The sequence below is a fragment of the Lysobacter fragariae genome (assembly GCF_054779775.1).
The window spans coordinates 222,389-278,118 of record NZ_BAAGXP010000012.1 but is presented as its reverse complement, the minus strand read 5'-3'; the positions used below and the strand labels follow the sequence as shown (position 1 = coordinate 278,118).

53 protein-coding genes (2 of these 53 running past the window's edge) are annotated in these 55,730 nt (G+C 65.8%); 30 read left to right on the top strand and 23 right to left on the bottom strand.

Annotated elements, in window-relative coordinates:
• From ACYVD7_RS13325 to ACYVD7_RS13315, 3 genes are all read right to left on the bottom strand, one after another.
• Positions 1-292: the 5' end (the start) of a DUF2207 domain-containing protein gene (locus ACYVD7_RS13325; protein ID WP_460764111.1), read on the bottom strand. 1,472 nt of this gene lie to the left of the window's left edge; the window shows 292 of its 1,764 coding nt (coding positions 1-292); it begins with the start codon at positions 290-292; its stop codon lies beyond the left edge, outside the window.
• Entirely contained in the window at positions 292-840 is a 549-nt protein-coding gene (locus ACYVD7_RS13320) for a LemA family protein (RefSeq protein WP_460764108.1), read from the bottom strand. The genes ACYVD7_RS13325 and ACYVD7_RS13320 overlap by 1 nt, the downstream gene beginning before the upstream one ends.
• Positions 841-919: 79 nt before the next feature.
• Complete coding sequence (locus tag ACYVD7_RS13315) at positions 920-1,138, bottom strand: RNA-binding S4 domain-containing protein (protein ID WP_460764106.1); 219 nt, start codon at positions 1,136-1,138, stop codon at positions 920-922.
• A gap of 189 nt (positions 1,139-1,327) precedes the next feature.
• Between ACYVD7_RS13315 and ACYVD7_RS13310 the strand changes: the two genes are divergently transcribed.
• Both ACYVD7_RS13310 and ACYVD7_RS13305 read left to right on the top strand, forming a co-directional pair.
• Positions 1,328-2,338, top strand: coding sequence for a fatty acid desaturase (locus ACYVD7_RS13310; protein ID WP_460764104.1), 1,011 nt, complete (start codon positions 1,328-1,330; stop codon positions 2,336-2,338).
• Positions 2,339-2,652: 314 nt separating this feature from the next.
• Positions 2,653-4,350, top strand: a complete 1,698-nt coding sequence (locus ACYVD7_RS13305) for a hypothetical protein (protein WP_460764101.1) — start codon at positions 2,653-2,655, stop codon at positions 4,348-4,350.
• Between the two features lie 85 nt (positions 4,351-4,435).
• Here ACYVD7_RS13305 and ACYVD7_RS13300 read toward each other — a convergent pair whose 3' ends face one another.
• From ACYVD7_RS13300 to ACYVD7_RS13290, 3 genes are all read right to left on the bottom strand, one after another.
• Positions 4,436-5,257, bottom strand: coding sequence for a general secretion pathway protein GspB (locus ACYVD7_RS13300; protein WP_460764099.1), 822 nt, complete (start codon positions 5,255-5,257; stop codon positions 4,436-4,438).
• A 2-nt stretch (positions 5,258-5,259) separates the two neighbouring features.
• Positions 5,260-6,882, bottom strand: coding sequence for an ExeA family protein (locus ACYVD7_RS13295; RefSeq protein WP_460764096.1), 1,623 nt, complete (start codon positions 6,880-6,882; stop codon positions 5,260-5,262).
• A gap of 74 nt (positions 6,883-6,956) precedes the next feature.
• A complete protein-coding gene (locus ACYVD7_RS13290; protein WP_460764094.1) occupies positions 6,957-7,901 on the bottom strand; it encodes a DMT family transporter in 945 nt (314 codons plus the stop codon).
• 194 nt (positions 7,902-8,095) lie between these two features.
• Between ACYVD7_RS13290 and ACYVD7_RS13285 the strand changes: the two genes are divergently transcribed.
• Genes ACYVD7_RS13285 through ACYVD7_RS13275 form a run of 3 tightly spaced genes read left to right on the top strand, consistent with a single transcriptional unit; the run spans position 8,096 to position 10,081 of the window.
• On the top strand, positions 8,096-9,001 hold the full coding sequence (locus tag ACYVD7_RS13285; protein ID WP_460764092.1) for a DUF2785 domain-containing protein: 906 nt from the start codon (positions 8,096-8,098) through the stop codon (positions 8,999-9,001).
• A gap of 13 nt (positions 9,002-9,014) precedes the next feature.
• Positions 9,015-9,683 carry a Pr6Pr family membrane protein gene (locus ACYVD7_RS13280; RefSeq protein ID WP_460764089.1) on the top strand — a complete coding sequence of 223 codons (669 nt, stop codon included), beginning with the start codon at positions 9,015-9,017 and terminating at the stop codon, positions 9,681-9,683.
• Complete coding sequence (locus ACYVD7_RS13275; RefSeq protein WP_460764087.1) at positions 9,680-10,081, top strand: TfoX/Sxy family protein; 402 nt, start codon at positions 9,680-9,682, stop codon at positions 10,079-10,081. The genes ACYVD7_RS13280 and ACYVD7_RS13275 overlap by 4 nt, the downstream gene beginning before the upstream one ends.
• Before the next feature lie 137 nt (positions 10,082-10,218).
• Here the strand turns inward: ACYVD7_RS13275 and ACYVD7_RS13270 are convergent, their stop codons facing one another.
• On the bottom strand, positions 10,219-11,103 hold the full coding sequence (locus tag ACYVD7_RS13270) for a LysR substrate-binding domain-containing protein (protein WP_460764084.1): 885 nt from the start codon (positions 11,101-11,103) through the stop codon (positions 10,219-10,221).
• Positions 11,104-11,274: 171 nt separating this feature from the next.
• On the opposite strand from ACYVD7_RS13270, the gene ACYVD7_RS13265 reads away from it, so the two are divergent.
• The 3 genes from ACYVD7_RS13265 to ACYVD7_RS13255 all read left to right on the top strand — a co-directional run bounded on the left by ACYVD7_RS13265 (position 11,275) and on the right by ACYVD7_RS13255 (position 13,081).
• Positions 11,275-11,667: a cupin domain-containing protein gene (locus tag ACYVD7_RS13265; protein WP_460764082.1), complete on the top strand. Its 393-nt coding sequence runs from the start codon at positions 11,275-11,277 to the stop codon at positions 11,665-11,667.
• A 110-nt stretch (positions 11,668-11,777) separates the two neighbouring features.
• Positions 11,778-12,677: a DMT family transporter gene (locus ACYVD7_RS13260; protein ID WP_460764080.1), complete on the top strand. Its 900-nt coding sequence runs from the start codon at positions 11,778-11,780 to the stop codon at positions 12,675-12,677.
• Between the two features lie 89 nt (positions 12,678-12,766).
• Positions 12,767-13,081, top strand: a complete 315-nt coding sequence (locus ACYVD7_RS13255) for an antibiotic biosynthesis monooxygenase family protein (RefSeq protein ID WP_460764077.1) — start codon at positions 12,767-12,769, stop codon at positions 13,079-13,081.
• A 40-nt stretch (positions 13,082-13,121) separates the two neighbouring features.
• Here the strand turns inward: ACYVD7_RS13255 and ACYVD7_RS13250 are convergent, their stop codons facing one another.
• The 5 genes from ACYVD7_RS13250 to ACYVD7_RS13230 form a co-directional block, all read right to left on the bottom strand.
• Positions 13,122-13,505 carry a nuclear transport factor 2 family protein gene (locus ACYVD7_RS13250; protein ID WP_460764075.1) on the bottom strand — a complete coding sequence of 128 codons (384 nt, stop codon included), beginning with the start codon at positions 13,503-13,505 and terminating at the stop codon, positions 13,122-13,124.
• A gap of 34 nt (positions 13,506-13,539) precedes the next feature.
• Positions 13,540-14,391 carry a DUF72 domain-containing protein gene (locus tag ACYVD7_RS13245; protein ID WP_460764073.1) on the bottom strand — a complete coding sequence of 284 codons (852 nt, stop codon included), beginning with the start codon at positions 14,389-14,391 and terminating at the stop codon, positions 13,540-13,542.
• A 14-nt stretch (positions 14,392-14,405) separates the two neighbouring features.
• A complete protein-coding gene (locus ACYVD7_RS13240) occupies positions 14,406-15,896 on the bottom strand; it encodes an amidohydrolase family protein (RefSeq protein ID WP_460764070.1) in 1,491 nt (496 codons plus the stop codon).
• 208 nt (positions 15,897-16,104) lie between these two features.
• A complete protein-coding gene (locus tag ACYVD7_RS13235; protein WP_460764067.1) occupies positions 16,105-17,928 on the bottom strand; it encodes a DUF885 domain-containing protein in 1,824 nt (607 codons plus the stop codon).
• A 252-nt stretch (positions 17,929-18,180) separates the two neighbouring features.
• On the bottom strand, positions 18,181-18,540 hold the full coding sequence (locus ACYVD7_RS13230; protein ID WP_460764064.1) for a helix-turn-helix domain-containing protein: 360 nt from the start codon (positions 18,538-18,540) through the stop codon (positions 18,181-18,183).
• Positions 18,541-18,885: 345 nt separating this feature from the next.
• On the opposite strand from ACYVD7_RS13230, the gene ACYVD7_RS13225 reads away from it, so the two are divergent.
• The 14 genes from ACYVD7_RS13225 (at position 18,886) to ACYVD7_RS13160 (ending at position 38,301) form a co-directional block, all read left to right on the top strand.
• Positions 18,886-19,833, top strand: a complete 948-nt coding sequence (locus ACYVD7_RS13225) for an AfsR/SARP family transcriptional regulator (protein ID WP_460764061.1) — start codon at positions 18,886-18,888, stop codon at positions 19,831-19,833.
• Positions 19,834-20,209: 376 nt separating this feature from the next.
• Positions 20,210-20,533, top strand: a complete 324-nt coding sequence (locus ACYVD7_RS13220; RefSeq protein WP_460764059.1) for a hypothetical protein — start codon at positions 20,210-20,212, stop codon at positions 20,531-20,533.
• Positions 20,534-20,542: 9 nt separating this feature from the next.
• The gene (locus ACYVD7_RS13215) at positions 20,543-26,194 is read left to right on the top strand and encodes an N-acetylmuramoyl-L-alanine amidase (protein WP_460764056.1); all 5,652 of its coding nucleotides are present in this window, start codon (positions 20,543-20,545) and stop codon (positions 26,192-26,194) included.
• An 18-nt stretch (positions 26,195-26,212) separates the two neighbouring features.
• Positions 26,213-27,181: a hypothetical protein gene (locus tag ACYVD7_RS13210; protein ID WP_460764054.1), complete on the top strand. Its 969-nt coding sequence runs from the start codon at positions 26,213-26,215 to the stop codon at positions 27,179-27,181.
• Positions 27,181-27,429 carry a hypothetical protein gene (locus tag ACYVD7_RS13205; protein ID WP_460764052.1) on the top strand — a complete coding sequence of 83 codons (249 nt, stop codon included), beginning with the start codon at positions 27,181-27,183 and terminating at the stop codon, positions 27,427-27,429. Before ACYVD7_RS13210 ends, ACYVD7_RS13205 begins: the two co-directional genes overlap by 1 nt.
• Positions 27,426-28,208, top strand: coding sequence for a hypothetical protein (locus tag ACYVD7_RS13200; protein WP_460764049.1), 783 nt, complete (start codon positions 27,426-27,428; stop codon positions 28,206-28,208). Before ACYVD7_RS13205 ends, ACYVD7_RS13200 begins: the two co-directional genes overlap by 4 nt.
• Positions 28,205-29,614, top strand: coding sequence for a S8 family peptidase (locus tag ACYVD7_RS13195; RefSeq protein WP_460764047.1), 1,410 nt, complete (start codon positions 28,205-28,207; stop codon positions 29,612-29,614). Before ACYVD7_RS13200 ends, ACYVD7_RS13195 begins: the two co-directional genes overlap by 4 nt.
• Positions 29,615-29,779: 165 nt before the next feature.
• A complete protein-coding gene (locus ACYVD7_RS13190; RefSeq protein WP_460764043.1) occupies positions 29,780-31,561 on the top strand; it encodes a hypothetical protein in 1,782 nt (593 codons plus the stop codon).
• Between the two features lie 21 nt (positions 31,562-31,582).
• Entirely contained in the window at positions 31,583-32,632 is a 1,050-nt protein-coding gene (locus ACYVD7_RS13185) for a hypothetical protein (RefSeq protein ID WP_460764040.1), read from the top strand.
• Positions 32,633-32,911: 279 nt separating this feature from the next.
• Positions 32,912-34,195 carry a hypothetical protein gene (locus tag ACYVD7_RS13180; protein ID WP_460764038.1) on the top strand — a complete coding sequence of 428 codons (1,284 nt, stop codon included), beginning with the start codon at positions 32,912-32,914 and terminating at the stop codon, positions 34,193-34,195.
• A gap of 27 nt (positions 34,196-34,222) precedes the next feature.
• Complete coding sequence (locus tag ACYVD7_RS13175; protein WP_460764035.1) at positions 34,223-35,494, top strand: hypothetical protein; 1,272 nt, start codon at positions 34,223-34,225, stop codon at positions 35,492-35,494.
• A gap of 12 nt (positions 35,495-35,506) precedes the next feature.
• Positions 35,507-36,436: a hypothetical protein gene (locus tag ACYVD7_RS13170; RefSeq protein WP_460764033.1), complete on the top strand. Its 930-nt coding sequence runs from the start codon at positions 35,507-35,509 to the stop codon at positions 36,434-36,436.
• Between the two features lie 10 nt (positions 36,437-36,446).
• Complete coding sequence (locus tag ACYVD7_RS13165) at positions 36,447-37,982, top strand: hypothetical protein (protein WP_460764030.1); 1,536 nt, start codon at positions 36,447-36,449, stop codon at positions 37,980-37,982.
• A gap of 43 nt (positions 37,983-38,025) precedes the next feature.
• Complete coding sequence (locus ACYVD7_RS13160; protein WP_460764027.1) at positions 38,026-38,301, top strand: hypothetical protein; 276 nt, start codon at positions 38,026-38,028, stop codon at positions 38,299-38,301.
• Between the two features lie 156 nt (positions 38,302-38,457).
• On the opposite strand, the gene ACYVD7_RS13155 is transcribed toward ACYVD7_RS13160, so the two are convergent.
• Complete coding sequence (locus ACYVD7_RS13155) at positions 38,458-39,282, bottom strand: peptidylprolyl isomerase (protein ID WP_460764250.1); 825 nt, start codon at positions 39,280-39,282, stop codon at positions 38,458-38,460.
• A 177-nt stretch (positions 39,283-39,459) separates the two neighbouring features.
• Positions 39,460-39,921 carry a DUF1579 family protein gene (locus tag ACYVD7_RS13150; protein WP_460764024.1) on the bottom strand — a complete coding sequence of 154 codons (462 nt, stop codon included), beginning with the start codon at positions 39,919-39,921 and terminating at the stop codon, positions 39,460-39,462.
• A 351-nt stretch (positions 39,922-40,272) separates the two neighbouring features.
• Here ACYVD7_RS13150 and ACYVD7_RS13145 point away from each other — a divergent pair, with 351 nt between their 5' ends.
• From ACYVD7_RS13145 to ACYVD7_RS13135, 3 genes are all read left to right on the top strand, one after another.
• Positions 40,273-40,635, top strand: coding sequence for a PadR family transcriptional regulator (locus tag ACYVD7_RS13145; protein WP_460764021.1), 363 nt, complete (start codon positions 40,273-40,275; stop codon positions 40,633-40,635).
• A 17-nt stretch (positions 40,636-40,652) separates the two neighbouring features.
• On the top strand, positions 40,653-40,865 hold the full coding sequence (locus tag ACYVD7_RS13140) for a PspC domain-containing protein (protein WP_460764018.1): 213 nt from the start codon (positions 40,653-40,655) through the stop codon (positions 40,863-40,865).
• Between the two features lie 68 nt (positions 40,866-40,933).
• Positions 40,934-41,866 carry a sensor domain-containing protein gene (locus ACYVD7_RS13135; protein WP_460764015.1) on the top strand — a complete coding sequence of 311 codons (933 nt, stop codon included), beginning with the start codon at positions 40,934-40,936 and terminating at the stop codon, positions 41,864-41,866.
• A gap of 79 nt (positions 41,867-41,945) precedes the next feature.
• On the opposite strand, the gene ACYVD7_RS13130 is transcribed toward ACYVD7_RS13135, so the two are convergent.
• The 3 genes from ACYVD7_RS13130 to ACYVD7_RS13120 all read right to left on the bottom strand — a co-directional run bounded on the left by ACYVD7_RS13130 (position 41,946) and on the right by ACYVD7_RS13120 (position 45,068).
• On the bottom strand, positions 41,946-43,214 hold the full coding sequence (locus ACYVD7_RS13130; RefSeq protein WP_460764248.1) for a polyhydroxyalkanoate depolymerase: 1,269 nt from the start codon (positions 43,212-43,214) through the stop codon (positions 41,946-41,948).
• Between the two features lie 145 nt (positions 43,215-43,359).
• The gene (locus ACYVD7_RS13125) at positions 43,360-44,319 is read right to left on the bottom strand and encodes a right-handed parallel beta-helix repeat-containing protein (RefSeq protein ID WP_460764012.1); all 960 of its coding nucleotides are present in this window, start codon (positions 44,317-44,319) and stop codon (positions 43,360-43,362) included.
• Between the two features lie 137 nt (positions 44,320-44,456).
• A complete protein-coding gene (locus ACYVD7_RS13120) occupies positions 44,457-45,068 on the bottom strand; it encodes a class I SAM-dependent DNA methyltransferase (protein WP_460764009.1) in 612 nt (203 codons plus the stop codon).
• 276 nt (positions 45,069-45,344) lie between these two features.
• On the opposite strand from ACYVD7_RS13120, the gene ACYVD7_RS13115 reads away from it, so the two are divergent.
• Entirely contained in the window at positions 45,345-45,797 is a 453-nt protein-coding gene (locus ACYVD7_RS13115; RefSeq protein WP_460764006.1) for a CopD family protein, read from the top strand.
• A gap of 141 nt (positions 45,798-45,938) precedes the next feature.
• Here the strand turns inward: ACYVD7_RS13115 and ACYVD7_RS13110 are convergent, their stop codons facing one another.
• On the bottom strand, positions 45,939-47,675 hold the full coding sequence (locus tag ACYVD7_RS13110) for an alkaline phosphatase (RefSeq protein WP_460764004.1): 1,737 nt from the start codon (positions 47,673-47,675) through the stop codon (positions 45,939-45,941).
• 146 nt (positions 47,676-47,821) lie between these two features.
• Between ACYVD7_RS13110 and ACYVD7_RS13105 the strand changes: the two genes are divergently transcribed.
• Positions 47,822-49,186 (top strand): dicarboxylate/amino acid:cation symporter, encoded by a 1,365-nt coding sequence (locus ACYVD7_RS13105; protein WP_460764001.1) that lies wholly within the window; start codon positions 47,822-47,824, stop codon positions 49,184-49,186.
• Positions 49,183-49,731, top strand: a complete 549-nt coding sequence (locus ACYVD7_RS13100) for an energy transducer TonB (protein ID WP_460763999.1) — start codon at positions 49,183-49,185, stop codon at positions 49,729-49,731. Before ACYVD7_RS13105 ends, ACYVD7_RS13100 begins: the two co-directional genes overlap by 4 nt.
• Positions 49,732-49,786: 55 nt before the next feature.
• On the opposite strand, the gene ACYVD7_RS13095 is transcribed toward ACYVD7_RS13100, so the two are convergent.
• From ACYVD7_RS13095 to ACYVD7_RS13085, 3 genes are all read right to left on the bottom strand, one after another.
• Positions 49,787-50,275, bottom strand: coding sequence for an NUDIX hydrolase (locus ACYVD7_RS13095; RefSeq protein WP_460764246.1), 489 nt, complete (start codon positions 50,273-50,275; stop codon positions 49,787-49,789).
• A gap of 245 nt (positions 50,276-50,520) precedes the next feature.
• Positions 50,521-52,473, bottom strand: a complete 1,953-nt coding sequence (locus tag ACYVD7_RS13090; RefSeq protein ID WP_460763997.1) for a serine hydrolase — start codon at positions 52,471-52,473, stop codon at positions 50,521-50,523.
• Positions 52,474-52,876: 403 nt separating this feature from the next.
• Positions 52,877-53,302: a hypothetical protein gene (locus ACYVD7_RS13085; protein ID WP_460763994.1), complete on the bottom strand. Its 426-nt coding sequence runs from the start codon at positions 53,300-53,302 to the stop codon at positions 52,877-52,879.
• A gap of 113 nt (positions 53,303-53,415) precedes the next feature.
• On the opposite strand from ACYVD7_RS13085, the gene ACYVD7_RS13080 reads away from it, so the two are divergent.
• Positions 53,416-53,907 carry an acyl-CoA thioesterase gene (locus ACYVD7_RS13080; protein WP_460763992.1) on the top strand — a complete coding sequence of 164 codons (492 nt, stop codon included), beginning with the start codon at positions 53,416-53,418 and terminating at the stop codon, positions 53,905-53,907.
• 113 nt (positions 53,908-54,020) lie between these two features.
• Here the strand turns inward: ACYVD7_RS13080 and ACYVD7_RS13075 are convergent, their stop codons facing one another.
• Positions 54,021-54,791, bottom strand: a complete 771-nt coding sequence (locus ACYVD7_RS13075; protein ID WP_460763989.1) for a C40 family peptidase — start codon at positions 54,789-54,791, stop codon at positions 54,021-54,023.
• 118 nt (positions 54,792-54,909) lie between these two features.
• Complete coding sequence (locus tag ACYVD7_RS13070) at positions 54,910-55,389, bottom strand: C40 family peptidase (protein WP_460764244.1); 480 nt, start codon at positions 55,387-55,389, stop codon at positions 54,910-54,912.
• A gap of 201 nt (positions 55,390-55,590) precedes the next feature.
• Here ACYVD7_RS13070 and ACYVD7_RS13065 point away from each other — a divergent pair, with 201 nt between their 5' ends.
• Positions 55,591-55,730 carry the beginning of an FKBP-type peptidyl-prolyl cis-trans isomerase gene (locus tag ACYVD7_RS13065; protein WP_460764242.1) on the top strand. 340 nt of this gene lie beyond the right edge of the window, so the window shows 140 of its 480 coding nt (coding positions 1-140); its start codon is at positions 55,591-55,593; the stop codon falls past the right edge of the window.

Below are 55,730 nucleotides of genomic sequence, written 5' to 3'. Positions count from 1 at the left end.
GCACGTCGAGCATCCTGAAGTCGACCACCACACGATTGCCGTAGCGATCCTTGTAGCGCGTCGGGAAGTCGCGATAGATGCCGCGGCGGATGTTCGTTCCCTCCGCGATGACGGTGATGCGTTCGGTGACGTCCAGGCTGCCATCGGCGTTGATGTCGATGCTGCTGTCGTAGGCGGTGATGCGCTCCTCCGCGCTGACCGGAGCGACCACAAGCGCGGTGAGCAGCAACAGGAAGAGGCGCAACGCGAGCGTCCTTGTCACGAAAGCGGTCATCACGAAGGCGGTCTTCATCACGACAGTTCCACCTGTACCGGGGCGCGCTCGGCATCACCGGTCTGGAAAAACTCCGCCTCGCGGAAACCGGTTCCACGCGCCACTAGCACATCGGGAACACGCTGGATGCCGTTGTTGAGATCGCGAACGGCGCCGTTGTAGAACCGGCGCGCGTACTGCAGGTGCTCTTCCACCTGGACCAGGTCGCGCTGCAGCTGCGCGAAGTTCTCGCTGGCCTTGAGGTCGGGGTAGGACTCCTTCAGCAGCAGCACGCGGCCGACAGCCTGTTCCAGTTGCGCTTCCACGGCGCCCAGTTGCGCGGGGCCCTTCAGGGCGACGGCCTGCGAGCGCAACTGCGCCACGGTGGCGAGCAGGGCGTGCTCGTGGCCGGCATACGCCTGCACGGCCGTCACCAGCGAGGGCACCAGGTCGTGGCGGCGCTGGAGCTGCACATCGATATCGGCCCAGGCGGTTCGCACCTGGTTGCGCAGGCGGACGAGCCGGTTGAAGGCGAATACCGCCCACGCCAGCAGCGCCACGAACAGCGCCACGATTGCCAAGGTCATGCGGTTCCCCCTTCCAACATGTGATTTCCTGCTGCCGGCGGTGATCTTACCGACGACTGCGACGGCGGCCGCGACTCGCCTAGGCCGCGATGACGCGGATCTCCACGTCGTCCAGTGTCACCAACTGGCCTGCGTGGATCTTGCAGGTCTTGCGCAATTCCACCGCGCCATCGACCCGGACGACGCCGCTGGCGACCAGCTGCTTGCCGGCACCGCCGCTGTCACACAGGCCTGTCAGCTTGAGCAGCTGGTTGAGTTCGACGAAGTCGCGGTCGAGTTCGAATTCGATCCGTTGCATGGGAAGGCGCCAATGAAGAGGTCAGGCGGCAGCGTCGCAGCGTATTCCGAGACGCGCAAGCCGACGGGCGGTGCCCCGCGGGCTTGCCGGTCTGTGACGCCGCCCCCATTTGCAACGTGACCATACGCTACCGTCGTTTGCGGGCTGCCGTCGGGGCCCCGACAATGCCTGACCGCTGGGAGAACCACCTTGGAAACAGTTTCGAAAGAGTCCGCCAACCTGCGCAAGCTGTGCGCGCAGTTTGCCAAGCCGCACCTGGGCCGCGCCGTATGGCAGCTCATCAACACGCTGGTGCCGTTCGCGGTGCTGTGGGCCCTGATGGCCTGGAGCGTCGTTGACTCCTGGGGCTACGGCTGGACCCTGCTGCTCGCAATCCCGGCCGCCGGCCTGTACGTGCGCACCTTCATCATCCAGCACGACTGCGGGCACGGCTCGTTCTTCGCCGACGCCAACACCAATGACCTGGTCGGCCGCTGCCTGGGTGTAGTGACGCTGTTCCCCTACGGCTACTGGAAGAAGACGCACGCGATCCACCACGGCACGTCCGGCAACCTGGACCGCCGCGAGATGGGCGACATCGAGACCCTGACCGTCAGCGAATACAAGTCGCGCAGCTGGCTGGGCCGCTTCGGCTACCGCCTCTATCGCAGCACCCCGGTGCTGCTGGGCATCGGCCCGCTGTACCAGTTCGTGCTCAAGCACCGCTTCCCGTTCGACCTGCCGTTCACCTGGAAGAAGGAGTGGGCCAGCGTCCTGCTCAACAACCTGGTGCTGCTGCTGGTCGGAGGCACGCTGGGCTGGATCATCGGTTGGCACACGGTGCTGATGGTGCACCTGCCGATCGTGCTGATCGCCGGCGCCGCGGGCGTGTGGCTGTTCTACGTGCAGCACACCTTCGAGACCGCCTACTGGACCCGCAAGGAAAACTGGGATTCCAACCAGGCCGCGGTTGCCGGCAGCTCCTTCTACGACCTGCCGCGCGTGGTGCATTGGTTCACCGGCAACATCGGTTACCACCACATTCACCACCTCGCCAGCCGCATCCCCAACTACCGCCTGCGCGAAGCGTTCGAATCCAGCCCGGCGCTGCAGGCCGCGCCGCGCCTGACGATGTGGTCGAGCCTCAAGTGCGCGCAGCTGAAGCTGTGGTGCGAGGAAACCCAGCGCATGGTCGGTTTTCCCAAGCGCATGCATGCCTGATCCTGCATGGCAGTGAAGCAACGAGAGAGCGGGCGAAAGCCCGCTTTTTCTTTGCCTGCCCTATTTACTCGCGCTCCGACACGGCGCACAGTCCGCCGGTACGCGCGCCTGCACGGCAGGTGGCGCGCATGCCGGCCGCGCACGATGCGCGAACGGCAAGGGGACAAGCGAAAGGGAATTTGATCGACGCAGCGCAATGCGCGTCGACAGGCATGGCAGCCTGGCCCGGATGACGGAACAGGCAGTCACCAAGGACGTTCGATCCCGCACTCGGGTCGGACGATTCACTACCGTTGCACCATGGAGGGGAAAACATGAAACGTTCCGCAATCTTCCTGCTCGCCGGGTTGTCCGGCGCCGCAGGCCTGGCGACCTATGCATTCGCTGACGGCACCACAGCCACGCCGCCAGGTTCATATCGGCTCAGCTGCTATGGCGCGTCGGTGGCCAACGATGCGCTCTCGGCGACCTGCCAGACCTTGCAAGGCAACTACCAGGCGGCGTCGCTGGGCAACCTGTCGCAGTGCGAGAACGCCGTGATGAAAGGCGGCGACATCGGCAACATCGACGGCAGCCTGGTCTGCATCCCGAACCTGCCCCAAGCGACGAGCGAGCCGTTCCCGCAGTCGGAAACGACCATCAACCAGTGGGTGTACGGCGGCAACAGCGATGCGATCAACCGCCACGGCTGGTCGATCTGGGCCGGCCTGACGTCCTTCACCGGCTCGGTCAACGGCACGCCGGTGCGCGCGTTCGAGACGTGGACATCGCCCGGCAACATGATCTTCCGAATCCAGTCCGGCCTGGGCGTGGACGCGTTGCGCGGCCAGGTGATGCTGCAGAAGGCGCAGCTGCTTCGCCCTGCGCGCAGGTTCGAGCTGGATCCGCCGCGCCAGTTCCGCAATCTCAAGCCGAAGCTGAAGGCTTCGCAGGCCACACAGGTGAACGACGGCGATACCAACATCCTGGTCTCGGTGGCCTACAACCCGGCCGCGGCGCAGCACGCGATCACCAACAAACTGTTCCTGCAGAGCACGCTCAACACCTACCTGGAGCAGGGCTACAACCAGATCCCGGTGTTTCCCGCCGCGGCCATCACCACCAAGCCCGTTTTCAAGGTCATCCAGAAGAACGAAGCCAACGGCAACGTGACGAACGGCATCTACACCATGCCGGGCTGGCCGGGCACGCCGTCGCCGGCGGTGACGTTCCCGGAATCGAGCTGGAACGCCTGCGTCTACATCGACCTCAACGGCACCCAGAGCGGCAATTCGATTGACCAGGGTTGCCAGGGCAGGACGCCGGCCAGTACCTTCCAGCTGAGCGACTTCATCCACTACACGCTCAACGCCGCGGAAGCCGCCGACGCTTCCAGCGACCTGGGCATTCCCGTGTCGGCAGGCGACATCGCGATCCTGGTTGGCATGCACGTGACCTCGCGCGAAGCCACGCGTTGGACATGGCAGACGTTCTGGTGGTCCGCCAACGACTCGCAGCCGTATCTGCCGAGCTCCGCCACCATTGCCGCGGCACGTCCGGCCGTGCTGGATCGTGCCGCCGCGCATTACGCGATGGCCGTGGCCTACCAGATGGTCTCGCCGGCGCAGCCGATCATGGGCGGCAAGAGCGTGGGTGCCCCGGTGTATGCGTACAACCCGCACCTGGAGGCGGGCTTCGATCCGTCGGTGTTCCAGACCACGGCGACGATCAACGACAACGGCCAGACCATCACCAACCAGTACGGCGTGCAGACCAACTGCATGAGTTGCCATGGGCAGTCGATGTACCAGTCCACGCCGGGCTACTACGCAGGCAACAACGCCGGCAATCGCGAAACGCCTTACGCGGCCGACTACTACTTCGGTTTGAACGATCCGATGTTCAACAACAAGCTGCAGCTGGATTTCGCGTGGTCGGTGCTGGGAAGCCTGGTGCTGGATGACGACAAGGGGATGGCGAACGCGGGCAGCAAGCCGAAGAAGACCATGAAGGCGCGCAGGCAGGGAAAATGAAGCGCAGTGTCATGGCGCATCACGTGCAGTGAAGGAAGCGGGCTTCGGCCCGCTTTCTTTTTGCGCGCTTTCCCGGCGGCGAAAATTAGCGGATCGACAGGCGGATGCGACGACCGCGCCAGGACAGCACGACGCCATCGCGCGCGATCGCTTCCACTACCGCTTCGCCTATCCGGTCGCCTTCGCTCACGCGATTGCCGTCAACGATGGCGAAGCGATTGGCGGCGTCCGGTGCCCACATGTGCATGCTCAGCTTGAGTGGCGGCAGTTGCTGCCGATCCTGGCTGGACAGTTCGGACAGGCGCACTGGCACATCGGGGCTGGTGAAGACGGGCGTTGGCTCGGGCTGTACTGAGGCGGCCGGAGCGGGCTCCGTCGCGGCGACAGCGGTGCCCTGCGGTGCGGTCGTCATGTCCGGTGCTGCGGACTGGGGCTCGTCAACTGGAGCCGTGCCGGCCGGTTCCGTGGACGACGCACTCGCGGTAGATGCGGGTGGCACGTTCGTCTCTTGTGTCGCAGGAGTCACGGTCGTTGCGTGCGCCGGCGCAGGAGGCGTCGCTTCCGATGCCTGCATTGTTGAAGCCACGGACCGCGGCTCGCGATCCGCCACTGCAGCACGCGGATAGGGCATGCCGCTGTCGGGTACGCGAGTGGTTGACGCCGAAGCCGTCGCGACTCCGGACTCATCCGCAGGCGGTGTCGAAGTGCGGTTCGCCCACCAGAACAGCAGTGCGAGCGCGACGGCGGTACCTGCACCGATGCCTAGCGTCCACGGACCGCGCAACGTGCGCGATGCGGCCACGCGTGCGGCACGCGCAGCGGGTTCGGTGTCACTGAGCAGGTCCGGTGTCTGGCCGCGACGTCGCTCGGCCTCGGATTTGCGCAGGGCTTCCAGGATCAGTGACATGGTTACTGCAACTCCCGGAGCAGGCGCGGACCATCCTTGTCCTGTGCCGCGAGCGCCATCAGCGTTTCGGGACCAATCACGCCATCGCTGGCCAGTCCGCGATCTGTCTGGAAGCGGCGTATCGCGTCCTGCATCGTGCCAGGCGCGACGTCGGCCGCGGCGAGATAGCGCGGTGAGAGACGTTCACGTACCCATGTTGCCTGCGGTGCGTTGTCGGCCAATGGCAGCGTCAAGTGGGCGGGGCCACGCCACACCGCCGCGTAGTCGCCGTTCCAGATGCGCGCCAGCTGGATGCGATCGATGTCGAACGGAGCGTCCGCGACCCGCAGTCGCACGCGCAGCGCGTCGGCGCCGAGCAGGACCGCGGGCACCTCGCGCGCACCGTCGCGGAGCATCAGCAGCACCGGACGATCCTGCGCCACCAGTCGATCCAGTCGCGCACGACCACGCAGGCAGTAGGCGTTGTTCGCGATCGCGAATGGGCAGGCCGACGCCAACGCCGCATCGCCGGTCATTGACCATTGCTGCAACAGATGCCGCCAGGCGGCGCTGGGATCGGCAGAAGCCAGCGCGGCCGGAAGTGCCACCGGGTCAAGTGCTGGCAAAGCGGGCGATGGCGAAGCGGGCGCCGATGGCAGCTGCGGGTTGGCGCGTGCTTCGGCAACCGCGCCAGCTGCAGTGGCTGCATCATCCGCGGACGAGCCGGACGAACGCCACGAATACAGCCCCACGAGGACGACCGCCGCGACGCCCGCTGCCAGCGGAAGCCAGCGACGCGCCGGCCATTGCGTCGCCTGGGGTGGCAGCGTCTCGCGCGCAGCGCGATCGACCGTGCGCGCATCGATGCGCGTGTCGTCGTGCGCGTACCCGCCCAGCAGCGCGCGCTCGGCGATCACGTTGATCAGGCGCGGCACGCCGCCGGAATGATGATGGATGCGGGCGATGGCCTTGTTGTCGAAAGGCAGGTGCAGGCCACCGGCGACACGGAAGCGATGGCGCAGGTAAGTCGTCGTTTCGGCGGCATCCAGTGGCGTCAGGTGGAAGCGTGCGGTGATGCGTTGCGCGAGCTGGCGCAGGTCGGCGCGCGCCAGCATGTCGCGCAGCTCCGGCTGGCCCAGGAGGATGATCTGCAGCAGCTTCTGCGTGTCGGTTTCCAGGTTGGTGAGCAGGCGCACCTGCTCCAGCGCCTCCACCGACAGGTTCTGCGCCTCGTCGATGATCAGCACCACGCGCAAGCCCTGCGCATAGGCTTCCAGCAGGTAGGCGTTCAGCGCGTCGGTGAGTGCCTTGACGCTGCCGCGCCGGGCTTCGATGTCCAGGTGCAGCTCTTCACAGATCGTCTCCAGCAGTTCCACCGGCGACAGCCGCGGGTTCAGCACCAGCGCGACGCGCGTGGGTACGCTGTTTTCAAGCTGCGGGATCTGTTCCAGCAGCAGGCGGCTGAGCGTGGTCTTGCCGGTGCCGACTTCGCCGGTCAGCTGCACGAAACCGCCGCCGCCGCCCTGGCCGATGCCGAACAGCAGGTGCGCGAGCGCATCCCGATGGCGCTCGCTGAGGAACACGAAGCGCGGATCGGGAGTGATCGAGAATGGCGGCTCCTTGAGGCCGTAATGCTCGAGGTACATGCGCAGTCGGGGCCGGGGCGAGGATGGCTACGAGAATAGCCGAACACCCGGGTCTGTTAACGCAATTCCAGCGGCTATTCCGCCGCGCCCTTGCCTTCGGCGGTGCCCAGCACGTCCGGCTGCAGGCGGTGCGGCGTGCCCAGGAACGGATGGATGAACACGGCGGCCAGGATGACGAACACGCCCAGGTAGAACTGCGGCGTGAGTTCGCGCTGCTCGCCCAGCAGGGCGATGGCGAGCACGATGGCGTACACCGGTTCCAGGTTGACGGCCAGCTGCTGTGCGAAGGCGCTCATGTGCCGCAGCGCCACCAGCGACAGCGTGAACGGCAGCAGCGTGCAGGCCAGCGACAGTGCCAGCAGCAGGACCGCGTCGCGCGTGCCCGGGAGCACCAGCAGGTCGCCGGCAAACGCTGGGAACAGCAACGGCATCACTGGTGCCAGCAGCGTCAGCACCAGCGCGCCCGCGCCCAGTTCCAGCGCGGTTACGGTGAGCGGGTCGCCGTGTTCGACCATGCGCTTGTTGAGCGATCCGAAGATCGCCACCAGCAGCGCCGACAGCGCGCCCACGGCGATGCCCAGGCGCATCCCGTGCGGCACGCCGCCGACCACCAGGACCACGCCGGGCAGCACCAGCAGGCCGAGTGCGACCTCGCGCTTGGACAGGCGCGTGCCTGTGACCCAGGGTTCCAGCAGCGCGACGAAGACGGTACTGAAGGCCATGCACGTTGCGCCCACCGATGCGTTGGACAACTTGATCGCGCCGTAGAAGGTGAGCCAGTGCAATGCCACCAACGCACCGATGCCCGCGTAGGCCAGCATCACCCGGGGCGACATCGCACGCAGTCCGCGCCACACCCTCGGGATCACGGCCAGCGCCGCGACTACCAGCAGCATGCGCCACCACACCAGCGGCAGCGCGGGCAGCGATATCAGCTTGCCCAGGATCGCGGTGAAGCCCCATAGGAGTACGCAGAAGTGGATCTGCAGGAAGGCCTTGCGGGATTCGGTCATCGGCATGCGGGCATTATCCCTTGGGATCGCGTTGTAGAACTTGCTGCGTTGTGTCCTTGGGACTCATTGGAGACGTTCTGCAGACGGCTGGCGTGTTTGCGGGGAAGGTTCCCCGGTCGAGCTGGCTACGCACGCCGCGGTGGGCGCGCGTCGTGCGCTGTCGAGGTGCAACAATGCTCCAACAAGCGGGAGTGGGACCGATGCGCAATGCCGTGGCCTGTTTCGGATTGGTGTGCCTGGGGTGGCTGGCGGCTGCCGACGCTGTCGCTGCCTGTCCGCCGTCGGGATCGAGTGTCGACTCGTTGCAGACGTTGAAGGTAAAGCAGTTCCAGGTCCGGGAGGACGCGACGCGCGACCGCCTGGCGATCGGATTGCTGGATTGCCTGGGCGATCCCGATCCGGACCTGCGCGACGGCATCGCCTACGAGGCATTGTCGACCTGGATGCGCGGCGAACAGCTGCCCACTGCGACATTGCAGACGCTGTACGACCGGTTGCTGCCGATGCTGGCGCAGGAGGATGCGCAGGGATTCCGTCGGCCGTTCGCCGCGCTGGTGTTGTCGGAGCTGGCACGCACGGACCGGATCAATCCGTGGCTCACGACGGATGCGCGCGCTGCGCTGGTCGTCGCTGCGGCGGATTATGTGAAAAGTGTTCGTGACTATCGCGGTTTCGTCGACGGTGAGGGCTGGCGTCACGGCGTGGCGCACGGCGCCGACCTGCTGCTGCAGCCGGCAGCCAATCCGGCTGTCAGCGACGCGCAACTGGAACGCCTGCGCGATGCCGTGGCCGCCCAGGTCGGGGCAGGCAATGCGCACGCCTACATCCACGGCGAACCGGCGCGCCTGGCGCGGCCGGTCTTCTACATGGCCAAGCGCGGGCCGTGGAATGCCGACCAGTGGCAAGGCTGGTTCGCTACGGCGGCATCACCGGCACCGCTGCCGGACTGGAATGCGGCCTTCGCCAGCGAAGCAGGGCTGGCGCGGCGCCACGACGTCGACGCCTTCCTCACCGCGCTTTATGTGCTGGTGCAGGAGCAGGGCGACGAAGCCCTGCGTGAACGCGTCCTGCCCGGCCTGCGTGCCGCGCTCAAACAGATGCCCTGAGGACCCCGACCCGATGACGACACCCTCCCGTTCGACGATGCGCTGGTGCGCCGCTGCCGTTGCTTTGCTGGCGGCATTCGCGCTGGTCCTGCAGTACGTACTGCTGGTGCGTTCGACACTGCAGACCATCGGCCCGCTGTTGGCCACCGTGCGGTACCTGAGCTACTTCACCATCGTGTGCAACACAGCGGTCCTGCTGGTCGCCGCCACCGCGGCGCTGCGGCCTGCGTCGACGCAAGGCGACGAGCGTCTGTTGGTGCGTGCATCCACACGTGGCGCCGTGGCGATGTACATCGCGATCGTGATGGGTATCTACATTGCGATCCTGCGCCATACGTGGGATCCGCAGGGTGCGCAGTGGGTGGCCGATAGCAGCCTCCACTACGCGGTCCCTGTGACATACCTGCTGTGGTGGCTGGCCTGCGTGCCGCATGGCGCATTGCTCTGGAGCGATCTGCCGCGCTGGCTGCTGATGCCGCTGGTCTACGTGGTGTGGGTTTTCGTGCGGGGATACTGGGTGCACGAATATCCGTATCCCTTCGTCGATGTCGATCAGCTCGGGATTGCCGTGGCTCTGCGCAACTGCGCGGGTATTTTCGTGCTGTTCCTGGGCGTCGGCGCGGTCGTGATCGGACTGGATCGCTGGTTGGGGCATTCGCGCAAAGCGATGGCGACGTCATGAGCCAGGCGCTGATCGAACACCTGCGCGACCTGTTCGAGCCGCTGGGTCCGATCTCGGCGCGGGCGATGTTCGGTGGCTACGGGGTGTACTTCGACGGAATGATCATCGGCGTGATCATCGACGAGGCGCTGTACCTGAAGGTGGATGATGAGACACGGGCCGATTTCAGCGACGCCGGTTGCGCGCCCTTCGTCTATGGCACGAAGGACGGCAAGCCGTTGCAGATGGGTTACTGGTCGGTGCCGGAAGAAGCGATGGACTCGCCACAGGCGATGCGACCCTGGGCACGGCGGGCGATCGATGCCGCGCTACGCAAGCCGCTCAAGCCCAAGCGCACGAAAGGGGCCAAGGCGGCCGACCGGCCGAAGAGCCTCAAGGGCCCTGCCAGGAAAATCTGAGCGTCTGCTGCAGGTGGCCAGGCTAGGGACGGTCTGCACTACTCAGCTTCGTCATTCCCGCTTGACCAGCCTTCGGCTGTTGTAAAGCGCTTCGCGGGGATGACGGCAATTATTCAGGCCCTCCTGGTGCAGTCCGGTCACTGCTGCGGCAACGACAGCAGCCAGTCGACGAACGCCTGCGCCGCCGGTTTGAGTCGCTTGTGCGAGGGATGGACCACGAAATAGCCCCAGCGTGTCTTGATCGCCGGACCAGGCAGGCGCACCAGCGCGCCTGAAGCCAGGTATGGCGCGACGATTTTCTCGCGGGCCAGCGCCGCGCCCAATCCATGCACCGCGGCGTTCAACGCGGCCGTCGTATCGCTGAAGCGGTAATGCTCCTGCACTTCCACGCCGTGTACGTCGGCCGCGCGAAACCAGTCGTGCCAGCCTTGGCGGGCCAGGTCGGTGATCAGCGGCAATCGTGCGATGTCCGCGGGTGTACGCAGGGCATCCACGCCGGGCAGTTTCGGTGAGGCCACCGCGAACAAGGCGTCGTCCATCAGGTGGTAGGCGGTGAGTCCCGGCCAGTGGCCCGCGCCGTGGCGGATCCCCAGGTCTGGGCCGCCGTCTTCGAAGCGGGTCAGCGCGATTTCGGTATCGATGGTCAGGCGGATGTGCGGATGCGCGGCGGCAAACAGCGGCAGGCGCGGCTGCAGCCAGGTGTAGGTGAGCGAGTGCAGGGTAGTGACGTGCACGCGTTCGAGGTCGTCGCGGGCAATGCGCAGGCTGCGGACCACGCCTTCGATATCAGCCATCGCGCTGCCAGCCGCGTCGGCCAGCTGTCGACCTTCGGCCGTCAGTGCGACGCCGCGCGCGTGGCGCTGGAATAGGGTGACGCCCAGCCGCGCTTCCAGCTTGCGCACGTGGTGGCTCACCGCGCTGGCGGTGAGGTGCAGTTCTTCCGCGGCGTGGGCGAAATTCTGGTGCCGGGCGGCGGATTCGAAGGCGGCGAGGGCGGGTAGCAGGTCGGCGCGAAGGGCCATCGGGGCACCTGTGGCAATGTCCAGTGCGAAGGTTGCGGATCGGATCTATCAAGCCACAAATCTGGCTTGTGTCTCCCTCCGAAAGTATGCGCTTGTGCGGGCTGCGCGTGTGCCCAGAATGGTCGGGAGCCGACAACCAGATTGTCGCCCCAACCTTCCGGGAGTAGCGCCATGGGCAGACTCGAAGCGATCACACCATCCCTGCTGGCCGCGCAGGTGGACGACATTCCACCGGTCCAGGTCGGCGTGGGCTGCCTGCGTCGCGACCTGTCCAGCGACGGCAGCGTCCGGGTCTGGGTCGTGGACATGGCGCCCGGCGCGGTATGGCCGTATGTGGACGACCACGACACCGGCGAACACTACCTGGTGGTGAGTGGCGAGGTGATCGAAGGCCGCACCCGCTACGGTGCCGGTACCTACGTACGCTTCCTGCCCGGCAGCAGCCATCGTCCGAAAACGGATAGCGGCGTGCGCCTGTTCGGGTTCAATCTGGATCCCGCGGCCCTGATCGCGGCGCGCGAGGCCTCCAACCGCGCCAGCCGGTTCAACTACAGCCAGGGCTGAGATCCATCTTCTTCAGAGCTTGGCCTCTTCAGGCTTTGCCTGCTTCAACGAGCAACGCACTCCTGTTTCCACGCACTCCCCCAACGCGCACTCCCCCAATTGGAATCACGATGAACACCGTCGCCACCCACCAGCCGATCGCGCCTTCGAGCGAAGCCGCCTGGATCACACCCCTGGAAATCACCGTGCTCGGCGCGATCTGGGGCGCCTCGTTCCTGTTCATGCGCGTCGCGGCCAAGGACTTCGGCGCGATCCCGCTGGTGGAAGTGCGACTGGCGCTGGGGTCGCTGGTGCTGCTGCCGTTCCTGTGGGCGGCGCGGCGACAGTTCGCGCAGCCGCGGCTGTGGGGCAAGTTGGCGATCATCGGCGCGATCAATTCCGCCATCCCCTTCATGCTCTTCGCTTGGGCCGCGCAGCGCTCGCCGGCGGGTGTCGGGGCGATCTGCAACGCGATGACGGTGCTGTTCACCGCGCTGGTGGGTTTCCTGTTCTTCGGCGAGAAGATCGGCATGAAGCGCGCCGTCGCGCTGATCACCGGCTTTGGCGGTGTGGTCGTGCTGGCCAGCGGCAAGACCGACGGCGCCAGCATCGGCTGGTCGGTGGTCGCCGGCGCCACTGCGGCGTTCCTGTACGGGATCGGCATCAATCTGGTGCGTCGCCACCTGACCGGCCTGCCGCCGGCGGCCGTCGCGGCCGCGACGCTGGGCATTTCCAGCCTGCTGACGCTGCCGTTCGCGCTGTCGCAATGGCCGACCACCGCGATCCCGCTGAAGTCCTGGCTGGCCGTTGGCGGGCTGGGCGTGCTGTGCACGGGCATCGCCTTCGTCATGTACTACCGCCTGATCGCGCGGATCGGTGCCAGTCGCGCGTCGACCGTGACCTACCTCGTGCCGGTGTTCGCCGTCGCGTGGGCATGGGCCTTCATCGGCGAACAGCCGACGATGACGATGGCCATTTCCGCCGCGCTCATCCTGGGCAGCGTGGCGATGAGCCAGCGTATTGCGAAGTAGCCATCGCAGGCGCATCGTGACCGTTCGATCCCAGGCCGGATGCCTCGCGCATCCGGCATTGCGGGAGTGACGCAGAAGGGAGCGGCATGATGAAGGGCATGATCGCGCGCATGTGGCACGGCAGGACCCCGATGGCGAAGGCCGATGCCTACGCCGCCTTCCTGGACGCACGGGCGATGCCCGACTACCGCGACATACCCGGCAACCTCGGCGCACAGGTGCTGCGTCGTGACGACGGCGATGTCGCGCACTTCGTCACCTTGAGCTACTGGGAAAGCGAGGACGCGATCCGGGCCTTCGCCGGCGACGACCTGCTCAAGGCCAAGTACTACCCGGAGGACGAAGACTTCCTGCTCGAGTTCGAAGCGGAAGTCGTCCATCACATGGTCATCTCGGCGGGCTGATTTCGGCAGGACACGTCCCGGCAGGACATACCTGCCCGTTTCAGAACATCCCGTGCTCGTTCGGCGAGGCTTCCGGCACCGGCTGGCCCAGATCCCACAGCTCAACGACCTTTCCGCCTTCAAAGCGGAAAAGGTGTACTACGGCCGCGCCGCGATCGTCAGGCGCCTGCCGGACATGCGAATGCACGGCGACCAGATCGCCGTCTTCCAGCGTGCGCTGGATGTCCAGCACCTTGTCGGGATTGCGCGCGGCGTTCTCGTCCATCGCAACCATCAGGGACTGCGCGTCGCCGGGGAACCACGGGTTGTGATGGCGGAAATGCGGGCCGGCGTACAGCGCGAAGGCCTCGTGCGCGTGGCCAGCGGCAGCCAGCTGCAGGAAATGCGTGGCGATCTCGCGGGGTTCGGCGGTGGGCGTGGTCATGGCGGCCTCCTCGCAACGAAATCCCGCCCGGAGGTTACGCGGTCTGCTGTAAACGCTCGATCAGCGCCATCGCCGCGGCTGGATTCCGCTCCTTGGCAGCGCTGATGAAGAAGACGAAGACATCGCGCTGCTCTGCAGGCGGCTTGCCGTTGGCGGTGACGTGCGGCAGGTCGTCCGGTGCGTTGCCCTGCGACCACAGGCGCGCGCGATGCGTCCAGCGATCCAGTTCCTCGGCCGTGTAGCCGGTGTCCATTTCGCTGCGTGAGCGCATCAGTCGCGCGTAGACGAAATCGGAGGTGATGTCGGCGAAGGACGGGTAGTCGCGCGAATCGGTGAACACGGTGCCGAGCTTGCGCTCGCGCATCAGGGCGATGAACCGGTTGTCGACGAATTCCGAATCGCGAACGTCCAGCACGTGGCGCAGGCGACGACCGTCGAGCGAATCGGGGAGAAAATCGAGGAAGGCGATGAAGTCGTCGCGTTGCAGCTTCGTGCCGGCGTCGAATTGCCACACCACCGGCCCGAGCCGGTCGCCCAGCGAAGCGACGCCGCCAAGGAAATCCTCGACCTGCGTGCCCGTCTTCGCCAAAGTGCGCGACTGCATGATCCGCATCGGCGCCTTGAGCGAGAACACGAAGCCTTCCGGCGTTTCCGCCGCCCACTTGGCGTAGGTCGTCGGCTTCTGCGCGCCATAGTAGGTGCCGTTGATCTCGATGGCGCTCAACTTGCGGCTGGCGAATTCCAGCTCGCGCCGCTGCACCAGCCCGCTGGGGTAGAAGTTGTTGCGCCACGGCGCGAACGTCCAGCCGCCGATGCCGACACGGATGCCGTCGACGGCGGGCGTCGAACCGCTGAAAAGGTCGGGTGGCAGCTTGCTCGCGGGCATCAGGGGTCCATTCGTCAGGGGGCCTGCTTGGCTTCGCGCTCCGCCACGCGTTGGCGGGCCTGCGCCAGCAGCGCGTCCAGTGCGGCGCGATCAAGATAATCGCCCTTGTGCATGACCGCCATGATGGCACGCGTGGCGTCGATGTCGGTCAGCGGGTTGCGCGCCAGCAGCACGATGTCCGCGACCTTGCCTGTAGCTAGTTCGCCAGACTGGTCGCCATGGCCCAGGAAGCCGGCGTTGTCGATCGTGGCTGAGTGCAGCGCCTGCGCAGGCGTCAGCCCGTAGCGGACGAATTCGCGCAGCTCGTCGTGCAGGCCGATGCCGGGGTAGTCGAAGGAATTCAGGAAGCCGGCGTCGGTACCGGCCAGGATGGTGACGCCAGCCTCGTGCAGCAGCGGCAGCAGCGATGCACTCTTCTCGTAGACGCGGTGGCGACTGGCAATCGCGGCGGCATCGTCCTTGGCAGCGCGCTCCACCCGCCAGGCGTAGGTCGCCTTCAGGCCGGGACCGATGTAGTGCAGGTAGTCGTCGTGCTTGTGGTCGTCCTGGTCCAGGTAGGTGGTGACGCGGCTGCCGTACAGCGTGGGGGTGATCGCAGTGCCGCGTTCGGCGAGCTTGCGGTAGGCGGGCAGGGCGATGGCGGGATCGAAGGTGTCGGCGGCCTGCACCAGCGCATCGCGATAGGGCAGCTTGCCTGCGGCGGATGCCGCTGCGATCTCGCGTTCGCGCGGCGTTCCGGCTTTCAACGCGTAGCCCATGTGCTCGATGGAGCCAAGCCCGGCGGCGCTCACGTCATCCAGCATCAGCGACATCGGTACGTGCGCCGACGTCTTCAGTCCACGCTGCCTGGCTTCCTTCAACGCCGCCAGGAACAGCTCCGGCGACAGCGCGCTGTCGGTGATCTTGACGAAGTCGACGTGCATCGCCTGCAGCTGGTCGAGGGCAGCGCGCAGTTCGGCCTCGTTGCCGACTTCCAGATCGCCGGGCCAGATCGAGCCCTTGCCCTCGATCTTCGGGCCGGAGGTGTAGATCGTCGGGCCGAGCAACTCGCCCTTGTTCACCTGGTCGCGCCATTGCAGCACCTGTTCACTCAGGTCGCCGGCGCAGTCGCGCACGGTGGTGACGCCGTGGGCGATGTAGAGCGGCAGCAGCTCGCGGTTCTCGTCGATCAATGCCGGGCCGCCGCCGAAATGCACGTGCATGTCCCACAGGCCGGGAATGGCGAATGTTCCGTTTGCGGCGACATGGCGAGGAGCGGAGTAACGCTGCGCGCCCGCGGCGTCGGTGATCGCCAGGATGCGCGAACCCTGCACGACGATATGGCGGTGTTCCTGCAGGCGGCCATTGCGTACGTCGACGACGGTGGCATCGTCGATGATCGTGTCGGCCGCGATGGTGCCGGTTGCGGACGCTGGTGCGACCAACGATGGCGAATGCGCGCAGGCGGAAAGGAATGCGCAGGCGAGCAGCACGCTGCGGGAAGGCAGGGAAAGCGTGATCTTCATCGCGACCGGGATGGAGTGAGGGCCGCGGCGATAGTGCGCCCTGCAACGCACGGAATCCAACGTTCACCCGCATGGGGGAATCGGATGCCCGCAAGCGGCAAAGTCGCCGCTTGCGAACCGCAAAACACAGGGTGGTAGCGCAGGGTGGTGCGGTCGGCCCGCGCACGTCTTCGCGCGCGGGCCGGATGCCATCACTGGAGTGATGCAATCACTGGATCGGTTCGTCCAGCATCAGCTCACGCGCGAAACGCACCGGCGGCGAGCCATAGGACAGCAGCTTGTCGTGGTAGGCCTTGATGTCGAACGCGGCGCCTTCGCGCTTCTGCACTTCGTTGCGCAGGTCCATGTGCTCGCTGTAACCGACGAAGTAGGTCGGCAGCTGTGCCGAAGTCAGCTCCGCGCGACGCCACTTGCCGGCGGCTTCACGCTCCTGCTGGAACGTGGTCACGGTCATCAGCTTCATCGCATCGGCTTCGCTCATGCCGTCGACGTGGATGGCCTGGTCGAGGATCGCATTGGCGAACGCACGCAGCGCCCACTTGCGCTGGATCAGCTGCATCAGCGGATCGTTGTTCATGTAGCCGGCGTCAGCCATGACCTTCTCGCCGTACATCGCCCAGCCTTCGATGAAGGAGCCCGAGCCCAGCACTGCACGCAGCGTCGACGGATGCTTGTTGGCATGCGCGATCTGCAGGTAATGGCCCGGCATCGCTTCGTGGATGCTCAGCTCGTGGATGGAGCGGGTGTTGTACTCGCGCAGGAAGGAGTCGACCTGCTTCTTGTCCCAGTCGTCCGGAATCGGCGACACGGCATAGAAGGTGTCCAGGCCCTTGTCGAGCGGGCCGGGCGAGTCGCAGTAGGCGACGGCGACGCCGCGCTGGAATTCCGGCATCAGGATGATCTGCACCGGCGTTTCCGGCACGCTGACCAGGTTCTTCTCGCGGGTGAACCTGGTTGCTTCGGCGGTTGCGGCCTTGGCAAGCTCGACGACCTTGTCGCGTGCGGGGCGATCGGCGTAGGCCAGTTCCAGGGCGGCTTCGATGGTCTTCTGCTGCTGCTCGTCGTTCGGCGCGTCAGGCATTTCCTTCGGCGCGTTCGGCTTGTCGGCCAGTACCTTGCGTGCGATGTCGTACATCTCCGCACGCGTCTGCTTGATCGCGGCTTCGGCGCGGGTGCGGATTTCCTGGCGGCTCAGCGGCGAATTGAGCGCGAAGGCGAGCTTCTCGTCGTACAGCTTCTGACCGATGCGGAAATCGCCCTTGGCGTTCGGGACCAGGGTCTTGTCGAGCCAGGTCTGGTTGTCGGCCACGGCTTTCTTCAGTGCTGCTGCCGCGGCGTCCAGGCGCTTGCGGTCATCGCCGCTGAGCTCGTTCGCGTGCGGCAGGATCATGTCGTCGATGATGCTGGTGACGCCGGCGTTCTGCTTCGAGACGGTTTCGGCGTGGATCTTCGGCACGCGCGTCGGGTCGAGGTTCTCGCGCATCTGCGCGAACAGCGCCGGGATCTTCTCCATGCGCGCGGTTGCGGACTTCAGGCGCTGCGGCATCGGTGCGAAATCTCGCGCCATCAGCGTGTACAGCGCGCCGCCGGCGATGCCGTTGTAGACCTGCGGATCCCACGCCCAGCTCTGCAGCGTTTCCATCTGCCAGATGTCGCCGCGGATCTGGTTGCGCAGGATGGCCAGGTCGACCTGGTTCTCGCGCGAGAGCTTGCTGGCGTCGAGCGCTTCGACTTCGGCCAGCATCTTCTTGCTGAAGTCGACGAACTTCTGCCGGCCGGCGGCGCTGAGATCGTCGATACGATCATCGAAATCGTGCTTGCCGGTCTGCGTGGCCGACACCGGCTGCTGCTCCAGCCAGCCATCGAGCCAGCGCTTGGAGACGTCTGCGAACTTCGCGTCGGCCTGTTCGGTGGAGGCCGGCGCGGTGGTGGCTGCAGTGTCGGTGGGGGCTGCGGTTTCCTGCTTCTGGCAGGCGGAGGTGGCGATCAGCAGGGCCAAGGCGATGGCTGATGGAATGGGGCGCAGGCGCATGTCGGTCTCGGTGTCTCGGGAAGGCGGCAGGGCCGCGGCGGCCGGAGGATATCGCCGATGTGGCCAGCCGGGCGCGGGCCGTGGGTCATGCCGGCGGCAACGGCGAAGATCGCCGCCCCTGCCGGAAGGCAGTGTGACGGGCGTGGGTGGACGCTGGTTGACCGGCGAGGGTAGATTCGCTGGATGGGGATGGGCTAACGGGGAAACTCGGGGTCAACGCGTCCCGAACTTCCCGTGGACGGCGGAATCCGGCTAGTGCGTCAGCAGCCGCAGGATTTCCAGCGCCAATCGCCGCTTGCTTGGCGATAGCTGGCGCAACTGGCCCAGGGCCTGGCTCTCGTGTTCGTCGCGGGCGTAGTCCTCGATGATCACTGCCGAATTGGCTTCGCATTCGTCGAGCTGGCTGGGTCCGCGGCCGGTTGCCAGCCATTCGAACCGCGCGCTGGTTTCAAGTGCGATGTGCACCAGATGGTCGACGCTGGGAGTCGTTCCCGCGGGATGTTCCCACTGCGTCACCGCGCTGCGCTTGACGCCCACGCGCCGGGCGAGCTCGGCCTGGGACAATTTCGCCAGGCTCCTGGCTTTTCGGATCCTTCCGGACAGTGCGGTCATCATCGCCTCCGCGATATCAGTGCCAGGAACAACTCCATGTCGCGCCGCCTGATGCTAGCCGCAGCTTAACGGATAGGTACGCTTACACAAATATGTCGCCTATCGCTTTCGCGGGCACTGATCACTGCTGATTTCCGCCCGCTTGTTGTCAACGGCCAGTGAGGCTTGCACAGGCCACGATGCTCCGGCGGTTCCCATCGCGCGCGATCTGTGCGACACAGGCCTGTGCGCGCTCGGATCCGGATCGAAGGTCATGGATGGCCGAATCTCATCGCGTAATGCGAGAGCAAGGTCCAGCAACAAAGCATGCGATCGGTGCCTGCCCGCGGCACCCCGGGGATAAGGATGTTCAGGATCTGGCTGTTCGGCTCGATGGCGATCGCCGCTGACGGTGTTCCCGATGGTTCACAGGGGATCACGGGTCGTTGCGCCAACCTGTTGGCCTATCTTGCACTCGGCCAGGGGCGTTACTTCAGCCGCGCCGAGCTGCAGGAGAACCTGTGGCCTGAACGCGGATCGGCACCGACATGCGGTTCATTCAACACCGCGTTGTGGCGCCTGCGCCGGCTGGTTGAGCAGCCGCCGCTCAAGCACGGTGACCTGATCGTCTCCGACCGCCGCGGTGCGATCGGCCTGAATGGGCCAGCGGGTGTATGGCTGGACGTGGACGAATTCGAACGCCTCGTCGCGCCGGGCTTGAGCAAGGCCCCAGAGCGATTGAGCGATGCCGACATCGCGGGACTGCGTGAAGGCGTCGGCCTGTACAAGTCCGACATCCTGCTGGATGTCAGCGACGATTGGGCATTGCGCGAGCGCGAAAAACACCGGCGCAACTACCTCAATGCGCTGGGTCGGCTGATGCAATTGGCGATGATCCGCCGCGATTACGCCGAGGGCATCCGCCACGCGCAGGCCGTCCTTGACAGCGATGCGCTGCGCGAGGACGTGCACCGGGAGTTGATGCAGCTGTTCGTGCTCAACGGGCAACGCGCGCAGGCGCTGCGCCAGTTCGAACATTGCCGCGAGCTGCTGCGGCGCGAATTGGCGATCCAGCCGATGCGCGAAACGCTGGCGGTGTACCAGCGCATCGCCGACAACGCGATAGGCGCTTCGATGGAAGCATCCGTGCCCACGATCGCAGACGCAACGGAGCTGTCTCTGCCGATGCTGCCGGTGCAGGCGTCGTTGGCCCTTGGCGACGATCAGGCGCAATGCCTGATCCAGGCCGCGCGTCGCAACCTGGCGACGGCGGATTCGCAATTGCAGCTGAGCCTGCAGTTCATGACGCAGTAAGAGCCGCACTCCCACGGCTGCTGCGCTCGTACAGCTTAGCTTGCTCGGCTCCTTCGCATTTGCAATCCATCCCATTCTGGAGACGGGGTGCGGCTGCTGCCGTTCGTGATCCGATCTTTCGTTGTTGGACGAAATCCCGCTATGGCTGGCCTGCCAAAGCGAACGAGCAGACGGGCAGACGGGCAGGTTCGGGCGCGAGGGAAAATACACGAGCAAGAAGCGTGCCGGTCAAGCTCGGCACTGCGCGATGCCTTGAGTATCACCGCAACATCACACGCCCCGCGATTGCCGTGATCGTCGCGTGATCTGGCGGTGATCCCGCGGTGATGTCGCGGGAGCAGGCTCGGCCCAAGTCTGAGCGAAGGACGTGGCCACGATGGCTCTGCTCGAGGACCGCACCGCTGTATTCATCGTTCGCGTCTGGTGCGAGCGCGGTGACGACGACTGCGCCACCAACGAGTGGCGCGGCTCGGTCGAGCATGTGGCATCCGGGCAGCGCGTGTTCTTCCGCCACCTGGAAGCCGTCCAGGAATTCATGAAGCCGCACTTGCGCAGCATCGGCATCGACGCGCAGCAGCGCTTCTGGGAACGCATCTCCGCGGTGATCGACGACGCGCCGGCGCAAGCCACGGCAGATGCGCCCGTCACCGTGCGAGTCGAATCGCCCACCACCATCTCTGCCGCACGCAAGCGCCGCTAGGAGCCTGTCATGTCATTCATCCGAGCCAACCGCGAATCGATCGATGACCGCTTCAGCGTGCTGGGCTTCACCGTCCGCACCGATACACCGCTATTCGAGATCGGACTGGCCACCGATCCGGAGCTGCTCAAGGCGGAAAACCGCACCAAGCGCACCAGCAACAACTTCTTCAGCAGCAGCCTGCTCGGCGCGAGCCGCCAGCGCGATGGGGACTCCGTCTACCTGGTGCCGCCGAACGTGGTCGCTCGATTTGCGGGACAGTCGAAGCTGTATTTCGGTTTGGCGACCTACCAGGAAGGCAACCGTAGCCGGCCGATCGAAGTGCGGATCCCCGACCGTGGTCGCATGTACGTGAACCTGTCCGGCCTGACCGAACGCGGCCTGCGCCGCACCGTGCGCCTGGATAACGGCAATGGTTATGGCAGCGGCTCCAGCGGCAACGGGTTGCAATGGGGCGGCGATGCGGTCGCCAGCGCGGCTTCCCCCGTTGCGGGCAATGGCGCAGGCAACCGGGCGAACGCGCCGGCGGCCGCAACACCGAACCAGCCCGCGCCCTACAACGATGGCTACTCCGACGAGTTGTGGAAGCAGTCCAGCACGTCCACGCCGCCTGCAGCAACGGTGGCGCCAGCGCTAGCACCTTCCGCCGCCGCGCCCATCGCCAGCCCGACGCCGACCAATGGTGGTGGCGAGCCGCACCTGACGACATCCCAGTCCTACAGCCCGTCCTACAACGACCGGCAGCTGCGCAATCAGTCCTCCGCGCAGGCGTACGCGAAGCCGCTGTTGGTCGAACCCTACAATTCTCCCAGCAGTTGGTGGGACAACCTGACCACACAGATCGGGCACTTCGCCCGCGGCGCGATGTGGTTCCTCGGCGTCACCGACACCACGCAGCCGCCGTTCTCGGCGATCTGCCAGGTGCGCAAGCCCGATGGCAGCGCCGAAGGCGCGCATCTGGGCACCGCATTCTTCATTGGGCCACGCCTGCTGTTGACCGCGGCGCACGTGGTCGACGGCGAAAGCGAGCTGATCATCGTGCCGGGCAAGAATGGCGCCGGCACCGGCCGCGCGAACGAGCCCTTCGGTCGCTTCCGTGTCACCCAGTTCCGCAAGCACGGTTCCTACGGCGCCAATGGCGAAGACAACGACATGGCGTTGATCTGCGTCCCGGCTGCCAATGCCGCGTCCGCGCCCAACTATTTCGGCCTGGTCGAGGAGCTGACGCAGAGCCGGCCGGAAGGCGTCGTGGTCAGCGGTTACGCCGCCTGGTGGCATGCTACGTCCACGATCGAGGAATACGTCAACAAGAACATCGACGAGAACCGCCAGCACGCGCACGGCGGCTACATCCGCGAGCTGCCGACCGACGGCACCTTCACCTACGACCTGCAGACCCTCGCCGGCACTAGCGGTTCGCCGGTGTACTGGATCGAGGGCGGCGCGCAACCGGTCGCGCACCTGGTCGGCGTGCATGTCGCCGCCAACGACAACCGCACCAACCTGGGTTGCCGCATCACCCAGGAAAAACTGACCTGGATCCGCCAGACCGCCGCGTCGTGGGGGCAGGCGCTCACGTTCTCGCTGGGTGTGCGCGCGCTGGAAGAAGCCGTCGGCGTCGACGACAACGATGACCCGGAAATCTACGGAATTACCGGCACCGAGCCTGAGAATGCCGAAGCGCTGGTGGCGGCGCAGGGATACGCGGTCCGTGGACTCGACGCGCCGCAGCCCGACTATCCCGGTGCAAGCCGCTTCGCCGCCGCGCACGCCAACAATTTCCGTGTCGGCCGAAAGAACAACACGGCAGTGGACCGCATCGTGATCCACATCACCGCCGGTGGCCCGAAGATCGGCGGCACGATCGCCTGGTTCCAGAACGGCAACCGCATCAACGAACGCACGGGCAAGCGGATTCAGAGCAGCGCGCACTACATCGTCGGTCGCGACGGCGAAGTGGTGCAGATGGTGCGCAATGCCGACACGGCGTGGCACGCCAGCCAGGTCAACTCGAGAAGCATCGGCATCGAGCACAACGCCAACAAGCCCTCGCGCGGCAATCCGCGCGACCTGCCGCCGACCGAAGCGCAATACGAAGCCTCCGCGCGCCTGGTCGCCTGGTTGTGCCAGCAGTACGGCCTGCCTGCCGACCGCGACCACATCGTCGGCCACATGGAAGCGTCGCCGCGCGACAACCACGACTGCCCGAGCTCGTACTGGGATTGGGACCATTACATGGCTTGCGTGCAGATCGCGGCGTCGCAGCTGAGCGCCGCACCCGCGACCAGCCAGGGCGTGCGCGCGCTGGGCAGCGTGGCCCACGCGCTCGACATCATCACCCCGTACTACGACCCCGCCGATCCCGCCAGCGCATTGGTCTGCCAGGCCGATGCCTTCAGCCTTGCACGCGAGGAATGGTTTGCCGGCGTGCCCAACACGACGATCTTCCCGCACTCGGCAATCTGCCTGCTGGAGATGAAGAACGCGTCTGGCGCTGTCGCCAGCCGTGGCACCGGTTTCTACATCGGCCCCAACCGCATCCTCACCTGCGGCCACAACCTGTTCGATGCCAACTACACCAGCGTCGACGTGATTCCCGGCAAGAACGGGCAGGGCGCCGGCACCGAACCCTTCGGTCGCTTCAACGTGCCGCGCAGCCAATGGCGGATTCCCACCAGCTACGGCGGCACCAATCCTGCTTACGACCTGGCGGTGATCGACAACGTGCCGAACTCCGCCCCCGGCGGGCAGTGGTTCGACGTGCTGGAGGAACTCAACCAGTCGCGTCCGGAAGGCGTGGTGGTGTGCGGCTATTCTTCGCGTTCGCCGCGCGTACCCGAACTCACCGCCGCGATCGATGGCTTCAAGCAGCATCTGCATGCCGGTTACATCGCCGCACTCGGCCCGGGCGACAGCACCTTCGATTACCCGATCCTCACACTCAAGCGCGCCAGCGGCTCGCCGGTCTACTACATCAGCAACAAGGGCGGCGCCAACAAGGCTTATATCGTCGGCGTGCACACCGGTGGTGCCACCGATGACCTCAACCGCGGCTGCCGCCTGACCACCGCCAAGATCGACTGGATTGAAGGTCGCACCGCATCGCTGTCGCTGGGCTATGGCGGCGCGCGCGGTCTCGATGCAGCCGTCGATGACGATGCTTCGCGGGGTATCGAAGGCCCGATCCCGGACGATGTCGCCACTTCGCAAAGCCTCGCCGCAGTGGGCCGTGCGCTGAGTGCACCAAGTCCCGAGTATCCGCAGGCGAGCCGCTTCGTGCCTGCCGATAGCGGCAACTACCGCACCAGCACCAGCCCCCGCACGATCGAACGTGTCGTCATCCACATCACCGACGGTGGCGCCAACATCAACGGCACCGTGGGCTGGTTCCAGAATCCCGCCGCCAAGGTCAGCGCGCACTACGTGATCGGCCAGAACGGCGAAGTGGTGCAGATGGTCAGGCACAACGACGTCGCCTGGCATGCGCGTTCGGCCAACGGCAACAGCATCGGCATCGAGCACGTCGCCAACGCGCGTGGCTTGAATCCGACGCCGGCGCAGATGTGCGCGTCGGCTGCGCTGGTCACCTGGTTGTGCGACACCTACGGCATCCCGGTGGACCGCACCCACGTCCTCGGCCACTCCGAGGCTGACACGAAGACCACGCACACCGGCTGCCCGAACGCGGTTTGGAATTGGACCTACTACATGGGTCTGGTGAACTCACGCACTTGCTACGCACCCGATGCAGCGACGACCACCGCGCAGGGCTACTACAGCCCGCGTGCGCTGGAAATCCCGCTCGATCCGGGCATCGGTGGCCAGTCGATCGGGTTGGAAGCGCTTTCGCCCGGCGACATCATCGTCTCCACCGCAAGGGCGGCGGTGTCCTACGCGATCCGCGCCGGCACGCTTTCCGCGGTCAGCCACGCGATGATCTATGTCGGCGGCGGCAACATCGTCGAGGCGGTGGGCGATGGTGTGCGCGAAGTGCCGCTCGCCACGGCGATCGGCGACGCCATCCTCGCGGTCGCCTATCGCGATCCACGCCTGGATGCAGCCCGGGCCGCGGTGCTGGTCAATTTCGCCCGTGCGCAGGTCGGCCAGCCATACAACTACGGTGGCGTGGTCCGCATCGGTCATCGCATCCTGTTCCCGTTGCAGTCGCGACTGATCGATGCGATCCGCTCGCTCACCGGCACCGACAGCACCAGCGCGGGTTCGTTCTTCTGCTCGGAGCTGGTGTTCGCCGCATTCGAAGCGGCGGGCATTGCGCTGGTCGCAGCGCCTGCCGGCGACGGAACGCCAGGCGACCTGGTCGCGTTGACGCGCGGCAGCCTGGGCTACGTCGGGCACCTGAAGGCGCGGGATGAGTTTCTCGGCATCGCCCTGGGACTGTCATCGCGTGCACAGTCGTTCCAGGGGGCCAGCGCGCTGGCAGGGGGAAGCGACTATCCGGTGCACCTGATCCCGCAACTGGACAAGAACTCCTGCTGGGCGGCATCGATGGCGATGCTGTATTCGTTCCGCCGCAACATGTCACTCACGCCGGAAACACTCGCGAACGATGTCGGCGCATCGCTGGCTACCTCGTACGGTTGGGATCTGCTGAAAGCGGTGCGGGATCGCTACGGCTTCGAGATGATTCGCCAGCCTGACAATACCAGTCTGTATCACTCGCCGCAGCAGTGGGCGGACTGGCTGGCGACGTACGGTCCGCTGTGGGTGGTGATCGTCGGTGCGCCGCACGCAGTGGTGCTGGCGGGTATTAGCGGCGAACTCGCCGATCCCAACTCGGTGAAAGTGAAGATCCTCAACCCGTGGGATACGCGCGTTGCTTTCGACAACGATGCCGTCACTTTCAACCCGCGCAATTCGGGCTACGAGGACTGGCTCTCGTTCAATCAATTCGCCAGCGACTTCGGCAACATGGCCGAATCCAACTATGGCAACTGGCGTGTGTTGCACCTTCCGGTCAGCGCAGCGAATGCACAGAGCCTGGGACTGGCCGGCACAGGTGTGGTGAGCCGTGCGCAGAACGCGCTGGTCGCCGTGGTCGCCGAGAAAGTGCTTGAGAAGATCGTCGAGAGAGTGATGACGCCGGCGGAACGTGGGCGGATTACTGCCAGGTGGTCGGAGTTCAGTGGCTGGTATCACCCGGGTGGCGCGGCCGTGAATGTCGCGACATCGGCACCGCGCGCTTTGTCGCTTGCCAACCGGCCGCTGATGTTCGATCCGCCGGACCTGCCGATGCCCTTCGGGCCGGGCCTGAGCTTGCTTCCCAACAGCGCGAACTACCAGCAGATGGAGACGCACACCAGCGACGGTGGTTTCGTGACGCCGGACTTCAATGCGGGCGACTACCCGGCGCAATACCAGACGTTCCAGGAATTCATGATCCGCTGGGCCTCGGACGGCGCATCGGTGGGGCTGATAAGCATCGAACCCGGCGAGCGTAAGGCCGCGGAGGACACGCAACTCGACGTCACCGCGCAGATCCAGCCGCAACCAGGGTTGACTCCCGGCGGATACGCGAGCGTCCACATCGTCTTCTTCTATCGGTTCACGGACCACCGGGGGGATGAGCATGCCGCGGAATGGCGAGTCCGTCTCTTCGGCAATGGCACTTCCAATGCCCAGTTTGCCTGGACCCATAGATAGGTCAGCGGACCTCCGGCGATGACCCAGCCTACCTCCAATGCAATTTTTCCTGCGCAGGCACTGGCGCGCGCGCAGGCGGACGGGAGTACGACGCCCGCCGTCAGCACGGAGCCAGTGAAAACGGCCAAGCCGCAGGCCACCGAAACCATCGCCGCGCGTACCGGAGCGATGGTCAATGAGATCGACTTCCCCGGCTTTGTTGCCAGTCTCGTGCACGGTACCTTCGATGCGATCGTGGATGCCTCGATCCGGCAGATGGAGAGCTATTCCTCCCTCGTCGCCGCGGTGGCCAAGACCGTCGACCAGTTCACCGAGGAAAACGTCACGCCCAACCAGGCGCGTGACTGGATCGCCAGCCGTTATCCAGGCGAAGTCGCGTTGCAGTTGCCCGACGGCGGCGAAGTCACCACACCGCAACTGGCGCCCAAGGCCGATGACCTTGCGCCGGCGTGGCTGGCCGATTACGGAATAGAAGGCGAATCGTTGACCACTGAGTTGCTGGAGCAGCGCGTGCTGCCCCAGGTGCGCAACAAGATCGGTGGCGAACGCCACCAGCTGTTGGCGACGATGGTGCTACTGGGCCTGAATCGCGTCGCGGTCCGCGACGGCAGCATCAGTGCCAAGGTGATGTTCCGTGCTGCCGCGCGCGATGCCGCCGGCGTGCAATACGCCACCAGCAGCGACCCGCAGGCGATCGCCAACTGGGGTGAACGCGGCAGCCAGACCTACGGCGCGCAGACCTCGACGATGGTGTCGACGCTAGCCGTCAACGCGCAGAACGAATCCAGCGTGCGCGCCGACCTGTTCGGCGAGGTGAAGTTGAACTTCGTCAGCGAAACCCTGCCGCTGGATCGCATGGTCGAGCCGGCGAAGCTCGCCTTGGTGCAGCGCCATTCACCCGGCATGCGTCCCGCCGCCGCTGCTCCCACAGCGGCCGCACCTGCGCCTGCGACACCTGCAGCCACACCGGCTGAAGGAGGCGCGTGATGCTGCGTGAACTCTCGCAATTGCTGGGTGAACTCCGCGACGGCCTGGGCGCGCTGGAAATCCACGGCAACGTGCAGCTCACCAATGTCGAGATGACCCTGCCGCTGGAACTGCGTCCGGTATTGCGAGACGGCGGTTGCGTGCTGCTGGCCGACGTGCCGCGCTCGCGCGAAGCCAACGAGTGGGTCGCATCGCCATCGAAATTGCGCCTGGCCTGGAACTCCGGGGCGGAGGCCGACCAGCCATGAGCGCGCAGATGCCTCCGCTGCTGCAGGAAGCCGGCGTGCCCCTGGATCTTTTCATCCAGGCACTGACCGAACAGCTCGACAAGGCGCAGGCGTCGATGGCAATCAAGGCGCGCGTGGGCAAGATGCCGCTGACCTTTGCGGTGAAGGACGTGTCGCTGGATTTGCGTGCCTTCGTGCAGATGGTCGATGACGACGTATTCCTGCGCCCGGCTGGCCCCGGCGAGAGCGAGGCCAGCACGATCAAGCTGAGCCTGACCACGATCACCAAGTCGATGGTCGAGGAGAACGCGATCGATTTCAAAGCCGAGGATCCGAAATTCAGCATCAAGGAAGCACTGGGCGACAAGATCTCCGACGACGACCAGCGCCGCCTCGAGCGCATCGGCGTGCGCACGATCACCCAACTCAACGAACTCAAGGCCAGCGCCGGTACCGACGTCATCGCGCGGTTGTCGCGGATGCCGGTGAACCGCCTGCAGCAGGCACTGATGAACGCCGCCGCGCCGCGCGTCACCCGCGTCGACCACAACGAAAGCGAGGGTTCGCGCGTACACATGCAGGCGCCGGGCTTGCGCGCCAACCGGCTGCCGCGAGTGTTCGCCGCGGGACAGAGCGTGCCGGTGGTGGCGGCCCAGGATGGACAGATCGTGCTGCAACCGCTGGCCGTGCAGATGGGGTGCGAGGCGGAAGTGGATTTCGGCGATGGCGAGGTCGCACGCGTACACCTGCGCGAGGGCCAGCTCGGAACCTGGCACCCGCAGGCGGGGAGCACGCCATGAGGCCGTACATCGCCAACCGGTTGCTGGTCACGCTGAAGCTCGGCGAAGTACCCGAGCACCTGCCGGGGCTGCGCGCGGTGCATGGCTACGGCACGCCGATGGCCGAGTATGTCGATCGCGGCGTAATCGACCGGTTGCTACGCCACCACGGCGATGCCTTCCGTGCGGCACGCCTGCACAGTGCGCGCACGCGCCGCGCCGAGCGCGCGGTGAAGGGCGCGCTGCGCTTCGATGACGTGGAACAACTCAGTGGCGTCGCTCGCGTCCTGCGCATCGAAGTACGTGACCCGGAAGGCATGCCTGCGCTGCTGCAGGCGCTGGCTGAGCTGCCGATTGTCGAGCGCGTCAGCGCCGACCATCTGTGTCGCGCGCCATTCGCCGATCCAAGCGGGATCGATGCCAAAAACACTACGCCGTGGGCGGGCGAGGCGATGCACGTGCCGCAGGCGCTCGAGTACGAACCGGGCGATCCCGCCATCGTCATTGGCCTGGCCGACACTGGCGTTGCCATCGAGCACGCCGAGCTGCGCCAGCGCGTGCGCGCGGGATTCGACAGCGTCGACCTGGATCCGGCGACTGTCGGTGGACTCACCCTGGTCGGCGACTACCGTCATCGCGGCGAGCGCCCCCAGGATGAAGTCGGTCATGGCAGTGGCTGCGCCGGCATCCTGGTGGCACGCGGCCGCGATATCCCGCCGGGCGTCGCCGGTACCTGTGGCCTCACGCCCGTACGCGTGCTCGGTGCAGCGCTGGGGCCAGGCGACAAGCGCATTGGCGTGGGCGCGCTCGACAACATCGATTCCGGCATGAAGCGGCTGATCGACCTGGGCGTGAAGGTCATCAACATGAGCTTCGGCACGCCCGAATCCGCTTTGCTCGCCGACGCACCGCGCCCGCACGAGGAAATCATCCGTTACGCATTGGCGCGCGGGGTGATCCTGGTCGCCGCCAGCGGCAATTCCGGCCTGACCGAGAAGTACTACCCGGCCGCGCATGCCGGAGTGATCGCAGTGGGCGCGGTGGACCGGAACCTGCGACCCACGGCGTTTACCACCCGCGGCGAGCACGTCGCCCTGTGCGCACCGGGCCGCGACATCCACACCTGTGGGCTGGATGGCTACCAGTACGCCACGGGTACCAGTTTCGCTTCTCCGTTCGTCGCCGCGGTGTGTGGCCTGCTGGCCGCGCGTGCATCGCGCCGCGCCTGGCCGATCACCAGCGACGACGCACGCGAGGTCCTGATTGAAAGCTCGCGACCGTTCGCCAGCGCCGGTTTCGATGGCTGCGGCCGAGGTGTGGTCGATGCGATTGCTGCTCTGCGCGCATTGGACGCGCGCATCGATCGCCAGATCAGCGAAGAAGAGAACGACACCCCCGATGCAACACCCGCGCTAGCCGCGGCTTGATCCACAGCAACTGCTGCCGAGGAGACTCCGATGGCGACCACCAAGAAAAGCTCAACACGTCCCAAGAAGGCGAGCGCCGCGGCAGCCAAGCCCAACGACGCCCATCGCACGGGTGCGAGTGCCGCGCCCTCCAATACATCTGCCACGCAAAAGCGAGATGCCACCATGAACACCAAGTACAGAATTCTCCTGGTTGATCTGGGCGAGCGCGAGCTCAAGCGTCGAAACGAGCTGCGCAATCGCCGCCAGTACCTGCTCAGCGTCGGCAAGCCGGCGCAGAACGGCGACGGCGACACGCTCTATCCGGGGCTGCAGCCTGAGCAGATCAAGGAGCTGGAACAGATCGAACGCGACCTGGCCAGTGACGTCGTCACCGATCCGTTCTACCGGCAGGTGGCCGCGACCCATCAGGGCTTCAGCAAATGGGAAGACCTGGCGGCCGAGGATGATTTCATCCACAAGTACGGCCTGCTCGGCAGCCAGCGCGAATTCCAGAACGCCCTGGACGGCAGGCTATCGGGCAACGAGCGCGAGATCGCCGCGATGTGCGGCCTGCTGCAGATCGACGGCTACACCGATGCCAAGCGCAAGGGCTTCGTGCAGAAGGTCAGCCAGGCGCAGGGCGAGTATCGCGAGAACCGCGAGCTGTTCGACCAGGCGTACGAAAAGCTGCGCCAACGCTATCCGGTGAAGCTGGGCACCCAGATCGACAAGGGCCTGATCGACGCCGACATCATCGGTTGCATCAATCCGGATGAAAATCCCGATGATCGCCGCGGTGGCAGTTCTGATCGCGCCGAGGGATTCCAGCCAAGTCGCGACACGATCGTCGCCGCGCTCAGTGGCCGTAATGTCGCCGCGGTGGTGCGCCGCCTGGTCGCCGACAAGGTCAGTGCGAACGATCCGTGGTTGGACAGCAGCATCCAGAACGCCTACGAGATGCAGACCGGCGTGGTCGCCGGCGCGCCGGCGTCGGCGATGGAGATCATGCTGCCCGACCTGGACGAAGCCACCGACGTGGAGATCCAGCGCGAGAACCTGCATGCCGCGCAAGCCATCTACTTCGCCTACATGCTGGAAGAGATGCGGCTGCCGCAGGTGGTCGAGCGCATCGTCGAACTGTTCCGCGCGGGCCTGCTCCCGCTGGGACGCGGCAGCGCCGGCGACTATCTCTACAACTACTACAAGAAATCGGCCGACCGAATCACCGAAGGCGAGCGCCGCGACCTGTACATGCGCCTGTTCGGCGCGCCCGGCGGCAATCCCAGCGGCAACGAGCCCAACCGCGACTTCAACGAGCTGTGGCTGCGCTTCGTGTCGGCGGTGTCGTCATTCGCACGCCAGCTCAGCGTGGATCGCCTGCTGCGCACCAACATCCCGGTGGCGGTATCGCAGGAGCAGGTGCGCAAGGCCGGTCGCGACCTGGGCGCCAACCTCTCGCTGCACGGTTACGGCATCGCGTACTTCGCCGCGACCGAGTTGCAGTCGATGATCCTGGAATACCGCGACAAGCTCAGCGACCCGGAAATTCGCGGTGCCTTCGGCGCGCGCGACATGTGGGGGGTGATCGACCTGGTCAACGCCAATTACCTGGGCGGGACGCGGAACACGCATCGCTATCGCACCCAGGCGCGCGCCGGTGCCGTGGTCATCCGCTGGCTGGCCAACAACCACGAGCGCCTGACCGGCCGCTTCGGCGAAGTGATCTCGATGGCGGTGCTGGCCGATCCGCAGCAGCGTGGTAGCGACCAGCCCACCATCAGCCCCAACGATTGGGACCTGGTGCAGGCCTGCGAGCAGTGGCTGGCGGTCGGTGGTGTCCAGGACACCAGCGTCGAGCAGTACGCGCAGCCCAACGAGTCGCCCGTCATCGCCAGCCGGCCTGACATGCAGCAGATGGCGCGCGATGTCATGGACCAGGCAGGCATCAGCCTGCCGGCCATGTGAGCAAGGCGCAGGAGAACGGATATGCCTATCATCGACCAGAACAGAAAGATGTCGGACCTGGTGCGACGCTCGTTGACCCAGGCGTCGCATGCACTGGGTACGCGTGACCCGTTGCCCTATGTCGACGGCCTGATCGAACGCACGTTCTATGGATCCGACAATGACACCGGTTACGCGCAGAACGCGCTGACTCCGGGTGCGGTGCCGTATGAGCCTTCGTTCTCCGAGTCCGAGCCGAATGCGCTGCGTTTCACCATCGAGCCGCTGGGCCCCAACGCGCCCCCGGTTGCGCGGCGCGACGAAGCCACGCGCGAAATGCGCCGGCTCATCTCGCCGATCTTCGGCCGCGACGCGCTGCGCTGGTTCGATTCGCGCAGCGAGGAGTGGCGCGGCTTCGGCGGCCTGAGCTGGATGAACTACGGCGCCTGGTTCGGCAGCGCCTTCGACGAAGACGGACTGTACGCAGCGAAGATCTACTACGAACTGCTGCCCACCCAGATCGATGCGCTGTCACCCAATCTGGCGCAGCTCACGCGACAGGTGATGACGGAGATGCCGAGCTTGATGCCGATCTTCACCTCGATCGGCTGCAAGCGCGACAACGGCAGCCAGCGCGTGACCTTCCTGCACCGCGGTGCGATGCAGGTGGCGTCGCTCGGGCCGCTGATGAATCGCCTTGGCATCGGCCATCAGTTGCCGAGCCTGATGCGCATCGTCGGCGTGGCGCTGGGTGGCCGCTTCGAGCTGCCGCCGGGTGGCGTGCTGGTGGGTGTGCGCGAGACCAACGATGGCGTCGAGCTGAAACTGGAAATCCTGCTGGCGGCGATTCCCGACTTGCCGGCGCGCTTCCTCGACCTGCTCAAGCTTGGCTTGGCCGAACGTCCGCGCCAACTTGCTGCGCTGTCGCGCTGGCTCGATGCCTTCGGCATGGACGATGCGGGCGAGCAGGGCCATTTCTCCGTACTCAGCATCCGCGTCGCGCCGAACTCCGCGGCCCGCATCAGCCTGTACGTGCGGCCGATCGAATTCGAAATGCGCGAGGCAATCGAGGAGGGCAGGAATCTGCAATGACGGCGTCGTCGTCGGCGCACGAATCACCAGCACGGGGTAGAGGTGCCGGGTAGTGCCAGGACCCCTCGCCGCGTCGCGAAGAAGTTGCCTGGTCAGGCGACGGTCGCAGCAAAGGCGTGGAGCACGCCAGGACCTACACGGAATCGGAACAGAAACCGGAGCGCCATCATGTCTTCCATCTTCCCCAGAAACGCCCCGGCCCGTGCCGCTGCCGCTCCCGCGGCCGCTCCCACTGCGAGCAGGGAGCTCCTGGATACTGCCCGCATCAGGGTAAAAGAGTTGCTGAAGAGCAATCCTGAATTCGACCACTTGCCGCCCGACAAGGCACAGGCGCTCGCAAAGGGCATGGTCGACATCGCGACCTATCTGGCCGCGCCGGACGGCATCCGGCTCAATCGCAACCAGCTGGCGCCCGCGGTGAAATCGCTGGCCGATGATAGTGCGCCGCTGCCGACCGAAGACCAGCCCGAGTTCGGCACCGCGCTGAAGACCGGTGTACAGCAGGCCGGCGCGTTGATGCAGGCGGTGAATTTCCCCAATTTCGTCAGCGGCCTGATCGATGGCGTGTTCCATTCGATCGTGACCTCGTCCATCGAGCAGATGGAGGCGTACGCCAAGCTCGTTGCCGACGTATCCAAGAGCCTCAACCAGTTCCGCGACGACAACACGACGCAGAACCAGGGTCGCGACCATCTCGTCGAGCAGTTCCCCGACGTCTTCCAGTTGCAGATGGGCGGTGGTGGCGATTGGGGCGATTTTGGAGGCTTCGGCGACGAGGGCGGCGGTGGCCAGGCGCCGCCGCAACCGCGCGTGGCACTGCGCCCGGACATCGATGAGAAAGCGGCGATCAATCGCATCAACCAGTCACTGCCGCTGGACAAGCCCATCACCCGGCTGGACGACGAACTGGTCGAGGCCCTGCTGGTGCCGGCGGCGCGCACGCAGATCGCTACAGGCCGCCAGCAACTGCTGGCAACGATCGTGATGCTGGGCATCAACCGCATCGTGGTCACCGACGGCAAGATCTCGGCCAAGGTCATGTACGACTTCCAGGCGCGCGACAACCTCAAGTACCGCAACAGCGCGACCAAGTTCGACTACGAGAAGGACGCGTACGGCAACGTGCAGAAGAACCGTGGCTACGAAGGCACCTACGAGGGCAGCAGTGAAGGCGGCAGCTACAGCCGAAGCAAGGATGGCGCCGAGGAGCGCCAGGACGGCAGCTACTACTCCAAGGGTGACTACAAATACAGCGAGCAGCCAATCATCAAGATGATGAGCACCTCGCAGTTGCAGAACGATGCGTCGCTGCAAGCGCGAGCGAGCCTGGCCGGGCAGGTCGAGGTCAACTTCAAGAGCGACTACATGCCGCTGGACAAGCTGGCCAACCCCGAGTCGATCGCCGCGATCCAGATGAACGCGCAGCCGGGCATGGTCAAGACACTGGCGACGAACCGGCCGCCAGCGCCCGCTGCCGCAGCGGCACCAGCGGCGACGCCGGCAGCAGCGCCAGCCGCCACCACGCCGGCCGCGACGCCCACCGCGCCCGCGGCCAATCCCTAGGCCGCGGGCGATCACAGGGCAGCCGCCATGAGCGCGATCATTCCCCGCACAGTTGCAACCGGCGCATCCGCCAACACGACGCCGGCCTGGCTCGACGACGACACCCTCGCCGTGGTGCGGCCACTGGTGAAGGAAATGCTGTTGTCGTCCGAAGGTTTCCGCAGCATGCCGGTTGCCGAGCAGCAGCAGCTGGCGCGCAACATGGTCCGCGTCGCCGCCTACACCGCCAATCCCGATGGGCTGGCGAAGCAGGAACTGACCCCGGGGCAGGGCGTGTTGGCGAAGGAACAGTCCGCGTCGGAAGATCTCAGTCGCGCGCTGTCGGGCGAAGTGGACCAGGCCAAGCGCAAGGCGTCCGAAAAGGTGGGTACGTTCGCGGGCAGTGATTTCGATGCCGGTTCGGTCAAGCAGGGCGCGGACAACTTCAAGAAGTTCGTCGGCTCGGTGGATTTTCCGCAGTTCGTCGGCGGGCTGATCCAGAACGTATTCCAGGCCATCGTCAACGCCTCGATCCAGCAGATGAAAGCCTACGGCGACCTGCTCAAATCGGTGGCGCAGACGGTCGACCAGTTCGCGGCCGACAACATCAGCATGAACAACGCGCGCGACTGGCTGGTGGATCGCTTTCCCGGCGACCTGAAGATTGGCAATAACGAAGACGGCAGTCCACTGGTTGGTGCGGCCAACGAGGAAAAGGCGCAGGAAGTGGCAGCGCGGACGAGCCAGGAACTGGGATTGGCCCAGCCGATCACTGACCTGTCCGATCCCGAGCAGGAAACACGCCTGGTCACCGCGGCACGCATGCAGATGGCGCGCAGCCGGCAGCAATTGCTGTCCTCGATGGTGATCCTTGGCATCAACCGCATCGTGGTCACCGACGGCGCGATCAACGCCAAGGTCGTCTTCGACTTCCGTGCGTCCGACCAGGCGCAGCGCGTCGCTGCGGCTTCACTGTATGACCGCGAGAGCAGCCTCAACCGCAACACCACCGCGGTGGGCGGCAATTGGGGCTGGGGCGGTGCCGCCAGCGTCAACGAGAACGTGCAGTCGCACATGACCACGGTGGGTTCGTCGGTCGACGAAACCTCCGAGTCCAAGCAGGAGATGAAGGCCAAGCTCACCGGTGAGGTGCGGGTGAACTTCAAGTCGGATTACTTCCCGATGGAGAAGCTTGCCTCGCCTGGCATGATCGCCAGCATCCAGGGCAATGCCACGCCATTCAATCCGAATGTTCCGGCCAACCAGCGCAGTGGGAATGCCGCCGCCGCCCCGGCCGGCGGCACGACTACGCAAAACTGACGGGGCGCCACCATGCGTCTCGCCCCGCCACCGCCGGACACCAGCTTCTATCCGAAGCAGCATCACGCCGATCTGCTGCACGCGGTCGCGACGGCGTTGTCCGCACTGGCCACGCACGATGCGCAGGTCGCGCGCGCGCTGGACCTGGGCGATGAAACCATCGACCTGCCACCGGGCGCGCCCAATGCATTGGATCGCGCGTCGTTGCAGGCGGCAGCGCCGCTGTACTTCGCCAGCCAGCTGGAGAACGCGGGACTGCTACCGACGGCGGAGCTCGTCGCCGGCCTCTTCGTCAGCGGCACGATCACGCAACCGCTGGGGCCTACCGCGCAGTTGTTGCATGCCTTCTGGCGCGCTCGCCGCGACCGGCTCGAAGCAGGCGAACGCCAGGCGATCTTCATGCGCGTGATTGAGGCGCCGCATTTCGATGTGCTGATGTCCGGTTTGTGCGGGGCGCTGGTCGCGCAGGCCGACGGCAGTGATCTGCGCGAAGGCGTGACCTTGGCCGCGCGTGCCCAGGCGATGGGTGAATTCCTGGCCCAGCGCATGGACCCGATGGCGGCGATCGCCGCGCGCGACATCGTCGCCAACATCAATACCGCGCTCGGTTTCCTGCGCGACCGACTGTTGCAGGTGGCATTTGGCGTCAATTCGCTGTGGTCGCTGGTGGGCATCGCCCGGCGCAACGCCGATGGCGCACCGGCGGCGAGCAGCGGACAACTACAGCAGTACGTGGACCGCGGTCGCAGCGGCCAGGCCGTGTTGTTGTGGTTGGCGGAGCATTACAGCGAGCAGGTGCCGAAGCTGGATACCGGCAACGCAAGCGACATCGCCGTGCTCGAGGCCGCGCAACGCTGGCTCTCCTCGGCTCCGCTTCCCGCGCGGACGCCCGTATCGACCACGCCACCTACGGCCATCCCGGCCCTGCCGATTGCGGCATGAGGCGACGCGCATGAATGCAGTCGCGCAGCCGCCCTCCGCCAACGTCCCACCGCCGTGGATCCGCACCGCAGTGCGTGATGTGCTGGAGCGCGCGCCGAACTACCAGACGCTATCGGAACCGCAGCGGATGTCGCTCGCGCAATCGATGGTCAAGGTGTCGACCCTCGCCGCCGAGCTCATCGCCGAGGAAGGGCAGGCGCAGGGCGAGATCGAGCGTCGAGGCGATGCAACGCCGGCCGCGCCATTGGCGCGCGCGCAGGAGCAACCCGGTTTTGGCGAATCCGCGAGCCGCGTGGCCGGCATCACCCAGAACGTGCTCAATGCGGTGTCGTTCCCGCGCTTCGTCACCGACCTGGTCAACGGCGTGTTCCGCGCCATGCTCGATTCCAGCGCGCAGCAGATGCAGCAGTACGTGCAGCTGCTCAATGCGGTGTCGTCGTCGGCCGAAGGCTTCGAGCGCACCCAGTTCGGCCTGGCGCAGGTACGGCAATGGGTGGCCGATCATTTTCCCGAATCGATCGAATACGACGCCCCCGATCCGGATGACGGTCCACCCGATCCCGAGGAAGTCGCGAACATCCGCCTGCGCCTGAAGGGCGGCGCTTCGATGCCCGGTCCGGAGGAGATCCGCGCCACGCTGGGCATGGAGCCGGGAGAGTCGCTGGATGCCAGCAACCCCGAGCAGCTGGTGCCGATCGCGCGTCGCTACCTCGCACGCCAGCGCCAGCAGATGCTGGCGACGATGGTGATGTTGGGCATGCAACGCATCGTCATCGACAGCGGCAAGATCAATGCAGCGATGCGTTTCCACATCGACACGCGCAGCGCCGCCAGCGAGGACCGCGGCAGCCAGTTCAGCATGCAGAACCGCGTGCGCGCCGCGGGCAGTTTCGGCGCCGGACCCTGGGGCGTCAGCGCGGAGGTCGAGAACACCATCGGCTATGTGTCCACGCAGCGCTCGCAGAACACCGAGGAGATCAACACCGACCTGGAACTGAATTCCTCGGTTGAACTCAACTTCCGCAGCGACTACCTGCCACTGAACCAGATGGCCGCGCAGGCGCAGGCCGATCGCATCCGCAATACATCGATCAATCCTACTGCGACCCCCGATCCGGCAGCGGAACGCACCGCGCGCCTGCAGGCGCAACTGGGGTCCGAGCGTGAGCGCCGCACCGGCGTCAACACGACGGTCGATGCCGGTCGTGCGCCGGCGCTGTCGACCACGCCGTTGCCGACGCCGCGACCAAGCACCGCCACGCCGACTCCGCCTGCAACGACGACGCCACCGGCGACGACGACACCACCGGCGACGACGACACCAGCCGCGACCACGACACCACCGGCGACCACGACACCACCCGCAACCACGACACCACCCGCAACCACGACACCACCCGCGACCACGACACCAGCCGCGACCACGACACCACCCGCAACCACGACGCCACCCGCGACCACGACGCCACCCGCGACCACGACGCCACCCGCGACCACGACGCCACCGGCAACAACAACGCCGCCGGCAACTACGCCGCGTCGATAGGCAGGACGGGTCGATCCACTTGCAAGATCACAGGGAGGTTCGCATGACACCCGAAGCACTGGTCCAGCGTGCGGAAGCATTCGCTTCGTGGGACTGCACCCCCAGCGAGGCGACTTCGATCGTGCGCGGCATTGAAACGCCCCAGCTCGCGGACTTCCTGAGCGAAGCCCATAACCGATTGGACGCACACGCCAAGCAGTGGGCGCTTGGGCAACCCGATGTACCGAACTGGATCGGTGCGGCGCATCCTCGCGCTCCCTACGAGTTGCGGGAGAAGACCCAGATCCTGGAAATGGAGTGGCGCGCGCGGCATGACTGATGTTGCACGAGCAACGCCCTTCTAGAGCCAGACTTGCCTGGCTAGCCCTCGCGCCCTTGTTTCGTTGGAGCAGAACCTATGCGGCCTGCTTTCCCAGACGACACGTGAGTGCAGCGGAGCAAGCCCCGCTGCACATGGTCACGCCGTTTAGTGCCGTTACTTCGCCTTCGGCGCCCGCACCGGCAACGGCACATTGCACAGGTCGATGTGCCCGGCGGGACGCTTGTACCACTCGTCCCTGCGATTGCGGCGCGCTTCCACCAGCTCGGTGAATGCGGCGGTATCGGTGCGCAACAGTTCCAGCGGCGTGCGTTCGGATTCCGGAACCTCCGAAGCCAGGCGGATCGCCTTGATCGGCGTGCGCTGTTCGGATTTCTCGTAGAAGCCCAGCGCGCCGGTGCCGCGCGGCAGTGTCGACAACAGTTCAATGCCCTGCACGACGCGGCCCACGACGGTGATGTTGCGATCGAGCTGGCGCGGCGACTGGCCCGTCACCACATACAGTTCGGTGCCGTTGCTGGAGTCGGCGGCGACATCGCGGCCGGCGCCGATCATGCCGTAGCAATGCGCCAGCCACAGCTGCTTTTCCTTGGGTGCGCGCGCGGCGGGGAAGCCTGCGGCGAAACCCACTTGCGGTGCCCAACCATCCTTGTCCGGCAAGGTGTCCAGGCGCAGGCCATCACTGGAACGGGAGAACTCAGCGGGTAGTTTCGCCAGTGCGGTGCCCAGCGACTTGCGCTTCTTCTCGTCTTCCTCCGCATCGCCCCATTGCACGACGAAGTTGTCCTGCGAGCGATTGATGCTCAGGCCGTTCCAATAGCCTTCCTTCGCCAGCGTGCGGATATTGCCGACGTGGGCAGGCGCGAAGTCCGGCGCGAGTTCGATCACCACGCGACCGCCAGCCAGTTCCAGGTAGAGCGTGTTGGCCGGGTCGAGTGAGCGCCAATCGGCCTGCTTCGTCGCATCCAGGATTTCCTGCATCGACTTGGGTTTGATCGTGGCCTGGCTTGCAGCTTCGACCTTGGGAGCCTGCTTCTGCACTGCCGCTGGCTTTTGCACGGGCTTCTTCGCGGCATGGTGTTTGGCGGCATTCGAAGCGAATGCGAGTCCCAGCAAGGCGGGCAACAGGACAATACGGTCAAGACGCATGGTGGCTCCTTAGTCGCGGCGGTAATCGCCGTGCATGAATTGCGTGAATTCGCTTTGGCCGGGGAAGCGGTTCTCGATGGTGAAGCGGTAGCCGTCGCCGGAAAACTCATAGCGATAACGGGCTTCGCCGCGATCGGTTTTCTTCTCGAACAGCAGCGTGTCGCCTTCCCAGCGGCCACGCGCGGGATCGGGCGGGAAGCCCATCGAGTCGAACCACCACCACAGCACGTCGCCGGTGCCCGGTTCGATCAGGAAGATGCCGTGGCCACGGAAACAGATCTGGCCGTCCTTCTCCTCCTCGTATTCCTGGACCAGTCCCATCCCGTCGAGGGCCACGCGGCACACGGTGCGACCGATCGCGGTGCCACCGGGGCCCCATGGCGAAGCGGAGAGCTGTTCGTCGCCGAACCAGCGGCCTTCGAAGCGGGAAAACAGGCGCTGGTGTTCCGCGCCGGGCTTGGGCATTTCCATGGTGCCGCTCCGTCAAGAGTGGAGGCCGAGGATACGTGCATCGGTGGGTGCTGCGGAACGCGGCCATCGTGCTGGTAGTCGGGTGGTGGGTCCCTCCCGCATCGTGCAAGGCCGGCGTCAGAGTGGGGGCTGCAAAGCTAGCTCGGGCGATGAAGCTCGCGGCTCGGTCCGCCGAGCGGAAAGCTCGGACGATGACGCCCGCACTCGGTAGCCGACCCCGGAGCCCGGCCGTCCAGCCCAGCCAGGCATGACTGACGGCAGGGAATGACTAATGGCAGAGCCGCTATAGCGAAGTGAGTAGTAGTGTTCGCTTCAAGCTAGTTGTTCCTCCCATCCCCACGGGAAGCCCCGATGACCGACCTCGAAACCCACCTGCGCAAGTTCCAGAAGGAGCTCAGCGCCGGCACCGTCTCCCTGGCCCTGCTGGCTGTTCTGGGCGGCGCCATCGAGCCCATGTACGGCTACCAGATCGCCAAGCGGCTGGAGCGCGAGGGCGAGGGCGTACTCAGCGGCAAGCAGAGCGCCCTGTATCCGGTGCTGCGCAACCTGGAAGGGGCCGGGCTGCTGGAGAGCTTCGTCGAGCCCTCCGTCTCCGGTCCGCCCCGCCGCTACTACCGCATTACCGACCCGGGGCGCGACGCCCTTCGCGACTGGTCCGCGGCCTGGCGTGCCACCCGTGATTCCGTCGACGCCGTACTCGAACCGAAGCACTGACCAAAAGGGGAAATGACATGAACTGGAACCTCAATGAACTGCGCCGTTCGCGTCGCGACCGCCTGATCGGCGGCGTCTGCGGTGGACTGGGCCGGTGCACGCCGTGGGCGTCGTGGGTCTGGCGCGCGCTGTTCCTGGCCGCGCTGTGTTTCAACGGCACCGGTGCGATCGTCTACCTGATCCTGTGGGTAGTCGTGCAGGAAGGCGAAACTGGTCCGCAGGTGCTGTAAATCGCCGACTGCAACATCCATACGTCCGCGGCGCTGCCGCGGGATCAAACCCAAGCGTGGATTCCCAAATGAACGCCTCCGTCCTGCCCACCACCATCCCCGAATACCTGGAACAGCTGCGCCGCTCCCTGGCCGGTGCCGACCTGGCCCTGGTCCAGGACGCGCTGTACGACGCGGAGGAATACCTGCGCTCGGAAATGTCCGAGAACCCGAACAAGTCCGAAGCCGAGGTAATCGCCTCGGTTGCCGGCAGCTACGGCGCCCCCGACGAAGTCGCAGAGATTTACCGCGACACCGAAGTGAAGGTGCAGAGCGCCCTGCGTACGCCGGCGACGCGTCCCGCCTCGCCCAATCGCCCCTGGTACAGCCGCTTCTTCGGCGTGATCGCGGAGCCGCGCACGTACGCAGCGCTGTTCTACATGCTGCTGTCGCTGGCGACGGGCATCTTCTACTTCACCTGGGTCGTCACCGGCGTGTCGATGTCGTCGGGCCTGGCAGTGCTGATCATCGGCATTCCGTTCGTGATCCTGTACTTCGGTTCCGTGCGCGTGCTGTCGCTGGTCGAAGGCCGGATCGTCGAGGTGATGCTGGGCGAACGCATGCCGCGCCGCCCGCTCTATTCCACGCGTGGCAAGCCGCTGCTGGAACGGATCAAGGAACTGTTCACCGATCCGCGTACCTGGGCGACGCAACTGTATTTCCTGCTGATGCTGCCGCTGGGCATCGTCTACTTCACCGCGACGGTGACCGGGCTGGCGCTGGCGCTGGGCCTGATCGCGGCACCGGTGGCGGCACTGTTCGGTGGTGCCAACGCAGGTGGCTGGATCGACGATGTGCAGGTGTTCGGACTGCAGGGCGTCGACGCGCTGTGGACGCTGCCGCTGTGCTTCGTGGTCGGCGTGGTGATCCTGTTCGCGACCCTGCACCTGGCGCGTTTCGTCGGCCACCTGCACGGCCAGCTGGCCAAGCACATGCTGGTGAAAAGCGCGCAGCACGACTGAGTCGAGTCGCGAGCCTGCAATGAAAAGGCCCGGTGGAGCGATCCACCGGGCCTTCTGTCATTCCAGCCGAGCCAATTCTTTACAGGTCGGTTTTTGCGGTCACCGGCCGTGCGTACTTCGCGATGAAGTCGCGCACCTGCGGATACACCTGCGTGCGCCAGCGACGGCCGCTGAAGATGCCGTAATGGCCCGCACCTTCGATGGTGAGGTGCTGCTTGTCCTTCTTCGCCATGCCGGTGCACAGCGCGTGCGCCGCGCGCGTCTGGCCCTGCCCGGAAATGTCGTCGAGCTCGCCCTCGATCGTCATGATCGCGGTGTCCTTGATGGCGGACGGATCGACGCGTTCGCCGCGCACGACCCACTCGCCCTTGGGCAGCAGGTGGCGCTGGAAGACGACGTCCACGGTTTCCAGGTAGTACTCGGCCGGCATGTCGAGCACGGCGTTGTACTCGTCGTAGAAGCGGCGGTGTGATTCCGCGTCCTCCATGTCGCCCTTCACCAGGTCCTGGTAGAAATCCCAGTGCGACTGGAAGTGGCGCTCGGGATTCATCGCCATGAAGCCGCCATGCTGCAGGAAGCCGGGATACACGCGGCGGTCGTGGCCGGGATAGTTCGGCGGCACGGCGTGGACGAGGTTGGACTCGAACCACCACAGCGGCTTCTGGGTGGCGAGATCGTTCACCTTGGTCGGGTTTTCGCGCGTGTCGATCGGGCCGCCGAACATCATCAGCGATCGCGGCGTGGCTTCGCCGCGCGCCGCCATCAGCGACACCGCTGCAAGCGTCGGCACGGTCGGCTGGCAGACGCTGATCACGTGCAGGTTGTCGGCACCGATCGTGCGGATGAACTCTTCGATGTAGGCGACGTAGTCGTCCAGGTGGAACGCACCGTCGGTGAGCGGCACCATGCGCGCGTCGATCCAGTCGGTGATGTAGACCTTGTGGTCGCGCAGCAGGGTCTTGACCGTATCGCGCAGCAGCGTGGCGTGGTGGCCGGAGAGCGGTGCGATGACCAGTACGGAGGGATCGTCCTGGAATTCCTGGATCTGGCCGGGACAGTCGGCGAAGCGCTTGAAGCGCAGCAGGCGGCAGAACGGCTTCTTCAGGACCTCGCGTTCGACGACCGGATAGCTGTTGCCATCCTTCTCGATCGAATGGATGCCGAACTCGGGCTTCTCGTAATCCTTGCCGATCCGGTACAGCAGCTCGTAGCCGGCGGACAGGCGCGAGGCCCCGGGCAGGGTCGACATCCAGCTGCCCTGCGCACCGAACATCTTGGCGTTGGCATCGGCCCAGTAATTGAACGGCTGCAGCCAGGCGCGACCGAGTTCATGGAAGTGGTAGAGCAGCATTTCGCGAAGGCCCCTGAACCCGCGTAAAGCGCGTTGATGCGCCGCAGCATAGCGGAAGCAGGCCGGAGGATTGTGAAACGGGTCGCGGATCGGGGCAGAGCGCGTGGCCGGCGGGGCTGGGTGCCCCGCCGGCGGGGTCAAGCTACTTCGCCAGCACCGTGCTGTTGGGCGTGCCGTCGATTGTGTTGTCGATAACCTTGTTGTCGCCGAACGAAATGAGCTGCCCACCGCTCCCGGCGTGCATGCCGTATTCGTTGTTGGTCACCACGTTGTCGGAAATGCGAACGATCGCCATTGGTCCGCTGGCCCAGAGCCCGCCCGCGGCGCCTGCGCCTGCCGCGTTATTGGCGATCAGGCACTCCTGCACCGTGATCTCGGCCAGGTCGGTAGTGCTGAGGGCGTACACGCCCATGCCGGAGTTCCCCGAGACCACCGAATGGCGGATGGAAGCGATGCCGCGGTTCTTCACCTGCAAACCGACGGTGTTGTTCTCCAGTCGGGTGTTGTCGATGGACACCACGGCCGCACCCGAAGCGCCAGGGGCGACCTGGACGCCGCCGCCGCTGGCACCGTTGTTGCCGCTGATCTTCACGTCGCTGAGGAACAGTTGGCTGCCGGCGGCGGGCTGGAAGTCGATTCCGAATCCGGTGAACCCGTAGATCTGCGAGTTCTCCACGTGCAGCGCCTTGCCGGCCAGGAAGCGCACGCCAGCGAGGCCGTTGCCGAAGCCGTTGATGCTCAGGTTGCGCAGCCGGACGACGTCGCCCGCGCCGGCGTTGACCACCACGCCGTTGACCAGGGACGCCAGGATGCCACCCATGTTGCTGCCATCGATGGTGATGGACTTGGTGATCGTGACCGTGCCGAAGCCACCCGGGTCGAGTACGTCGATCTCGCCATTGGCGGCCGTCTTGGAAATGGCGCCAGCAAACGTCTTGCAGGGGGCGGTGCGGCTGCAGGGGTTGGCGTCGTCGCCTACGCCGGAGACCCATGTGCGCGAGGCTTGGGCGAACGCCGCATTGGACAGGGCCATCAGGCCGATGCAGGCCAGTACGCGAAGCACGCGGGGCCCGCGCGCGATGATTTGTCGCTTGAAGTACATGGTGTGTGTCCCCTCTGGATTGGAGCCGGCGTCGTCATCCGTGGCGTCGGCCCTCTCTCCAACGAGAGTCAGGACGAGGAGCGGACATGGCCGCGTCGGTCCGCAAACGATAGCGGGTGGCTTGCCCCGCGGCCAGCTCAGGTCCTGGTCCGGCGTCCGGGCGGCAGCTCAAGGGCGACGGCCCCCGCGCACAATCGCGACGACAACCATAGATGTGAGCCCAATTGCGAGAACCCGGATTTCTCGAAGCGCTGCCGGTAGAACGCCGCTGGCCGGTTGCGGAAATCGTGCTCGTCGCCCTCGGCTTCGTCCTCGCGGGCGAAGGTTTCCAGGAACGCAACGCCGCCACACAGTTCGGCCAGGCCCGGCAGGCCGCGGTCGATTTCGCGCGCCTCCAGGTAATGCAGCACGTCGCTGCACACCAGCAGGTCCACCGGCGGGCAGGGACGCAGCAGGGCGAAATCGCCGAAGCGCGCGAGGTGGAGGTTGCGGCGCGCGCCGAAGCGCGCGATCGCGTATTGGCTGCTGTCGAATCCCATGTAACGGGCCTTGGGTCGCAGCTTGAGCAACGGCGCGCGCCATGCACCTTCGCCGCAACCGATGTCGAGCACCGTGCGGATCGGGCGCTCGAGGTGGTATTCGGCGGTGGCGACGGCAATCGCGACCTTGCGACCGAGGCGGGCGGCGTCGCCGATGCCGCGCTGGCGGTACCAGGTGTCGAAGTAGCGTTGGTCGTAGCGTTTGGTCATCGGAAATCTTTCCGGCAAGGCGAGTGGTTGTCGTGTTGCGGGTGGCGAACGGAAATCCTGGCGGCTGCACTTTTCATCACGGCGGACCATGACGTGATGACGACCACAGCGCGGCGCGGGTCCACGACCCAACCAACGACTGGATTGCCGGCGCCACCTGCGACAGGTGGTGGAACACCCGGGCACAGCGTGACCGCAACGAACACGGTCTCGGCGTGACAGGCGGGGGCGGGGCGTTCATCCTATCGCGACCAGTCACTTCATCAGGCGCGAGGCATGCAGGCTTACTACTGGATCAAGACCGCCCATGTCGTTTTCGTGATGGCCTGGATGGGCGGGGTGTTCTACCTGCCGCGCATCCTGGTGAACATCGCCGAAGCCGGCGACGATGCCGCCGTGCGGGCGCGCCTGGTGTTGATGGGGCGGCGCCTGTACGGCTTCGGCCACACGATGTTCGGGCTGGCGTTGCTTGCGGGGCTGACACTGTGGCAGGGCTATCGGTTGTTCGGCGACGCGTTGCCGCAGATGTTCGCGGTCGGTGGTTGGCTGCACGCCAAGCTCGCGCTGGTGGCGGCGATGCTGGCGTACTTCATCGTCAGCGGGCGCTGGCTCAAGGGTGTGGATGCCGGGCGTGCGCTGCCATCGTCGCGCACGCTGCGCTGGTTCAACGAATTGCCGGTACTGCTGCTGGTGGGGATCGTGTACCTGGTGCTGGCAAAGCCGTTCTGATTCGCCCGTGCCGGGCAGGGCTCGGCACTAGGGTCAACTTCGTCACTCGCGCGGGTGGGAGTCCTGGAACACCGCTTGAGGGGCCTTCGTCGCAGCGGAAGCTTGCCGGGCAGAGCTCGGCACTGCAGGTGTCGGCGACGATCAGCGGGACTGGAATGCCTCGGGCTTTGGCAGGACCACCGGTACCCCGTTGTTATCGCAGTCGCCCGCTTCGCACAGTTTTGCCCGCAGGGCCGGCATCGCCTGCAGCATGAAATGGAAGATCGTGTTCTGTTCCACGCTGCCGCGCACCGCGTCGCTGCCGGGGCCGCGGGCCCAGATGCCGACGTCGTCGCCTCCGTGGGTCTCGTAACTGAGCGGTGAGATCGACTCCTGCATGTAGTCGGGATCCTGCGTGTCGACGTGGGTGAGGTCGGGGCGGCCGTTCTTCGCCGCTTCGGCGCCGTTGAGCTCGTGGCGGAATTTCTTGGGCCCCTCGGGCTGTTGCGCGCTGGCGCCGACGTAACCCGGGCCATTGCTGTAATTGAGCGTCGTGTACGGCAGGCCCAGCGCATCCAGCGCGTATTCGCTGTTGCCGCTGCTTTCGCCGCTCATGCCCTTCACTTTTCCGAGCATCGGGTTGCCGCGCACGGGGTAACCGACAAAGGTCAGCGTGTGCGAGTGGTCGGCGGTGACCAGGATCAGCGTGTCGTCCGCGGACGTGATTTCATCGGCTGCCTTGACCGCTTCGCTCATCGCGATCGCGTCGGTCAGTGCGCGATAGGCGTTGCCGTCGTGGTGGGCATGGTCGATGCGGCCGCCTTCGACCAGCAGCACGTAGCCATTGGGATTGCTGCGCAGGCGTGCGATCGCGGCGCGGGTCATCTGCGCAAGCGAGGGTTCACCGGCGATGTCGCGCGGACGATCGTGCTCATAGGCCATGTGGTCGTAGTTGAACAGCGCCAGCAGCGGCTTGTCGGCGGGTGCCTGCGCCAGCTGTTTCTCGTTCCATACGTAGGCGCCACCGGGATGGCGCTGTTTCCATTCCTCGATGATGTCGCGGCCGTCGAGGCGCTGGCCGACCTTGTCGTCTTCCTCGGGATCGCGCTGCGCGACGGTCATGAAGTTGCCACGGCCGCCACCCATCAGCACATCCGGGCCCGTGCCGTACTTCGACTCGACCATCTGCCGTGCGATGTCGATGCAACCGGTCTGCTTGTCCTGCGCGGAAATCTCGGTGTCGTTTTCCCAGCCGCGATCGGGCACGTGCGCGAACGTGGCGCCCGGCGTGGCGTGGGTGACGCGCGTGGTGGTCACCACGCCGGTGGCGAGTCCGCTGCTTGCAGCCAGTTCCCACAGGGTCAGCACCGGCGCGGCCAGTGCGCCGGCGCAATCGCCCTTCTTCGCCGACTGGCCGATGCTGAGCACGCCGATGCGCGTCTTCACGCCAGTGGCCATTGCGCTCATCGTGCCGGCCGAGTCGGGCGTCTGCGAATTGGTGTTGTAGGTCTTGCTCAGCGCGGTGGCGGGGAAGGTTTCCCAGGACAGCCGGTTCTCTTCGCCGCTGGAACCCTTGCGCTGGCCATCCAGGATGCGCGCCGCCGCGACGGTCGTCAGGCTCATGCCGTCGCCGACGAACAGGATCACGTTCTTCGCACGCGCGGACATCGCACCGCGCTGGGCTGCCTGCGCTGCGCCGTCACGGAACCACCAGGCGGCGGTTTCGCCGTCGGGATGCCGGATCGCCGGGACGTCGACCGCCAGCGCGACGCTGCCCGCGGGCGTGGCGGTACGCACGGTCGAAGGCGAGGCGCAGGCGCCGGCCAGCGTGGTGACCAGTGCCAGGCTGGCGAGGCGGATCCTGTCCTTGCGGAGGCGTGCGGAGCGGGTCGGGATCATGGGCGAATGATCGGCATGCGGTGAAGCCGCCAATTATGCCCAACCATTGTTGTCCGTATGGAATGCGGTCATGCATCCGAGGACTCGTCACCGTGGCGCCGGCTCCGCTAAGGTGCGTTCCTGGCTGGTTTGTGGATGCTGCCGTGATGAAGCTGATGACAATGTGGTTCCGGATCCCGTTCTGGCAGCGCGTGGTGGCGGGCTTCGTGCTCGGCGCGCTGGCCGGCTGGATCTTCGGCAAGGATGCGGAGCGCTGGTTCGGGCCGCTGGGTGACGTCTACGTCAACCTGATCAAGATGATCGCGATCCCGCTGGTGCTGTTCGCGGTGATCAATGCGGTGGGCGCGTTGCACGGGCAGAAGTCGATCGCCGCGCTCGCGGGCCGCACGTTCGTCTGGTTCGCGATCACCGCCGTGCTCGCGGTTGCCGTGGGCCTGGGCGTGGGCTGGTTGATGAAGCCGGGCGTCGGCGTCGACATCGTCACGCTGCAGGTCGCGTCCGACTACAAGGCGAAGGACGTGCCGGGCGTGCTGGACGTGCTGTTCAACATCGTGCCAGCCAATCCCTTCCTGGCGATGGCCGGTGGCGATGCGGCGAAGACCGCTGATGGCATGAAGGTGCTGGTGCCGCGCAACGGCACGATGCTGCAGGTGATCTTCTTCGCCGCGCTGGTCGGATTCGCTTTCGTGAAGCTGGGCGAGAAGACCGCCAGCCTGCGCAAGCTGGCCGGCGAGGCCAGCGAGACAATGATCCAGGTCACGCGCTTCGTGCTGGAGTTCACGCCGCTGGGCACCTTCGGCCTGATCGCGGCGCTGGTGGGCGGCTACGGCTTCGAGCAGCTCAAGCCGCTGGGGCAGTTTGTCATCGCGCTGTACGTGGCATGCGCGCTGCACATCGTGGTGGTGTATGGCGGCATGCTGCTGGCGCATGGATTGAACCCGTTGAAGTTCTTCCGCGGCGCGGCGCCGGCGATGCAGGTGGGCTTCGTCGCGTCGAGCAGCTTTGCGGCGATGCCGGTTTCGCTGCGCAGCGTGACCCACAACCATGGCGTGGATCGCGACTACGCCGCCTTCGCCGTGCCGCTGGGCGCGAGCATCAAGATGGATGGCTGTGGCGCGATCTATCCGGCGCTGGCGGCGGTGTTCATCGCGCAGTATTCCGGCATCGAGTTGAGCTGGTCGCAGTACCTGGTCATCGCGCTGGCTTCGGTGCTGGGCAGTTTCGGCACCGCGGGCGTGCCCGGTACCGCCGTGATCATGGCGACCGTCGTGCTCAGTGCCGCCCACTTGCCGCTGGAAGCGATCGGCTACCTGTACGCGGTCGATCGCATCCTCGACATGATGCGCACGATGACCAACGTCACCGGGCAGATGCTGGTGCCGGTGCTGGTGGCGCGGCAGACCGGATTGCTGGATCGCGACATCTATGAAGCCGCATCGACGAACGTCGGCCTGCCGGAAGGCGATGTGGCCGAGGCGCACGCGGCTTCGGCGGAAGGTGATGCGCGATGAGGCCGATCGTCGTGATGACACTGGCATGCGCACTCGCCGCGTGCGCCAGTCATCCCGCGATCCGCGACGAACCCGCCACCAATGCCCGCGGGCAGGTGGGTATCGAGGACCTGAGTGCGACGGTGGCATCCACCGCGAGGCTCGAACTGGCGGAAGACGAACATTTCCTCGGCGCCTTGCCCGAAGCCGGCAATGCGCCGCCCGCCTATCCCGCGGACCTGCTGTCGCGTCGATTGCCGCCGCAATCGGTGTGCCTGCGCGTGAGCGTCGACGAGAACGGTGCCGTGCCGGCTTCGATCTCCATCCAGTTGCCGCCCGATTGCGTGACCAGTGACGGGGTCGATGCCCGGTTCCTCGATGCCGCGCGATCCGCGGTGGCAGCATGGCAATTCGATCCCGCCATGCGCTGCATCTTTGACCATGGCCGCAAGCCCGACACCGTCACCTGCGACGGCGCGCGGCAGGTAACGCAGGCGGTGAGTCTCACGTACCGATTCGTCTTCGAGCAGCGCGATGGTCGCGGCACGGTGAAGGTGGCGCAGTAGTCCTGGTCGATGCCAGGTTGTTGAACACGCAGGCTTGTTTGCCGCCTCGGGGCCGCTAGGCGCGCGAATAGCGCCACGACACCATGCGGCCATCGCGGTACGGCATCACGCCGTGGAACGCGCGCGGATCGCCGTCGAACACCAGCGGCAGGAATTCGCGGTCGCCTTCCCACATAGGCAGTTCGAAGATGCGGTCCAACGGCACCCATTCCAGCGGGCCTTCGGCGTTGCCTTCGAACGGGGTGCCGGTGAATCCGGTGATCAGGAAGACGAAGCCGAGCCAGTCCTCGCCATGCTTGCCGAAACCGGGCCAGCTGATGGTGCCGCGCAGGGTCAGGGCGGTGCAGTCGATGCCGGCTTCCTCGTGGATCTCCCGGCGCATGCCGGCCAGGACGTCTTCGTCAGGCTCCACCTTGCCGCCCAGTCCGTTGTACTTGCCCAGTTGGTGGTCGTCCGGCCGCGCGTTGCGGTGGACCAGCAGGACCTGGCGACGATCGGGCGAGAGCACGTAGCCCAGCGTGGCGACGATTGGCGTGTACGGCATCGGATTTCTGGCAAGCGGCGGCGCGACAGTGTCGTGCATTTGCGCTTTGCCGACGAGTGTCGAACAGGGCGTGGGGCGAGCCAGGTCATGCCGACGGCACGGACAGGGCATGGAATTCCGGTCGCACGAATAAATAGGGGCCGGAAGTCCGGCCGCGTGCACAAAAAGGGGCCGGAAGTCCGGCCCCAGGGGAAACGCGCGTGCCCGGATGCGGTCGCCGCCTCGCAACCGCATCCAGTACTCGCTCACCAGGTCAACAGTGCCAGGCGAATTTCGTCGCGGAACAGTTCGTTGGCTGCATTGGACTGCGCGTTGGTGTACTGGGTATCGATCGGGCATTCGATGGTCGCGGTGGTGAAGTCCTCCCAGCACGACACCTTCATGTCGGAGATCAGGCTGCCGTACGAATACACCCGTGAGCCCAGGACGCCACCCGTCTTGGTCGGCAAGGAGATCAGGCCGGTGCCGGAGCGCACGATCACCTTCTGGCCACAGCTGCCATCGCCAGCGGGCAAGCAGGTGCCGTAGCTGCCGCCCTTGCCCCAGCGCTTAACCGCCGCTTCGAACTGCGGGACGATCGCCGACTTGCCCAGCTTGCTGGCTTCGTCCTTGATGATCGCGTCCAGCGTCGAGCCAGTGGAAACGCCCGTCGACGGATTGGCCGATTCGAGGAATTCGGTGCGCGCGCTGTTGGTGTTGCTCAGCAGCGTTGAGTTCCACACGCCCTCGTAGATGCGGGCCAGGTCGGCGGCGGAGGTGTCGTTGCGGCGATTGGTCGGATCGTACTTGCCTGTGGAGAGATTCCAGTACGCACAGCCGATGTTGTGTCGCAGCGTCGTGCTGGTGAGCCCCACCGCCGACGCGGTGGCGTTGAACGGCGCGAAGCCACCGTAGCGGATGACCGTGCCGCGGGTTGTACGGTTGTCCGAGATCGCCATCATCTGGTCAAGGCCGGTCTCGAAGTTGTAGTTGAGGCGCGCGTTGGCCGGGGTTTCCTTCGCCGGGTCCGGGCAGGCGTTCTTGCGCTGATCGGCCGTCCCGCTGATGTAGTCGTAGTAAGTGAACGCGGACGCCAGCGTGTCGGTCCCCGCCGCAACGCGACGCATCGCGTGCAACAGATGCAACGACTTGAGCGAACTGGCGACTTCGGCGCGGCGCGACGAATTCAGGCTGACCTTGACGGTGCCGCCGACCTGCTTGAGGTAGGCCTCGAAGATGCCCTTGCTGGGATTGCCGCTGGCATCGAGGAAGGTCGGTGCGTACACGGACCGCATGCGGCGCGTGCTGGCATTGGCATTGTCGATGAAGGCAGCATCGAAGCGGCGGATGCCGCCGGACACGTAGCTCTTCACTTCGACCGGACGTGCTGCGACCTGGTTGGCGTAGTTCACCAGCGCCGCGCCCGAGGTGAAGCCGTACTGGTACCACCAGGCCGATGCATCGGTGCCGGTGTTCCTCGTCAGCACGATGTTGTAGGTGCCGTCGGCATTGCGGTCGAGCTTTACCACGCGGCCGGAGAAAGCGCTGATCCGCGAGGAAACGCTGGCGGTGGACTGGTTGAACCAGAACTGCCATGCCTTTGCGTCGGTGCCGGTGTTGGCGACGCTGACCATCGAGTAGCGCTTGACGCCGCCGGAGTAGTAGCTGTCGAGGTCGACGATGCGCTGGCCGGAGCTGGTGATGTAGGACGAAATCTGCGCCTCGGTGACACCGCTCAGGTAGCCCCAGGCGCGTGCGGCCGTGCCGGTATTGGGCACCATCACCACCGCGTAGCGGATGGCGCCACCACCAGCGTCATAGGGCTCCATGTCGATCAGGCGCGCGCTGTTGGCGGTGAGGTAGCTGCCAACCTGCGCGAACGTCAGTCCGTAATACCACCACCAGCCCGAAGTCCCGTAGCTGCCGCTGTTCTTGACCATGCGCACGGTGAAGCGGGGTGCACCGCTGACGAGGCCGTCCACCTCGATCTGCGTCGGGCGTGCGCCATTGGCGCTGAGATAGCTGCTCACCTGCGTGGCCGTGATGCCGTTGTAGAGCCACCACCCGGTCGGGACGTTGGTGTTGTGATCGGTGGTCAGCGCGTTTGCGTCGAGCGCCGCGTTCGCAGGTTGTGGGCCAGTCACGGCGGCCAGCGCAAGCGCGCAGGAGGCCAGCGTGAGCGGCAGCGAACGGGTGCGGAGTTTGTTGCGAAGAAGCATTGTTGAGTCCTCGGGGGATGCGGCCTCATGCCGCGGTATGCGCCGGAGGAAGGGAAGCCATCGATCATCGAAGGTCCGGCACGTCCAAGGAAACGCATGCGAAATGCGATTCCGGACAGGACACGCTGGAAGAACATGTTGGCGTCATTCTTGCGTTGAAGAGTGCGTTGCATGGTTTCGATGCGAAAAACGCCTTGAATTCAAGATGCTTATGTTTCGAGATGACTGAATGAAATTATCTTGATTGCGAGTCCTGGTGAAGCGTGTTGTGTAAGGATTCAAGTTGCGCAAGTTGCGTGCCAGAAACGATTGCGGCCCGCATCAGCGGGCCGCTCAAGTGTTGCCAACGTAAGATTCGAAATAAACGGACACGCGATTCGTTGCGCGTGATCCATGCGTCACGTCATGCGATACGCTTCCTTCGCGCCCGCGGCCATGCAGCGAACAACGCAGCAGGCACGGGCAACAGCAGGCCAATCGCGGACATCCACAACGGATGCTCGGGCATCGCGATGACCATCGCGCAGACGCCGGCTACGACGCAGAGCGCAACGATCACCGCGGCCGCCCGCGGCCAGGTGCGCGAGATCAGTGCCGCCACGCCACCGCCCAGGAATGCGCCAGCGATCCACGCCAGTACTACGAAGGCTTTCGCCGCCACCGGCTGCGCCGCCATGATCGCGGAAAGCTGGGCCGGGTCGGTCGGATCCAGGCCCGGCGGCGGCGGATAGAGCAGGTGGCCCACGTACTCCACGCCGGTGATCACGACGACCAGGGTGACGATGCCGGCGAGTACACCGAGCAGGGCGAGGAGGATTGCCTTGGCCATTTCTTTTTTCCGCAACGAAGGATCGGCGGAGGATCGCCCAGCGCTTGGCGCGCCGCAAGCGCATGCAGGCCGGATTGCGCGATGATGCCGTGAGCCTTCCCCGGAACCTGCCCATGAGCGGCCAGCAACGCGAACTCACCCTGCGCTTCCTCGCCCAGCCCAGCGACGTCAACTACGGCGGCAAGGTTCACGGCGGCATGGTGATGAAATGGATCGACCAGGCGGGCTATGCCGCGGCAGTGGGCTGGAGCGGTCGCTACAGCGTCACCGTGGCCGTGGGCGGAATCCGCTTCGTGGCGCCGATCCGCATCAGCGACCTGGTCACGGTGTCGACCAAGCTGGTCCACACAGGCACCAGCAGCATGCATTTCGCGGTCGAGGTGCGCGCCGCCGATCCGATGGACACCCAGCCGCCGCGACTGTGCACGCACTGCGTGATCGTCTTCGTCGCCCTGGATGGCGTTGAAGGCAAGCCGGTCGCGGTGCCGCCGCTGGAAATGGCCAGTGACGACGACAAGCGCCTGGCCGAGTACGCGATGAAGGTGATGGAGCTGAGCAAGGGCATCGAGCAGACGGTGGAGCGGTATCGCGCGGTCGATCGCTGATCTGCGCGATCGATGCCGCTTCGGTACCGTTGTTGCCCTGGACTGTATTGATCGATACGGAAAAACAAAAAGGCCGCCCTCTGGCGGCCTTTTCAGTCGGCGAATGCTGGAACTCAGGTTCCGTCCGGACTGACCCGGCGGGCCTGCACGAAGCGACCGCTCCAGTAGCCCTTGTCCAGCTGCGACACCATCACGTTCTTGCCGCGGCTCGGCGCGTGGACGAAGCGGCCGTCGCCGACGTAGATGCCCACGTGGTTCACACGGCCCTTGAGGCCGAAGAACACCAGGTCGCCCGCGGCCAGCTTGGCGCGGTCGGTGATCAGTTCGCCGCTCTTGGCCATGTCGCGCGACACGCGCGGCAGCTCGATGCCCAGGGCGTTGCGGAAGACATAGCCCACCAGGCCGCTGCAATCCAGGCCCTTGTTCGGGTCGGTGCCACCCCAGCGGTATGGCGTACCGAGCAGGGCGAGCGCCTTCTGCAGGACGCCTTGGACCTTGCCGTTGCCTTCGGCCGTGAGCGGTTCGCCCATGGCTTCCTCGGGGAGGTCCAGCGACAGCGGGCTCAGGCTGATCGGAGACAGCAGGTTCTTGACGCCCACCGCCAGCGACAGGGCGCGGCTGGCGAGCGACGGGGATTCGGGCAGCGCAACGCGGGAGACCGGGGCGAGCCTGGGTTTGGCGACGGCGGGCGTAGCGGGTGTTGCAACGGCAACGGTTGCGGCGGGCGCAGCGGCGACTGCGAACGGGGCCGAGTCGTCGTCGATCGGGGTCGCGAGCGCACTCAACGGCCCGGCGCACAGCGCCAGGGCGAGAGAGAGACGGAAGGCAGCCCGGACGGGCTTGAGGGTGGTGGCAGCAGGGCGGCCGTGCTTTCGGGTCGTCACGCAGTCATCACGATTCGGAGGCTGGGAGGGATAATGCCGGCCGAAGCGGTGGGTGTTGTTCAAATATTGTTATAAATTAGTTAATTGCACCGGCCCAAGTCCCAAATCTGGCCGCCCGTCAGTTCAGAACGCGTTTCGCGCCGCTGTAATGGTCCCGCCAGTAGGGGCCGTCCAGGTAGTCCAGCCGTACCGTCCCGCCGGTGCTCGGGGCATGGACGAAGCGTCCCTCGCCGACGTAGATGCCGACGTGGCTGACACTGCCTTTGCTGCCGAAGAACACCAGGTCCGCGGCTGCCAGGCGCTCCGGCTTGATCTTCGGGCCCTGCCAGGCGGCCAGGTCGCGGGAAGTGCGGGGCAGCTTCACGTCGAGCATGTCGCGATAGACGTAGTTGACCAGCCCGCTGCAGTCGAACCCGCTTTCCGGCGTGTTGCCGCCGTACCGGTAGGGCGTTCCGACCAGGCTGATCGCCCGCATCAGCACGGCGTTGGCGCGGTCCGGATCGTCCGGGGCGACCACGGGCCAGTTCCGATGGGGGGCAGGGTGGTTCGATCGGACCGCCTGCTTGCCGCCACCGCCGCACGCCGACAGCGCGCCCAGCAGGCACACACTTATTAATACGGCGATGGCGTTGCCCGCGCGTGCTGGCGCGGGGCGGGGGATGCCGGGATAATGCGCGGCTTCCTGGGCGAGGCTCGGGACAGGCTTCGTCACGGCCCCAGCATGGCCGTTCCCGCCGCCGCCGGCAAGCCGCCGGTGGCCACACTGCCGCCCCGCGGCCCGCACGAGTTCGAATCCGCAATGAAGATCGAGAAAGACCGCGTCGTCAGCTTCCACTACACCGTCAGCGAGCAGGGCCAGCAGCCGCTGGAAAGTTCGCAGGGCCGCGATCCGCTGGTGATCATGATCGGCCACGGCAACATCATCCCGGGCCTGGAAAA

What these genes read in the sequence shown, in the direction of transcription:
- ACYVD7_RS13320 (WP_460764108.1), bottom strand. Translation starts at nt 840, where the DNA reads ATGACCTTGGCAATCGTGGCGCTGTTCGTGGCGCTGCTGGCGTGGGCG.
- ACYVD7_RS13315 (WP_460764106.1), bottom strand. Translation starts at nt 1,138, where the DNA reads ATGCAACGGATCGAATTCGAACTCGACCGCGACTTCGTCGAACTCAAC.
- ACYVD7_RS13305 (WP_460764101.1), top strand. Translation starts at nt 2,653, where the DNA reads ATGAAACGTTCCGCAATCTTCCTGCTCGCCGGGTTGTCCGGCGCCGCA.
- ACYVD7_RS13300 (WP_460764099.1), bottom strand. Translation starts at nt 5,257, where the DNA reads ATGTCACTGATCCTGGAAGCCCTGCGCAAATCCGAGGCCGAGCGACGT.
- ACYVD7_RS13295 (WP_460764096.1), bottom strand. Translation starts at nt 6,882, where the DNA reads ATGTACCTCGAGCATTACGGCCTCAAGGAGCCGCCATTCTCGATCACT.
- ACYVD7_RS13290 (WP_460764094.1), bottom strand. Translation starts at nt 7,901, where the DNA reads ATGCCGATGACCGAATCCCGCAAGGCCTTCCTGCAGATCCACTTCTGC.
- ACYVD7_RS13285 (WP_460764092.1), top strand. Translation starts at nt 8,096, where the DNA reads ATGCGCAATGCCGTGGCCTGTTTCGGATTGGTGTGCCTGGGGTGGCTG.
- ACYVD7_RS13280 (WP_460764089.1), top strand. Translation starts at nt 9,015, where the DNA reads ATGACGACACCCTCCCGTTCGACGATGCGCTGGTGCGCCGCTGCCGTT.
- ACYVD7_RS13275 (WP_460764087.1), top strand. Translation starts at nt 9,680, where the DNA reads ATGAGCCAGGCGCTGATCGAACACCTGCGCGACCTGTTCGAGCCGCTG.
- ACYVD7_RS13270 (WP_460764084.1), bottom strand. Translation starts at nt 11,103, where the DNA reads ATGGCCCTTCGCGCCGACCTGCTACCCGCCCTCGCCGCCTTCGAATCC.
- ACYVD7_RS13265 (WP_460764082.1), top strand. Translation starts at nt 11,275, where the DNA reads ATGGGCAGACTCGAAGCGATCACACCATCCCTGCTGGCCGCGCAGGTG.
- ACYVD7_RS13260 (WP_460764080.1), top strand. Translation starts at nt 11,778, where the DNA reads ATGAACACCGTCGCCACCCACCAGCCGATCGCGCCTTCGAGCGAAGCC.
- ACYVD7_RS13255 (WP_460764077.1), top strand. Translation starts at nt 12,767, where the DNA reads ATGAAGGGCATGATCGCGCGCATGTGGCACGGCAGGACCCCGATGGCG.
- ACYVD7_RS13250 (WP_460764075.1), bottom strand. Translation starts at nt 13,505, where the DNA reads ATGACCACGCCCACCGCCGAACCCCGCGAGATCGCCACGCATTTCCTG.
- ACYVD7_RS13245 (WP_460764073.1), bottom strand. Translation starts at nt 14,391, where the DNA reads ATGCCCGCGAGCAAGCTGCCACCCGACCTTTTCAGCGGTTCGACGCCC.
- ACYVD7_RS13240 (WP_460764070.1), bottom strand. Translation starts at nt 15,896, where the DNA reads ATGAAGATCACGCTTTCCCTGCCTTCCCGCAGCGTGCTGCTCGCCTGC.
- ACYVD7_RS13235 (WP_460764067.1), bottom strand. Translation starts at nt 17,928, where the DNA reads ATGCGCCTGCGCCCCATTCCATCAGCCATCGCCTTGGCCCTGCTGATC.
- ACYVD7_RS13230 (WP_460764064.1), bottom strand. Translation starts at nt 18,540, where the DNA reads ATGACCGCACTGTCCGGAAGGATCCGAAAAGCCAGGAGCCTGGCGAAA.
- ACYVD7_RS13225 (WP_460764061.1), top strand. Translation starts at nt 18,886, where the DNA reads ATGTTCAGGATCTGGCTGTTCGGCTCGATGGCGATCGCCGCTGACGGT.
- ACYVD7_RS13220 (WP_460764059.1), top strand. Translation starts at nt 20,210, where the DNA reads ATGGCTCTGCTCGAGGACCGCACCGCTGTATTCATCGTTCGCGTCTGG.
- ACYVD7_RS13215 (WP_460764056.1), top strand. Translation starts at nt 20,543, where the DNA reads ATGTCATTCATCCGAGCCAACCGCGAATCGATCGATGACCGCTTCAGC.
- ACYVD7_RS13210 (WP_460764054.1), top strand. Translation starts at nt 26,213, where the DNA reads ATGACCCAGCCTACCTCCAATGCAATTTTTCCTGCGCAGGCACTGGCG.
- ACYVD7_RS13205 (WP_460764052.1), top strand. Translation starts at nt 27,181, where the DNA reads ATGCTGCGTGAACTCTCGCAATTGCTGGGTGAACTCCGCGACGGCCTG.
- ACYVD7_RS13200 (WP_460764049.1), top strand. Translation starts at nt 27,426, where the DNA reads ATGAGCGCGCAGATGCCTCCGCTGCTGCAGGAAGCCGGCGTGCCCCTG.
- ACYVD7_RS13195 (WP_460764047.1), top strand. Translation starts at nt 28,205, where the DNA reads ATGAGGCCGTACATCGCCAACCGGTTGCTGGTCACGCTGAAGCTCGGC.
- ACYVD7_RS13190 (WP_460764043.1), top strand. Translation starts at nt 29,780, where the DNA reads ATGAACACCAAGTACAGAATTCTCCTGGTTGATCTGGGCGAGCGCGAG.
- ACYVD7_RS13185 (WP_460764040.1), top strand. Translation starts at nt 31,583, where the DNA reads ATGCCTATCATCGACCAGAACAGAAAGATGTCGGACCTGGTGCGACGC.
- ACYVD7_RS13175 (WP_460764035.1), top strand. Translation starts at nt 34,223, where the DNA reads ATGAGCGCGATCATTCCCCGCACAGTTGCAACCGGCGCATCCGCCAAC.
- ACYVD7_RS13170 (WP_460764033.1), top strand. Translation starts at nt 35,507, where the DNA reads ATGCGTCTCGCCCCGCCACCGCCGGACACCAGCTTCTATCCGAAGCAG.
- ACYVD7_RS13165 (WP_460764030.1), top strand. Translation starts at nt 36,447, where the DNA reads ATGAATGCAGTCGCGCAGCCGCCCTCCGCCAACGTCCCACCGCCGTGG.
- ACYVD7_RS13160 (WP_460764027.1), top strand. Translation starts at nt 38,026, where the DNA reads ATGACACCCGAAGCACTGGTCCAGCGTGCGGAAGCATTCGCTTCGTGG.
- ACYVD7_RS13155 (WP_460764250.1), bottom strand. Translation starts at nt 39,282, where the DNA reads ATGCAGGAAATCCTGGATGCGACGAAGCAGGCCGATTGGCGCTCACTC.
- ACYVD7_RS13150 (WP_460764024.1), bottom strand. Translation starts at nt 39,921, where the DNA reads ATGGAAATGCCCAAGCCCGGCGCGGAACACCAGCGCCTGTTTTCCCGC.
- ACYVD7_RS13145 (WP_460764021.1), top strand. Translation starts at nt 40,273, where the DNA reads ATGACCGACCTCGAAACCCACCTGCGCAAGTTCCAGAAGGAGCTCAGC.
- ACYVD7_RS13140 (WP_460764018.1), top strand. Translation starts at nt 40,653, where the DNA reads ATGAACTGGAACCTCAATGAACTGCGCCGTTCGCGTCGCGACCGCCTG.
- ACYVD7_RS13135 (WP_460764015.1), top strand. Translation starts at nt 40,934, where the DNA reads ATGAACGCCTCCGTCCTGCCCACCACCATCCCCGAATACCTGGAACAG.
- ACYVD7_RS13125 (WP_460764012.1), bottom strand. Translation starts at nt 44,319, where the DNA reads ATGTACTTCAAGCGACAAATCATCGCGCGCGGGCCCCGCGTGCTTCGC.
- ACYVD7_RS13120 (WP_460764009.1), bottom strand. Translation starts at nt 45,068, where the DNA reads ATGACCAAACGCTACGACCAACGCTACTTCGACACCTGGTACCGCCAG.
- ACYVD7_RS13115 (WP_460764006.1), top strand. Translation starts at nt 45,345, where the DNA reads ATGCAGGCTTACTACTGGATCAAGACCGCCCATGTCGTTTTCGTGATG.
- ACYVD7_RS13110 (WP_460764004.1), bottom strand. Translation starts at nt 47,675, where the DNA reads ATGATCCCGACCCGCTCCGCACGCCTCCGCAAGGACAGGATCCGCCTC.
- ACYVD7_RS13105 (WP_460764001.1), top strand. Translation starts at nt 47,822, where the DNA reads ATGAAGCTGATGACAATGTGGTTCCGGATCCCGTTCTGGCAGCGCGTG.
- ACYVD7_RS13100 (WP_460763999.1), top strand. Translation starts at nt 49,183, where the DNA reads ATGAGGCCGATCGTCGTGATGACACTGGCATGCGCACTCGCCGCGTGC.
- ACYVD7_RS13095 (WP_460764246.1), bottom strand. Translation starts at nt 50,275, where the DNA reads ATGCCGTACACGCCAATCGTCGCCACGCTGGGCTACGTGCTCTCGCCC.
- ACYVD7_RS13090 (WP_460763997.1), bottom strand. Translation starts at nt 52,473, where the DNA reads ATGCTTCTTCGCAACAAACTCCGCACCCGTTCGCTGCCGCTCACGCTG.
- ACYVD7_RS13085 (WP_460763994.1), bottom strand. Translation starts at nt 53,302, where the DNA reads ATGGCCAAGGCAATCCTCCTCGCCCTGCTCGGTGTACTCGCCGGCATC.
- ACYVD7_RS13080 (WP_460763992.1), top strand. Translation starts at nt 53,416, where the DNA reads ATGAGCGGCCAGCAACGCGAACTCACCCTGCGCTTCCTCGCCCAGCCC.